Source organism: Roseisolibacter agri (genome assembly GCF_030159095.1).
Lineage (GTDB): Bacteria > Gemmatimonadota > Gemmatimonadetes > Gemmatimonadales > Gemmatimonadaceae > Roseisolibacter > Roseisolibacter agri.
On the sequence record NZ_BRXS01000004.1, the window covers coordinates 461374 to 517301 of the forward strand.

The window sequence follows — 55928 nt, forward strand, 5'->3', positions numbered from 1 at the left end:
CGGTGTTGCGGGCTGCTGGTTGGCGGGTGATTCGGCTATGGGAGAAGGACGTCAAGGCCGACGTAGAGCGATACGCGCACAGGATTGCCCGGATTGTTCGCCGCCGGACGCCTTCAGCCCGTTAGTGATCCTTAGGCTGCTGCCGATCCGCCCACCCGCTCAGGACTTCAAGGATGAGGTCGTTTAGCGACCGATTGCTCTGGCGGGCGGCGTCCAGAAGTCGCTTGTGGAGGGGGTCCGGCAATCGAAGTACGAACCGGTGGTGGTCACCGAGCTTCGGAGGCCGTCCGCGAGGGCGCTTCTCAGTCACGGCGCACCTGCCGCGGGTTGACCGCCACGGGAATTTGTGATATCATTTATTCCCGCGATGAGCGGTCGGGCTCGACAAGTCGATACCTGGTGCTGCGAATCACTCTCAGTTCTCTCGGATTCGTTTCGTCCTCGAATTCCATGAAAAGGATCACCCCATCCGCGAACAGCTTGATCGTCAGGGGACGGACCGGATGACCGGGAAAGCTCGTTCGCGCGTAGAGGATCTGCATCGCGATCTGAGCGCGATTGGTCGGCTCGTCCTTAGCCTTCGCCTCGACCGGGACGACCGTGATCGGCTCGTCGGCGTCGAGCGGTGTTGAGACGTGGACGTCATCCACCTCTGCCTGACCGACGCCCTCAACGCTCTTTCGCACGTGACCCTTGAAGTGGAACGCGCGCTGACCGAGAAAGCGGGAAATCAGATCGTTGTAGCGGATGACCGAGAGAAGTCCCTGCTCGTCGATGTCCCCGAATTCAACGCCCAGCATCCGTCGAACCGGCGCGGGCGTCCGGTCGATGATCTCCTCGACATCACAGTCCGGGTAGTCGATAAGCGTGCTCTCTCCGACTTCCAGGAGGTACTTTCCGCGCGCGACCGGACGAAGAATGCGGAAGCCTAGCTCCTCGATTTCGGGCGGAATCTTCGTGCGTGACTTCATCCTGTAGACAACATCCGCGGGGTTCGCCGCTTCGATCCCGAGATCGTCGCACGCTTCCCGAATGTCCTGCATGGTGAACTCGATGCTCTGCTTCCCCCGCCGGTAGTACTTCTTGAAGATCCAGCGAAGCACCGGGACGTAAACCTTGGACTGTCGCCCGTGCGATTGGAGCGATCTCCCCATCGCAGTCTCAGTTAAGTTGGAAAATGCGGAACGGTTCTTCGGCTGATCCAGTCGCCATCGAGTTGTTCGCTGGTTGCGGAGGGCTGTCCACGGGCGTTCTTGACGCGGGATTCCGCGTCGCGCTCGGGACGGACTACTACGCTCCGACCATGCGGACCTATGCGTATAACCATGAGTACCGGGGCTCCCGCGCCCTGACGGCGGACGCCCGTGCCCTTACGGGAGCGTCGCTGATGGAGGCCGCGGGCCTAGCTGGCCGGCGACCGGCATTGCTCGCCGGTGGTCCACCGTGCCAGCCATTCAGCGTCATTGGGAAGCGGCAGGGCCTCGCTGATCCCCGCGGCGATCTGGTCTTGGAGTATGTCCGGTTGCTCCGGGAGCTTCAGCCCGACGGGTTCATCTTCGAGAACGTCGCTCACCTCGAAACGGTGGCCGAGGGCGTAGTCCTCGACCGGATTCTCTCCGAGTTGACGGACGCCGGCTACGCCAGCAGACACGCCGTCCTCAGCGCGGCTGAGTTCGGCGTGCCGCAGATGAGAAAGCGCTTATTCATCGTGGGCGCAAGGGGCAAGAAGGCGCCGCCCTTCCCACCGATGCCCACGCATGGCGATCTCGCGCTCCTCGGTCAATCGCCCTTGGTGACCTGCAGGGATGCCCTCGACGACCTGCCGGACGTGGAGTCGCCGGAAGCGGCGCTGATCCCCAACCACGAACCGACGCATCACAGCCCGGCCATGTTGGATGCCTTCCGGGCACTCGAACCGGGGAGGCGGGACAAGAAGTCGCATCACGACCGGCTTCACCCGGACCGTCCGGGCTACACTCTGCGCGCTGGAACGGGGAACTTCTCGCCCTTACGCCCGGTGCATTACCGCTATGACCGGGTGATCTCCGTCCGTGAATCTGCACGGCTTCAGAGCTTCGCCGACTCGTTCATCTGGCCACACGACGTTCCGAGGCTTCAGCAGTATCGACAGGTCGGAAACGCAGTCCCCCCGAAACTTGCCGCTGCGGTCGTCCGCCATCTCGCCGCGTTCTTCGGCTGGACCGCCGACGCCGAAGTCACAAAGGGAGACGAGCGCCTTCGAGATCCCTTCGTTCCCGCGTGCGCAAAGCAACGGGCGGAGGAAAGACGGTCGCGCATTCGAGGTGCTTCGCTCGGTCGACCGTAGGGAGTGGCGCTCCACGCTCAGGCGCCACCCAGCGACGAACTCTGTCGAAATCACGGGAGGTTGCCGGCAATGGCGCGACGAAAGGCGTTAGTGAGAAGGCGCGTAACGGGAATCACCGTCTACATCGGAGTGGCTAATCCGTTCGCGGAAGGCGGCCCGCTTCACGGGTTCACCCCCTCGCCCGAAATGGATGGCGGACGTGGCGCCGCCAAGCAGGTGCGACGCGCTTTCAACCTCTCAGTCAACGCGACTCAACAGTACCGGGCGGGCCGCCTTCCGGATGGCAGGATTGCACTCGTCGCGCCCGGCGAACCTCCGGAGCGATTTGCTATCGACTGCTGCGTGCGTCGCCAGTACAAGCTAAGGCACGCGTACCCCATCGAGCCGCTTCCCGAGGAGCAAGCAAGGGCGATACTACATCGACTGTACCGAGGAGTGGATTGGAATGACGTCCTTGATCGTGTCGAGGCGGAAAAGAACCACTCGATTCCTCAACGGTCGGTCCGCGGAAGTCTCAAATGAAAAGCGGGGTGAGTGGCGTTGAAGCCACTCACCCCGCTGATCTTGTCGACGTCATGCGCCGGGTTAGGGCGCGATGGTGCGTTTCCGTCGGCTAGCTCTCGCGACGAGGCGGATCTCCAACCTGTTCGCTTCGAGTGTAGTGAGCCGCGAGCTTCATCATGAGAACGTACCAGCCGTTCTGTGAGAGCCGAAGCCGGTCGTGTGGATCGCACTTGGAACAATGGCCCGCTAGCCAGTCCGTCGACACCGGTCCTGCGTACGAAAAGTTCACGTACTGCTCCGACATCCCCTCGACGGACGGCAGGTAGAAGATGTTCGAGTACCGATTCTCCCTGAGCGCCTGCCCTTTGCTCGTTCGCTGACCTTGCGAGAGATCGTCTAGAAACGACGAGACAGTGAACACCGGCGCGACCGTCGCGACGGGCTTGTTGCGCCCCGGCACTGCATCGCACGAGGTCGACAAGAGCATTACAGGGCCGTCGATCACTACGATGTCACCGGCCCCGTCGACGTAGGCCACGGAGGCATCCGGCAAGACATCACCTTGCCACGGCTCTTGGTCGGCGAAGTTGAGATCGTACAGCCAGTCCGCAGATCCGAACGCGTACTGCTGGATCGCTGCGATGACCTCGGGTCCCGGAGCAGGGCGAAACTGCGCTGCTGCTGAGGGAAGATCGATGTTGTCACCAGTCGGCTGCGTCGGCGCCATCGGGTTCAGGGCAAACGCTGGCCACCTGCGGAGTTCACTCTCCGAACGGCTGCTGCCCGACGTCCTTGTCTCTCGACCGCGGACGTGAACGCCCGCCAGTCTTCCGCATCCGGCTCGACCATCTCACCAAGATTTACGGAGAGGATGGCCGCACGGTCCCACGGGGATGACCAGTCGTAAGCCGGGGAAACGAGAACCTGATGTACGGTTGGCGTGTGGGAGAGAACGAGCGGCGCTGATACCTGAAGCCAGTCTAGAATTGACCGCGCCTCACCACTGCGCGCCTCCTGCACGTATGCCCACGACGGGCTCCAAGCAGCCGGTGCTACAGTCGCTGCGCTCATCTTGCGTTTGCCTCGGCTGGCAAGGGATTGAAACTCCTGAGAACCGACTCGTGAATGACGCTTCCGAAGACTCGATGCACCGCTTCGTGGAGGTGATCCGCGAGTGTCTCCACATTCGGAGTGGCAGCCTCGGACCTGACCTGCATCAACTCGTCTACGTCGAGCACCAACTCTCCGCCGCCAGTCGCGGTAGCGCGCGCTTGCATCGAGACTACCTCGCGGAGATTTCCGTACTCTGTCCCGCTGGTGCGCTCGACCCGAAATGCGAACGGGTTCCGTTCGTCCATCAACGCCATCGGTACAATGCCGCTCTCCGCGCGAACGAAGTCGCCTAACCGGAAACTCCCGGGGTCAATCGGCACTACGTCGATGTAGCGGACTCCGACTTCTTGGAGCGGTCCGGGGCTCGTTATTGACTCGTACGCTTGAAGCGCCCACAACGCGGTGTCGCGCAGGAAGTCCCAACCCGGATGCCCACCGGCGATCTGCTTGGGCAGCACACTCACCCCAACTGTCTCCGGAGATGCTGAGACAACGACTCCGCCGTCCTCACGAATGAACCGCTTTACCTCCGGTGCCGGAGTAAACTGAACGCCCTGTCCCGGCTGGAAGGTGAGAGAGGCGCCTTCGAGCGTGTCCACGCGAGGGAAGCCTTTCAGGGCCAAGTGCAGCTTGCCGAAGTACACTGAATCCCACGACCGGGGGGCGCGGGCGAACCTGAACCCCAACACGGCTTCGAGCAGTGGTGGGTTCTCGTAACGCGGCGTGGGCGCACTTGGCGTCATTCGGCGGGAATATGGTGTCGGACTCAGCAGGCACAAGTCAGCCGCCGGCCCTCACGTCCATGAGTCCTACGGCGGTGGCTATCCTGCGGTTTGAGGCTCCCGCAGGGGCAGCGGGGCATCGCCGTTTATTGGGAAGTACACCGTCAAGGATCGGCACTTTAACTGGCCGCCTTCGCATCACATCCCGCAAAAAGTACTCAGCGGTCCGAGATAGCTTCCGAAAAACACCGGGGTACGAGGCTGATTGGCCTCGTACCCCGGCATGGCAAACACTAGTTCCCCTGCGTGACGTGACGACTGTCCGGTCGTTTTCAGTATGGGGAGATATTGTTTGTTTACTGTTTGATCACCCAAACTTTGATCTCGGGCTTCACGTCCGCGTGCAGCTTGACCGGCACGCGGTAGACGCCGAGCGCCTTGATCGGCTCGTGCAGGTCGATCTGGCGACGCTCGATCGTGAAGCCCTGGGCGGCCAGCTGGTCGGCGATGTCCTGCGTGGTGACGGAGCCGAACAGCTTGCCCTCCTCGCCGACGCGCGCCGCGAAGGTGATCGACACCTCCTCGAGCTTCTTGGCGACCTCCTCGGCCGCGCCGCGGCGCTGGCTCTCGGCCGCCTCCAGGCGCGCCTTCTCCTGCGAGATGCGCTTCTTGTTCCCCTCGGTCGCCTGGTAGGCGACCCCGCGCGGGAGCAGGTAGTTGCGGGCGTAGCCGTTGGAGACGGTCACGACGTCCCCGGGGTGCCCCAGGTTCTCGACCGCCTGCCGCAGAATGACTTCCATCGGGTCCTCCTTGTCGGGCCGCGCCAGCGCCCGGGTGTCCCGGGGGCGCGCGGCGCGAGTAGAGAGCTCTAGCGAGCTATGAAGAGACGAAGACGTACGTCGAGTTCGATCGTTCAAGCCGTCGGGCGCGGCCGCCGGTTGCGCCAGTCCTGCCACGTGTCGCCCAGCCCCAGGAGCAGCGCGATCACGCCGAGCGTGCCGGCGAGCAGCGTCACCCCCATGACGGGGAGCAGCAGCGCGACGCCCAGCGCGGCGAGCGCGGCCCACTTCTCGGGCGCCCACCACCGCAGGACGCCCAGCCCCCGCAGCGCGTACAGCGCGCCGAAGAAGGCCAGCAGGTTCGCCCCGACCACCCGCAGCGCGGCGAGCGACGGCACGAGCAGCATCGCCGCCCCGGCCACCACGCCCCACACCAGCTGGTCGTTGAACCGGAACGTCCGGAGCGCCCCCAGCGGGGGGCCCAGCCGCGTCCGGCTCAGGCGATGGTACAGCGCCCAGGCGAGCGCCAGCGCCGCCAGCGATTCCAGCGCGACCAGCGCCGGCGTCAGCATCGCCGCGTACTGCGGCAGCGCCTCCAGCCCGGCGGCGGTCCCGTCGGCCCGCTCGGCCAGCTCCGGGGAGCGGGCCGCGACGGACTGCCAGCCATCGTCCGCGGCGTGGTCGCGCCAGGCGTCGAGCGACGCCGACGCGCGGCGCTGGTACTCGGTGGTCATCACCCGGGAGAGGCGCCCCGGATCGCGGTCGGTCGCGAACAGCACGACCAGCGCGACCCCGAGGGCCAGCCCGAGCGACGACAGCGCGCGCGAGAAGAACGCGCGCCCCGGCGCCACGATGCCGACGATGCCGAACGACGCGGCCACCAGCAGCGCCCACCCGCGGGCGAGCGAGGGGTAGCTCGGTGCCTGCACCGGCAGCGGGGCCATCACGACCCACGCCGCCAGGGCGAGCCAGGCGAGCAGAAGGTAGATCCGCCCGCCGGCCCACCAGCCCACCGCCGCGCACGCCGCGAGCGCCGGCACCACGAGCAGCATGGTCTGCTCGATGGGCAGCGCGACCCGCACGAACGCCGCGATCAGGCCGGCCGCCGCCGGCCAGAGCGGAGCCGCCGCGAGCGCGAGGCAGGCGAGGAGGGCGACGACCGTCCGCCCCCACCCCCGCTCGCGCGCCGCCGGCGAGATGCCCCGCTCGGCCGCCGCCATCTTAGCTCTGCGACCCCTTGGTGTAGGGGATCAGGGCGAGGTAGCGGGCCTTCTTGATGGCCTTGGCGAGCTGGCGCTGGTGACGCGCCGTGGCGCCCGTGAGGCGGCCCGGCAGCACCTTGCCCGTCTCCGTGATGAAGCGCGAGAGCAGGCGGTCGTCCTTGTAGTCGACGAAGCGGATGCGCGCCTCGGCGAACGGATCGGTCTTCTTGGGGCGGCGCATGGTTATTCCTCGTCGTCGTCGTCGTCGTCGTCCTTCTTGCGGGCGGCCAGCTCCTCTTCCGTCATCGGCGGGGCGCCGAGCTCGCGCTCGTGCAGCGAGATCAGGTAGCGCAGCACGCCCTCGTCGAGCTTGAGCGCGCGCTCGAACTCGGGGAGCACCGTGACGTCATCGAGCGTGAACTGCGCGATGATGTAGTAGCCGTTCTCACGCTTCGCGATCGGATACGCGAGCTGGCGGCGGCCCCAGTGCTCGAGCGTGATGTCGCCGGTGGCGCTCAGCAGCCCGTGGTGCTTCTGGAGCTTGTCGGCGATCTGCTGGTCTTCCAGCGCCGAGTCGAAGATGTAGACCGCCTCGTACGTGCGAGACGTGGCCTTCGTGTTGGGCACGAGTGGCAATCCTCCCTGTGGTCGGGCCCGGACCGCGGCCAGGGGCCGCGCGCCGGACGTCGCGTGTGCCGCCCCCCACTGGTTGCCGGAGTGGGAGGAGGGGTGTGAAGGCCCCGGCGCTGGCCGGGGCCGTTGTGAGCAGCCTCGAAACCTATCCGCGACCGTCACTTACGGCAACGGGCACCCGAGACGCGCGCGGCGCGAAGCAGCCGGGGCGTCGCGCTCGTACTATCCAGGGTGTCGCCGCGCGCCGTCCGGACGCGTGGCCGCTCCAACCCGATCCTCCGTCCATCTCGTGAAGCGCTCCCGCGCCGTTCCGCTCACGCTCGTCGCCTCCGCCTCCTCGCTCGCCGCCTGCAGCCAGCAGGAGGCGCTGCAGTGCGTGGAGCGCGGCACCAACCGGGTCGTGGCCGAGTCGCTCTGCACCGCGACCAACGCCCCGACCGCCACCACGCCGGCGACCGATTCCGGACGCGTCGTCCGGCAGTCGGGCGGCATCCCGCCGGTCTTCCTCTGGTACTACGGCGGGCGGCTGGCGAGCGGGCTGATGACCGGCGGCGGCTACGCGCCCCTGGCCGGCCGGCGCTATCGCTCGCCCGGCGGGCTGGCGTTCCGCACGGGGCAGGGGTGGTCGCGCGCCCGCAGCGTCGGCGCGCCGTCCGGATCGAGCGCGGGGCGCAGCCGTGGCACCGGCACCGTGCGCGGCGGCTTCGGCAGCATCGGGGCGGGCCGCAGCATGGGCGGCTGAGCGATGCGCCGCGAGGGGAGCGCGCGGCGCCCCGACTGGCAGGCGCGCGTCGAGGAGATCGGGCTGCCGCACCACACCTCGGCCGATGGCGCGACGTACTGGGACGAGTCGCGCGCCTACGTGCTGTCGATGGACGAGGTGGACGTGCTGGAGGAGGCGACGCAGGAGCTCCACCGGCTGTGCGTCCAGGCGGCCGGCCACGTGATCCAGAAGGGGCGCTGGGACGAGCTGGCCATCCCGCGCGCCGCGGTCCCGCTCATCGAGGCCTCGTGGGCAGCGGCCGAGCCGACACTGTACGGCCGGTTCGACCTCGCCTACGACGGCCGTGGAGCGCCGCGGCTGCTGGAGTACAACGCCGACACGCCCACGTCGCTCGTCGAGGCGGCCGTCGCGCAGTGGTACTGGCTGCAGGACGTCGCGCCGGGCGCGGACCAGTTCAACTCGATCCACGAGCGCCTGGTCGCTGCCTGGCGCGCGCTCATGCTCGGTCCGGGCGAGGGGGCGCCGCGCGGCGCGCCGCCGCTCGTGCACTTCGCCGCCACCGCCGATCCCGAGGACCAGGCGACGGTCGCCTACCTGCGCGACACCGCCGAGCAGGCTGGGCTGGCCACGCACCCGCTGCTGATGGAGGAGATCGGCTGGGACGACCGCCGCGCGCGCTTCGTCGACCTGGACGAGCGGCCGATCGACGCGGCGTTCAAGCTGTACCCGTGGGAGTGGATGGCCCGTGAGGGCTTCGCCGAGCAGCTGGCCGCGGCCGCGCGCCGCACGCGGTGGATCGAGCCGGCCTGGAAGATGGTCCTCAGCAACAAGGGGATCCTGGCGATCCTCTGGGAGCTGTTCCCGGACCACCCGAACCTGCTCCCCGCCTACTTCGACGCGGCGCTGCTGGAGGCCTATGCGCGCAAGCCGCTGCTGTCGCGCGAGGGGGCGAACGTGTCGCTCGTCCTGTTCGGCGAGACGGTGGCCGAGTCGCGCGGCGACTACGGCGACGAGGGGTGGGTCTACCAGGCGCTGGCGCCGCTGCCGACGTTCGACGGCGCGAGCGCGGTCATCGGGAGCTGGGTGGTCGGCGGGCAGGCGGCCGGGATCGGGATCCGCGAGTCGGACGGCCCCATCACCGGCAACACGAGCCGCTTCGTGCCGCACCGCATCGGGTAGGAGGGGCGGCCGGTCGACCCGCGGCGCGTGGGGTGTCCGCCGGCAGGCGGCGCGGCGTGGGGCGTGCGCCACATGGTGCGCAGGTGCCCCGGTGAGTTATCATGTTCGTCATCTCGGCGCCGTCTCCTGAGGCGCCCCCCTCTGCCGGGACCCTGGTCCGCCCGCCGATGCCCGCGATTCTCCGCCAGCAGCTCCGCCGCTTCCTGCAGCAGGACGACGGCGCGACGCTCACCGAGTACGCCCTGCTCGTCGCCATGATCGCCGTCGCCGTCGTCGTCGGCGTGAACCGCCTGGGCGGCGCCTCGAGCGACAAGATGAACACGGCCGGCAGCGCGATGACGGCCAGCGCGGGCACCGCCGACGCTGGTGGCAGCGGCGGAACGGGCGGCAGCCAGACCGGTGGCAATCCCAGCGGCGGCAATCCCAGCGGCGGGAACCCCAGCGGTGGCAATCCGGGCGGTGGCAATCCGGGCGGTGGCAATCCGGGCGGCGGCAATCCCGGCGGCGGCAATCCGGGCGGCGGCAACCCGGGCGGCGGGAACCCGAACCGGTAGCCGATCGCTCCGGCACCGACGGATGCCGGACGTGGCGACCAGAGAGGCCCGACGGGCGTTGCCCGTCGGGCCTTCGACGTTCTCGGGCGGGAGTCGGCGCGTCTCCCCAGCCGGAACGTCTGTGTTCAGCTTCGGCGGACAGGCGCCGACACTCGCGGGGGCACCATCTACGTCCCGTGATCTGCTGCAGTCTCTCTCGCGCCCGGCCGCCGATGCTTGACTCGCTCGAGATCGCCCTCGCCCGCCAGCCGATCTTCGATCGTGCGGACCGGCTCGTCGCGTACGAGCTGCTCTACCGCGACAGCGCACGCGCGACGGCCGCCGTCGGGGCGGACTCGACGCGCATGTCGAGCGACACGATCACGCGCACGCTGCTCGGCATCGGCCTCGCCCGCGTGACCGGCGGCCGGCGCGCGTACATCAACGTCGACCGGCCGATGCTGCTCGACGGCAGCATCCACGTGCTCGACCCGCAGCAGGTCGTGATCGAGCTCCTCGAGTCGGTGACGTGCGACGACGAGACGCTGCCCGCGTGCGAGGCGCTCGTCGCGGCGGGCTACACGCTCGCACTCGACGACTACGTGCACGATCCGGCCAACGAGCCGCTCCTGCGCCTCGCGCGCATCGTCAAGATCGACGTGCTCGGACGCGCGGACGACGAGCTGCGCGCGGCGCTCGCGCAGGTGCGGCCGTTCGACGTCTGCTGCCTGGCCGAGCGCGTGGAGACCGCCGCCGCGCGCGCGCGCTGCGCGACGCTCGGCTTCGAGCTGTTCCAGGGCTACTTCCACGCGCGCCCGGAGCTGCTGGCCGGCCGGGAGGTGCCCGTGCAGCAGGGCAATCTCATCCGCCTGATGAACGTGCTGCGCGATGCGGAGACGAGCGACGCGCAGGTGGAGGAGATCTTCCGGGGCGACATCACGCTCGCCTACAAGCTGCTGCGCATCGTCAACTCGGCGGGCAGCGGCCGCGCGGGCGTCGAGTCGATCGGGCACGCGATCCGGCTGCTGGGGCGCGCCACGCTCCACCGGTGGCTCGGGCTCCTGCTCGTCTCGTCGTTCGCGACGGCGACCGGCGTGCGTGCGGAGCTGGTGACGGGCGCGATGCTGCGCGCGCGCTTCTGCGAACTGCTCGCCGAGGCCGCAGGGCGACGGCGCGAGGGCGGCGCGCTGTTCATGGCCGGACTCTTCTCGATGCTCGACGCGCTGATGCGCGTGCCCATGTCCGAGGTCGTCTCGCGCCTCGAGCTGACGACGGAGCTGCGCGAGGCGCTGCTCGCGCGCGAGGGGCCATACGGGGCGGCGCTGCGGGTGGCGGAGGCGTACGAGATCGGCGCGTGGGACACCGTCTCCAGCGGCGCCGAGTCGCTCGGCGTGTCGCTCGACCTGCTGCCGGTGCTGTACGTGGAGGCCCTGTCGTGGGCGCAGGAGCGCGCGTCGGAGGCGGCGTCCGCGGAGCCCGCGGAGAGAGGGGCCGCCGCGTAGGCATGCCGGCGCGACGAGACGGGGCCCGCTGCAATCGCAGCGGGCCCCGTCTGCACGTCACGTCGCGCGCGATCCGGCGGCGAGCCACCGCCACGCCGCATCCTCGTCGGTGAACACCGCGAGGTCGGCGCGGACCACTCCCTCGACCATCTGCTCGAACTGGCGCGCGCGGCCGAAGTCGGCCGGCGACTTCATCACGAGCGCGGAGCGCGCGGCGCCGATCTGCTGATCGTGCGCCCGGTGGTTGTCGGCGGCGGCGAGCATGTGCTGGTACCCGGCGTCGCCGAAGTCTAGGTCGCGATGGTCGAACAGCACCGGATGGCCCGGACGCCATTCCGGCCGGCTCACGATGTCCTCGACCATGCGGGCGTGGGCCGCATGGTCGAACACCCCGCTCGTTCGCACGATCGCGGCGCCGCGCGCGTCGTCGAACTCCACCGTCCACCGCATGCGTCAGACGTTGAACTTGAACAGCATCACGTCGCCGTCCGCCACGACGTACTCCTTCCCCTCGCTGCGCACCGCGCCCTTCTCGCGCGCGCCCTTCCAGCCGCCCATCGACACGAAGTCGTCGTAGCCCACCGTGTCGGCCTTGATGAAGCCGCGCTCGAAGTCCGTGTGGATCACGCCCGCCGCCTTCGGCGCGGTGTCGCCGCGGTGGATCGTCCACGCGCGCACCTCCTGCTCGCCGGCCGTGAAGTACGTCTCGAGGCCGAGCAGGTCGTAGCCGGCGCGGATCAGGCGGTCGAGCCCCGCGCTCTCCAGCCCCAGCGACGCGAGGAAGTCCGCGCGGTCCTCCGCGGGCAGCTCGGCCAGCTCGCTCTCGATCTTGGCGGAGAAGGGGACCACGCTCGCCAGCTCGCCGCTGGCGACGATCGCCGCGCGCAGCGCCTTGAGGTGCGCGCCCTCGTCGCCCGTCAGCTCGGCGTCGGTGACGTTGGCGGCGTAGAGGATCGGCTTGACCGTGAGCAGCGAGAGCGGCTGCAGCGTCGCCTTCTCGTCGTCGGTGAGCTTCGCCTCCCAGAGCCCGCGGCCGTCCTTGAGGAACTCGTACGCGCGCTCCAGCACCGCGACCTCCGCCTTCGCGTCGGCGTCGCCGGTCTTGGCCGCGCGGCGCGTCCGGTCCAGGCGCTTCTCGACCGTCGCGAGGTCGGCCAGCGCGAGCTCGAACTCGATCACCTCGCGGTCGCGCACCGGGTTCACGTCGCCCATCACGTGCAGCACGTCGTCGTCGTCGAAGCAGCGCACGACGTGCACGATGGCGTCGGTCTCGCGGATGTTGGCGAGGAACTGGTTGCCCAGGCCCTCACCCTGCGACGCGCCCTTCACGAGGCCGGCGATGTCGACGAACTCGACGACCGCGGGCACGGTGCGCTGCGGCTTGACGACGTCCGCCAGCCGGTCGAGGCGCGCGTCCGGGACGTTCACGCGGCCGACGTTGGGGTCCTTGGTGGCGAACGGGTAGTTCGCCGCCAGGACGCCCGCCGAGGTGAGCGCGTTGAAGAGCGTCGACTTGCCCACGTTGGGGAGGCCGACGATGCCGATGCGGAGCATGGACTATCCGTTGGAATTGTGCTTGTTCATCGCCGCCAGGATCCCGTCCCGCAGCCACGTCTCGCTCGCGTCCACGAGCTTCGGCATCAGCGCGACGACCTCCTGCCGCTCCACCGCGTCGAACGGCGAGAGCACGAAGTCGGCGAGGTTGCCGATCTCGCGCGCCTCGTCCACCGGCTTCGTGCCGATGCGCAGGCGCCCGTAGTTCTGCGAGCCGATCTCGCGCTCGATCGACTTGAGGCCGTTGCTGCCGCCGGCGCCGCCCTGCGGACGGAGGCGGTAGCGGCCGACCGGGAGCGCCACGTCGTCGCACACCACGAGCAGGTCGGTCGCGGGCGCCCAGAACGGCTTGCGCAGGTAGGTCCGGAGGACCGTCCCGCTGAGGTTGTAGTACGTCTGCGGCTTGACCAGGCGCACCTTGAGCGAGCCGACCAGACCGGTGGTGGTGAGGGCGTCGCCGTCCTTCCGCCAGCCGTCGAAACGCCAAACGTCGGCCAGGTGGTCGAGGACCCACCAGCCGACGTTGTGGCGCGTCGCCTCGTACTCGCGCCCGGGGTTGCCCAGTCCGAGGAGGACCTTCACGGCAGCTCCGGGTGCGCGGGCGGTTACTCCTCGGCCTTCTTCTGGCGGATGACCTCGGGCTCCGCCGGGCTGGCGGCCGTCGTCTCCTCCGAGGCGGCGGCCTTCGAGCCGGCCACCGAGCACACGGTCGCGTCGGCGTCGTCGAGCACCGTCACGCCGGCCGGCAGCTGCAGGTCGCGGACGTGGAGCGGGTGGCCGATCGTCAGCTTCGAGATGTCGACGTCGACGTGGTTCGGGATGCTCGCCGGGTCGACCGAGATCGAGATCTCGCGCATGACCTCCTCGAAGATGCCGCCCTGCTCGCGGACGCCGATCGCGGTGCCGACGAAGACGAGCGGGACGTTCACCGTCACCTTCTCGCCGGCCACCAGCTCCTGGAAGTCGACGTGCAGGATGTGGCGGCGGACGGGGTGGCGCTGGATCTCGCGGATCAGCGTGCGGGCCGTGCCGCCACCCAGGCCGAGCTCGACGACGGTGCTGGCAGCGGAGATGCGGCCGAGGAGGCGCTCGAGCTCGCGCGCGTCGACGGTGATCGACTCGGCGGCGCGGTTGTGCCCGTAGACGACGGCGGGGATGCGGCCGGCCGCGCGCAGCTTGCGCGCGACGCCCTTGCCGGTCTCCGAGCGCGGCTCGGCGGCGAGATTGGTGTTCGCCATGGAAGGCGTCCTTGTATCCGGAAGTCTGTGTCGGAAAACGGGTTACCCTCAGCCGTAGCACCGGATTGCCGACGGCCGCCTCTCACCCGCAGCCGAACAAGCTAAACCGATACGGCGAAAGACGATAGGGCGGAGGACGGTGAAGCGGAGGACGGAAGGGCGTGAAACGAAGAGGCGGACCCTTCGAGCTTGAAGCCTCAAGCGAAGGTCCGCCGTTTCGTATCGCGCCGTATCGACTTCCGCGGTTCCGTTCTCCGCCGTTCCGTCCTCCGCCTCCTCGTTCTCCGCCGTAGCGCCTACCGGCGTCAGTCGAAGAGGCTCGAGACGCTCTGATCGGAGTGGGTAAACCGGATCGCCTTCGCCAGCAGCTCGCCCACCGACAGCACGTGCAGCGAGTCGAAGCGGCGCTCGGGCGCGATGTTGATCGTGTCCGTCACCGTGACCTCGACGATCGGCGCCTCGCTCAGGCGCTGCTTCGCGGGGCCGGAGAGCAGCGCGTGCGTCGCGCAGACGTAGACCTCGCGCGCGCCCAGCTTGATCAGCGCCCGCGACGCCTCCGACACCGTGCCGGCCGTGTCGATCATGTCGTCGACGATCAGGCACGCGTGCCCGTTGACGTCGCCGATCACGTTCAGCACCTCGGCCACGTTCGCCTTCGGGCGGCGCTTGTCGATGATCGCGAAGCCCGCGTCGAGCTGCTTCGCGAAGCCGCGCGCCATCTTCGCCGCGCCGACGTCCGGCGCCACCACCACGAGGTCCGCGAGCTTCTTCTTGCGGTAGTGGTTCACCAGCACCGGGCGCGCATACAGGTGGTCCACCGGGATGTCGAAGAAGCCCTGCAGCTGGTGCTGGTGGAAGTCGATCCCGAGCACGCGGTCGGCGCCGGCGGTCTGGATCATGTTCGCCACCAGCTTGGCGCCGATCGCGACGCGCGGCTGGTCCTTGCGGTCCTGCCGCGAGTAGCCGTAGTACGGCATCACGACCGTGATGCGGGCGGCGCTCGCCCGGCGCGCGGCGTCGATCAGGAGCAGCAGCTCCATCACGTTCTCCGCGGGCGGGTTCGTCGGCTGCACGATGAAGACGTCCGCCCCGCGGATGTTCTCGTCGAGGCGGACGAAGATCTCACCGTCGGCGAAGCGGGTGCACGTCGCCTTCGTGAGCTCGAGGCCGAGCTGGCGGCTGATCTCCTCCGCGAGCGGACGGTTGCCGGTGCCGCAGAGGAGCTTGTAGCCCGGCTTCGCGGGCGTCGTGGTCTCGACCGCGGCGGGCTTGGAAAGCACTTGGGAAGCCACCAGGGATCTCCAGGGAGTGCCGCGCCGCCGCCGGAACGCGGCCGCGCGTGCTGCAACGTCGGGATTGCCCCGCGTGGATTCGAACCACGATCACCGCATCCAAAGTGCGGGGTCCTGCCGTTGAACGACGGGGCAAGCGGGGCGAAGTCTAGCCGCTCACGGAAACCGGAGCAACGCGAGTGGCGGTGCGCGTCTGGACGATCGCGAAGCCGCGCGGCGCCCGGCTCGCGCCCTCGTCCGCCTCCTCGCCGCCGTCCGCATCGTCGTCGGCGTCGGCCGTGACGGCGGCGTCATCGTCCGGCTCCGCGTCGTCCGCGCCCGGGCCGCGCACCTCGAACACGACCTCCACGCCGTCCAGCGGCGTGAGGAGGAAGACGGTCGCCCCAGAGCCCGACATGAGCGCGATCGGCGCCGTGTCGCCGCCCGCCGGGTCGCGGCGCGCGGGCTCGCCGTCGGTGTGATGCAGCGCGTCCACGCGCCGCGTCACCTGGTCGAACATCTGCCGCACCGCCGCGAGGTCCTCGCGCTGCGGGAAGACGACCTCCTCGAAGTCGTTCGTCGCCACGAGCGCGACGTCGTCCCAGCGCGCCAGCCGGTCGGGCGTCCAGAGGATCGGCCGTGGGCGCGTCGCGTCGCCGCGGCGCGCGGCCAGCGCCGCGTACGCCGCCGCGGTCGACACGCCCTCGCCGAACAGCGCCAGGTGCACGCGGCGCGACGGCAGCGCGGGCAGCGCGAGCATGCGCTCGCCGCGCCCCCACGCCAGCGCGAGCGGCGCCTCGGTCGCGAGGAACGGCACGTCGGCGCCGAGCGGCGCGGCCAGCGCCAGCAGCTCGCCGGCCGAGAGCGGCCGCGGCGCGAGCGCGTTCAGGCAGCGCAGCACCGCGCCCGCGTCCGCGCTCCCGCCGCCGAGCCCTCCGCCCACGGGGATGCGCTTCTCGATCTCGATCGCCCAGCCGTCCGGCCACCCGGCCGCCGCGTGGTACGCCGCCGCGGCGCGCCAGGCGAGGTTGCGCTCCGTGGGGCCGAGATCGTCCGCGCCGCCGCAGTCCAGCGACCGTCCCGACACGCCGACGCGCACGCGCACGTCGTCGCCGAGCTCCAGCCGCTGGAAGAGCGTCTCGAGCTGGTGATGGCCCGACGCCTCGCGGGCGAGGATGCGCAGGAAGAGGTTGACCTTCGCCTGCGCCACGACGTGCGCCTCGCGCACCGCGCTGCCGGTCACGGCGCGGTCAGGCGGGGCGCTCGCCGACGCGCGCGGCGAGCGGTGACGCGGCATCCGCGCCGCCGGGCGGGCCGCCGGCGTCGGACACGTCGCGCAGCCGCAGCCCCAGGCGCGCGAAGTAGATCGCGCCGATCACCGTGATCGGGATGAACGTCAGGATGTGGTAGCCGAGCGCCCAGCTGATGGCGAGCGTCGACGGCACCGCGTAGACGGAGAGGCCCATCACCGCCGCGCCCTCGAACACGCCGAAGAAGCCGGGCGACGACGGGACCGCGACCGCCATGCCGAGCAGCCCCTGGAGGAAGAGGGCCGCGGAGTACGGCACGTCGATGCCCACGGCGCGGAAGCCCAGCCAGAGCGCGAGCGCGTGCACCAGCCAGTGCACGACGGTCCACCCGAACACCGCCGCGAAGCGCGCGGGATGGCGCAGCGCGCCCAGCCCGTCGGCGAACGCGCGCAGCGCGGCCGCGCCGCGCTCCTCGACGCGCGGCAGCACGCGGCGCGCGACGGCGCGGAACGCGGCCTCGAACAGGTGCGGGAGCGCGATGAAGCTGTAGAGCCCCACGAGCAGCACGACGACGGCGACCGCGCCGCCGCGCGCGAGCATCGGCACCGACTGGCCCGCGAGCCGCACGTCGGGCGGGAACGCGGGATCGAGCAGCGCGCCGAACATCAGCAGCAGCAGCACGATCGCGTCGAACACGCGGTCCACCGCCAGCGAGGCGAGCGACGCGGGGAAGGCGACGCGCGGCACCTCGCGTGTCAGCGCGTACGCGCGCGCCAGCTCGCCGGCGCGCGCGGGCACCACGTTGTTCACCATCATCCCGATCGCCGTCGAGCGCCACAGCGGGCCGAACGCGATGCGCTGCGCCACGGGCTCGAGGATCGTGCGCCACTTGCGGGCGCGGATCGGGAAGATCGCGGTGCCCACCGCGGTCGCCGCGGCGAACAGCAGCCAGTCCGACTGCGCGAGCGCCTCCCACACCTTGCCGAGCGGCGCCTCGTGCAGCGCCCACCACAACAGGAGCGCGCTCAGCGCGAGGCCGAGCGCGCTCCGCCAGTCAGGTCGCATCGGATGCGTGTCGATTTCGAGAACGACGCCGTCAGTCGACGGCGATCAGGTCGAGCAGGTCGTACAGCTCGTCGAGCAGCGCGGCGTCGGGCGGCGGCGCGCTCGCGCGCAGCTGGTCGCGCACGGCGCGCGCGCGGTCCAGCGCGGCGCGTCCACGATACACCAGTCGCTCGACGGGGATCACCTCGTCGTCGGCGCCGGCCGGCGCCGGCGGTTCGACGAGGCCGGCGTCGCTCGGGCCGGTCGGCTCCAGCTGCGTCGAGCCGGCGAGCGAGGCGGAGAGGCTCGCCATCCCGCTGATGCCGCTCTCCAGCAGCGCCACGAGCGCCGCGCCGGTGGCCGGCTTCGCCGGCGACGTCGCGGAGGCTGCCGCCGCGGGCTCCGGCATCGGGGCCGCGACCGCCTCCGCCCGCGACGAGGGCGCCGGCACCGCGGGCTGCGGCCGTGCCGGCGTGGGACCGTTCCGGCCGCTCGCGGCGCCGCCGACGGCGCTCATGCCGCCCGTCGGCGTCGCGCGCGCCCAGGTCGCGCCCGCGCTCTCGATCAGCGCCCCCGCGGCGCCGTCGACCGTCTCCAGCGCGCGCTCGTCGAGCGCCGCCAGCGGGGCCTCGCGCGCGGCGCAGAAGTTCACCACCGGGCGCACGTCGTAGCTCTCGGCCAGGTCGCGCAGGTCGCGGAGCGCGGCGCGCAGGTCCTCGCCCAGCGTCAGCCGCGCCGCGTCGTCGCGGGCGGGGGAGCGCTTCGCCTCCGCGATCGCGCGCCGCAGCGCGGACGCGAGCGGCACGGCCGCCTGGCGGAAGCGCTGGTCGCCGGTGATGGGCGGCGAGGGCGCGCGGTGCAGCACGTGGTCGCCGCCGTCGTCGGGCGCGAGCGCGCGGATCGGCACCACGGCGTGCGGGCCGTGCGCGTCGGCCGCCGCGTGCGCCGCGGGGCCGAGGAGCGTCTCCAGCCGCTCGGCGCGGGCGTGCGCCTCGGCGGAGTCGCTCGCGCTCCAGGCGCGGGCCGCGCGCAGCAGCCGCCGGAACGACTCGACCGACGCGGCGAGCGCCTCGGCGGCGCCGGCGTTCCACGACAGGCGCCCCTGCTGGACCGCGGTGCCGACGCGCCCGAGCGCCTCGGCCAGTGCGGCGAGGTCGGGCTGGCGGGCCATGGTCGCCGCGCCCCGCAGGGCGCGCGCGCTGCGCACGAACGGCTCGGCGTCCGGCGGGCCGCCGAAGGCCGCGCCGGCGGCGCCGGCGAGCCAGGCGTCCATCCGTTCGAGGTACTCGCCGGCCTCGAGGGCGAAGAAGTCGACGATGCCGCGGGGGTCCGTCATGCGTGGCGCGCGGGGCGGGAAGGGGAGCCGGAGGGGGACGTGCGGTCGCGCGGAGGGGGCGTGCAGTCGTCGTGCAGGCGTCGTGCGGTCGGGCGCTAGCGTCGGGCGGCGTCCATCGCCGCCCGGATCTCGCGCACGCTCGCCTCGAGCCCGACGAAGAGCGCGCGGCTGACGATGGAGTGGCCGATGTTCAGCTCCTCCAGCTCCGGGATGGCGGCCACCGGCCCGACGTTCGCCACCGTGAGCCCGTGCCCCGCGTGGGCCGACATCCCGAGGCGGACCGCCAGTGCGGCGGCCGCGTCGAGCGCCGCCAGCGGGCCAGGATCGCCCGGGTGGTGCGCGTAGGTCCCGGTGTGGAGCTCGATCGCGTCGGTGCCCAGGTCGGCCGACCGACGGACCATCTCCGCGTCCGGATCGATGAAGAGACTGGTACGGATGCCCGCGCGTTTCATCTCCGCGATCGCCCGGCCCAGCCCCCTGGGGTCCGCCGTCACGTCGAGGCCCCCCTCGGTCGTCACCTCGGTCCGCTTCTCGGGGACGAGGGTGACCTCGTGCGGACGCAGGCGCAGCGCGATTCCCACCATCTCGTGGGTGCAGGCCATCTCCAGGTTCAGCACCGTCCGGATCGACGCGGCGATCGCATCGATGTCCGCGTCCTGGATGTGCCGGCGGTCCTCGCGCAGGTGCGCGGTGATGCCGTCCGCCCCCGCCGCCTCGCACAGCAGCGCGGCCGCCACCGGATCCGGCTCGGCCGCGCGGCGCGCCTGCCGCACGGTGGCGACGTGGTCGATGTTGACGTACAGCCGCTGGTGCGGGGCACGGACGCGCGGCACTGTGCCGTCGGCGGCGGGGAGGGCGTCTGGCATGTGGAGGCGGCCGGCGGGTGTGGGTACCCGGGCGAGTCCGTCGCCCGCGAGCGGGGGCTGCTAGCTTTGCGGGACCACGAACCCGAAGAGGAGATGCGCGTGCGAAAGATAGTCGGCTCGGTGCTGGTCGTCGTCGCCACCGTCGGACTGCCCGCCTGCCGGAGCGCCGCGCCGGCGCCGTCCGCGGCGCCGGTCGCGCAGGCCGGCCCCGGCGCGGGGACGCCGAGTGCGGCCGTCGAGCGGTTCCTGGAGGCGGCACGCGCGACCGAGGTGACGACCATGGCGCAGCTCTTCGGCACCACCGGCGGCCCGATCACCGAGCGCGAGCCGGCCGAGGCGGTCGAGAAGCGGATGCGCGCGCTCGCCTGCTACCTGACGCACGACTCCGCCCGCATCCTCGAGAACGTGCCGGGCGTGGGCGCCGGCCGCGCGCTCCAGGTCGAGCTCAGGCAGCGCGAGCTGACGCGCCGCACCCGCTTCTCGGTCGTGCCGGGCCCGGGCGGGCGCTGGTTCGTCGAGCAGTTCGACATCAACGCGCTCTCCGACTTCTGCCGGCCGGTCCCGCCGCGCTGAGCCCGCTGATCGGCGGCGCCCTTGGCGCGCCGACTAGTATTCGGTCAGCTCGACCAGCACGCCCGCGGTCGCACTCGGGTGCAGGAAGGCGATGCGCTTGCCCTCCGCGCCCAGCCGCGGCACCTCGTCGATGAGCCGGACGCCGGCGGCCCGGCAGCGCTCCAGCGCGCCGTCCAGGTCGTCGACCGCGAAGCAGACGTGGTGGATGCCGGGGCCCCGCTTGGCGATGAACTTGCCGATCGGCGACTCCGGCCGCGCGGGCTCCAGCAGCTCGACGAGCGACTCCCCCGCGGCGAGCCCGGCGATCCGGGCCCCGTCCGCGTCGTCCAGCGGCACCTCGGGCATCCCGAGGACGTCGCGGTAGAACGGGAGGATCTCGTCGAGGCCCGGCACGGCGATGCCGATGTGGGCGATGCGGGTGCCGCGGCGGGGCTGGTCGGACATGGGCGTGGGCTCCGGCTCGGAACGGAAGGGGCTGGAGCGGCACAACTTACACATGACGCGCGCGGGGTCGCACCCCGCCCGTGGAGGATCAGATGGCGAACGCGATCGCGGTGACCGACGCGGACTTCGAGTCCGAGGTCGAGAAGCACGAGGGACTGGCCGTGGTGGACTTCTGGGCGACGTGGTGCGGCCCGTGCCGCATGGTCGCGCCGATCGTCGAGCAGCTCGCCGCGGAGTACGAGGGGAAGGCGAAGGTGCTGAAGCTGGACGTCGACACGAACCAGCGGACGGCCACCAAGTTCAACATCCGCTCGATCCCCCAGATCCTGTTCTTCAAGGACGGCAAGCTGGTGGACACCGTCGTCGGCGCCGTGCCGCGCACGGTGCTCGAGGGCAAGTTCAAGCAGCACGCCTGATCGGCCTTGCCGGACGCGACGGGGCGGGTCCTTCCACGGAAGGGCCCGCCCCGTTCGCGTTCCGTCCCGCCCGTGACGCGGCCCACCCCCGGCGCGCGCTGCTCCGCGCGCGGGGTGGTAGCTTGCGCCGCATGTCCGGCACGCTCTACGTCGTCAGCACGCCCATCGGCAACCTCGGGGACCTCACCGCGCGCGCGTCGGAGGTGCTCCGCACCGTGGACGTCGTGCTCTGCGAGGACACGCGCCACTCGCGCCGCCTGCTCGACCACGTCGGCTCGCAGGTGCCGGCGCAGGCCTACCACGAGCACAACGAGGCGCGCGCCACGCCGGGGCTCGTCGCGCGGCTCTCGGCCGGCGAGTCGATGGCGATGGTCTCGGACGCCGGGACGCCGCTCCTCTCCGATCCCGGCGCGCGCCTCGTCCAGGCCGCGCTCGAGGCGGGCGTGCCGGTCGTTCCGGTCCCGGGCGCGTCGGCGCTGCTGGCGGCGCTCGTCGCCTCCGGGCTCGACGCGACCCGTTTCACCTTCCACGGCTTCCTGGCGCGGAAGGGACGCGAGCGACGCGAGGCGATCGCCGCCGTGGGCGCGTCGCCCTACACGAGCGTGCTCTACGAGGCGCCCGGGCGCGTGGGCGACACGCTGGCCGAGCTGGCCGAGCGGTGCGGGGGCGCGCGGCCGGCGGCGGTGGCGCGCGAGCTGACCAAGCAGTTCGAGGAGGTCCGCCGCGGAACGCTCGGGGACCTGGCTGCGTACTACGCGGACGCGGCGGTTCGGGGCGAGGTCGTGCTGGTCGTCGGCGGCCGCGCCGAGGACGACGGCGCGGCCGCCGATCCGGCGGCGGTGCAGGCCAGGGCCCGCGCCCTGCACGACGCGGGCGCGTCCAGCCGCGACGTCGCGCGCGCGCTGGCCGAGGAGTTCGGGCTGCCCCGCAACGAGGCCTACCGCCTAGCCGCGGAAGGCCGCGATCAGACCTCAGGTTCGGGGAGCGAGACGGAATGACGGGAAGGAGCACGCGCCGCGGACGTCGAAGCGCCGCGCGTCCAGGCGCGCGTCCGATCGCGCTCGCCCTCGCGGGCGCGCTGGCCGCGGCCGGCGCGCTCGTCGCGCGTGCCGACGCCGCGCCGGCGCACGACGCCGCACCACACGCGACGGCGCTGCGCATCCCGCGCCTCACCATCGCCCGGCTGCAGTACGACGGCGGCGGCGACTGGTACGCGAACCCGTCGAGCCTTCCCAACCTGCTGACGGCGATCCGCGAGCGCACCACGCTGCGCCCCGAGCGCACCGAGGCGAAGGTGCGGCTCACCGACGACCAGCTGTGGGACTACCCGTACCTGCACATGACGGGGCACGGCGCGGTCACGCTCAGCGATGCCGAGGTGGCGCGCCTGCGGGAGTACATCCTGCGCGGCGGCTTCCTGCACGCGGACGACAACTACGGTCTCGACGAGAGCTTCCGGAAGCTCCTCGGCCGCGTCTTCCCGGATCGGCCGCTGGTGGAGGTGCCGCTCTCGCACCCGATCTACCACCTCGTCTACGACTTCCCGAAGGGGCTGCCGAAGGTGCACCAGCACGACGGCAAGCCGGCCAAGGGATACGGCATCTTCGTCGGCGACCGGCTCGCGGTCTACTACACGTACGAGTCCGACCTCGGCAACGGCTGGGAGGACGTCGGCACGTATCCGAACGACCCGCCAGAGGTGCACGAGCAGGCGCTTCGCATGGGCGTGAACCTGTTCGTCTACGCCGTCACCAGCCGGCTCCCATGACCGTCCTCACCCTCATCGAGCGCGAGCGCGCGCGCCTCGTCGCCGCGCTGGTCGGCGCGGGCGTCGCGGGCGGCCTCGCGGGCGCGGGCGCGATCGCCGCCGCTGGCGGCTGGCTGCTGGGCGACGCGCGCTGGCTGACGCTTCCGCGCGCGCTGCCGTGGCTCCTGTGGGGCGCGATCGTCGGCGCGGCGGCGGCTGCGGCGTGGTGGACGCACACGCGCCTGCGCCGCGACGGCGCGCCCGGCGCGGTGGCGCGCGCGGTGGAGCACGAGCGCGCGCTGCGCGCCGGCACGGTGCGCGGCGCGCTCGAGATCGCGGATCAGGGCCCGCTCGGCGCCCTCGCCGCGTCGCAGGTCGCGGAGCGTCTGGGCACCGCGCAGCCGCTCGCGCCGGTGATGCAGCGCCGCGCGCGCGGCCGCGCCGCCGGCGCGATGGCCGCCGCGGTCGCGGCGATCGTCGCGCTGGTGGCGGTGGCCCTCGGTGCGGGCGACGGGCTCGCGGCGCTGGTGCATCCGATCGACGCCGCGCGCGGCGCGCTGCTGCCCGCGATCCGCTTCGCCGACGCGCCGTCCGCGCTCGTGCGCGGCGAGCCGCTGGCGCTGCGCGTGGTCGCGCCGGGCCGACGCGCGCTGCGCGTCGCGCTGCGCGAGACCGGCCGTCCGTGGCGCGAGCTGACGCTGCCGCTCGATGCCGCGGGCGCGGCGCCGCTGGCGCTCGGTCCGACGGACGCCGACGTCGCGCTGGTGGCGACGGACGGACGCGCCCATTCCGACACGCTGCACGTGCGCGTGACCGACCGCGCCTACCTCGGCGACGTGACGGTGCACGCGGAGTATCCCGCGTACCTGGCGCGCGCCGCGGAGACGCTGTCGCCGGGCGAGCCGCTGCGCGTGCCGCGCGGCACCGCGCTCTCGATCCGCGGCCGCGCGTCGGTGGCGCTGCAGGCGGTGTCGCTCACCGGCGCGGAGTTCGTCGCGCTCGCGGCGCGCGGCCACGTCTTCGACGGGCGCTTCACGCCGACGACGTCGGGCCGCTACACGTGGACCGCCGTCGGCTCCGCGGGCCCCGTGACCGAGTTGCCCGCCGCGCTCGACGTGCAGCTGCTCGCCGATTCGGCGCCCGCGGTGGTGCTCGCGTCGCCCGCGCAGGACACGCTGATCGACGGGCTGGCCGCGCTGCGCGCGCGCATCCTCGCCAGCGACGACCACGGGCTGACGTCCGTTGCGCTGCGCACGTGGGTCGAGCGGGCGGACGGGACGCGGCAGGCGCCGGTCACGACGCCGCTCGCGGGTGCGACACCCGCGTGGGCCGGCGAGGCGGGTATCCAGCCGTCGGCGATGGCGCTCAAGCCCGGCGACAAGCTGCACGTGCAGGCCGTCGCGACCGACGCGTCGCCGTGGCGGCAGGTCGGCACGAGCCGCGAGGTGATCCTCAAGGTCCCGTCGGCGAGCGAGCTGCGCGCGCTGGCGCGCGCGTCCGCCGATTCCGCCGTCGCCGGCGCCAACGCGCTCGCGGCGGCGCAGCGCGAGCTGCAGCGCCGCACCGGTGAGGCCGCGCGCTCGCGCACGAGCCAGACGGCCGGCCGCGCCGAGGGGAATCAGGGCGACCGCCAGCCCCAGATGGGCTACCAGCAGGCCGAGCGCGCGAAGGGCCTCGCCCAGGAGCAGCGGCAGCTGCAGGACCGCACGCAGCAGCTGCAGGAGCAGGCGAAGCAGCTGGAGCGGCAGCTCGCGCAGGCGGGCGCGCTCGACACCTCGCTCTCGCGTCAGATGCGCGACGTGCAGAACCTGCTGCGCGACGCGCTCACGCCCGAGATGCAGAAGCAGCTGCAGCAGCTGGAGAAGAGTGCCGGCTCGCTGTCGCCGAGCGACGCGCGGCAGTCGCTGGAGCAGCTGGCGCAGCAGCAGCGCGCGCTGCGCGAGCAGCTGGAGAAGAGCGCCGAGATGCTGAAGCGCGCCGCGTTGGAAGGCGCGATGCAGACGCTGAAGGACGAGGCGAAGGAGCTGGCCGGCGAGCAGCAGAAGCAGGCGGACCGCATGGAGCGCGGCGCGCAGCAGCCCGGCGACGCGGCGAAGGCGCGCGAGCTGGCGGAGCGCTCGCGCGACCTGGGCAAGGACATCGACCAGCTGGGCGACCGGCTGTCGCGCGAGAAGGCGAACGTCGGCGCCGAGCGCGTCGCGCAGGCGGAGCAGCACGCGGACAAGTCGGCGGACGCGATGCAGCGCGCGGCGCAGGCGGTGCCGCGCGGCGCCGATCCGCAGGAGGGGCGGCGCCAGGATCCCGAGCGCCGCGACGGCTCGCGCGCGCAGCAGCAGGAGGCGCAGCAGGGCGGCGAGCAGCGTCAGGGCGGCGAGCAGCGCCAGGGCAGTGAGCAGCAGCGCGCGGGCGGCACGCCGCAGGGCGCCCCGCAGGCGGGCCAGAAGCAGAGCGGCCAGCAACAGGGCGCGCAGCAGGGCGCGCAGCAGGGCGGCCAGCAGCAGGCCGGCCAGCAGGGCGAGGGGCAGCAGGGCGAGCGCGGCCAGCAGAGCGCGCAGCAGCAGGCCGGCGCCGCGCGCGAGGCCGCGAACGAGATGCAGGCGGCGGCCGAGCGACTCGCGGCGGCGCGGCAGGGGCAGATCGAGTCCTGGAAGGGAGAGCTGAGCCAGCAGCTCGACCGTGCGATCCAGGAGACGATGCAGATGGCGCGCGAGCAGAACGCGCTGGAGCGCGAGGCGCGCGCCGGCAAGGACGCGAACGGGATGCAGGGCCAGCAGAGCGCCATCCAGCAGGGCGTCGAGCAGGCCGCGCAGCGCCTCGACCAGGCGGGCAAGAGCTCGTCGCTGCTGTCGCAGCGCGCGCAGCGCGCGATGACCGAGGCCAAGCAGCAGGTCAGCGAGGCGACGCGCGCGGTGCAGAAGGGCGGGCAGCAGCCCGGCGGATCGCAGGGCGGCTCCGGGCAGCAGCAGGGGAGCGCGGCCGACGCGATGAAGGAGGCGAGCGAGGCGCTGCAGCGCGCGGCGGCCGCCCTCGTGCGCGATCGCGAGCGCGTGAACGCCGCCGCGTCCGCGTCCGGCTTCGAGGAGATGGTCGAGCAGCTGAAGCAGCTGGCCGGCCAGCAGGGGCAGATCAACGCGCAGGCGAACGCGATGCCGATGCCGATGCCGGGGCAGTCGGGGCAGGGGCAGCGCGACGCGATGCGCCAGCTCTCGCGGCAGCAGAAGGACGTCGCCGAGAAGCTGGAGGAGATCGGCGACGCCGACGCCACCGGACGCGCCGACGCGCTCGCGCGCGAGGCGCGCCAGCTGGCGGCGGCGCTGGAGCGCGCGGGCGCGGACCCGTCGACGCTCCAGCGCCAGCAGACGCTCTATCGTCGCCTGCTGGAGGCGGGCAAGACGCTGGAGCGCGACGAGCGCGACGACACGGGCAAGCGCGAGGCGAAGAGCGGCACGGGCATCGCGGGCGTGGCACCGGTGGACGGCGCGACGAGCGGCCGCGCGGCGAGCAAGTTCCCGATGCCCACGTGGAACGAGCTGCGCGCGCTGAGCGCCGAGGAGCGCCGGCTGGTGCTCGAGTACTTCCGTCGCCTGAACGGCACGCCATGACGAACGGCCGTGCCGTCCGCGCGACGCGCGCCCTCATGGCAGCGAGCGCCGCGGGGCGCGCGCTCACGGCAGCGAGCGCTGCGGGGCGCGCGCTCATGGCGGCGTGCGGTGCGGCGCTCGTGATCGCCGCGCCCGCGTCCAGGGATGCGCACGCGCAGAGCACGCGCAGCGCACCGCTGACGCGCGCGCTCGAGCTGGAGTCGAACGGCAAGTCGCGCGAGGCCGCGGCGCTCTACCGCCAGGCGCTCGGCGATCCCGCCGCGGGCGACGAGGGCCGCTCGGCCGCGATCCTGGGGCTCGAGCGCGTGTGGGAGGAGCTGGGGCAGCGCGACTCGATCGTGCCGGTGGTGAACACGTTCCTGCGCACGCGCCCGAACGATCCGACGCTGCGCGGCGTGCAGCTGCGTGCGCTCGTCGCGCTGCGCCGCGACGGCGAGGCCCGCACGGCGTACGAGATGTGGCGGCGCGCCGCGCCCGGCGACCCGGCGCCCTTCCGCGAGTACGCGCGGCTCCTCCTGCAGGGTGGACGCACGGCCGCGGCGGACACGGTGCTGCGCGAGGCGATCCCCGCGCTGCGCGGCCCCGGCGGCCAGCGCGCGCTCGCGCTGGAGCTGGCGCAGCTCCACGTCGCGCTGGGCGCATGGGAGCGGGCGGCCGGGAGCTGGCGGCAGGCGCTCGACGCGATGCCGTACGTGGAGCTGGCGGCGCTGTTCGCGTTGCAGCCCGCGCCGGTCGCGGCGCGCGACAGCCTGCTGCCCGCGCTGCTGGAGCCGCCGGTCGCGCTCGTGCCGCGACGCGTGGCGGCCATGCTGCTGATGTCGTGGCGGCGCCCGCGCGAGGCGTGGCAGGCGCTTGGCGCGGTCGCGTCGGACGACTCGTCGCGCGCCGCATGGCGCGACCTGGCCGAACGGCTCGAGGCCGCGGAGGCGTGGCCGGTGGCGCGCGAGGCGTGGCTGCGCGTGCTCGAGGCCGACCACGACGCGGACGCGGGCCGGCGCGCGGCCGCCGCCGCGCTCGCGTCGGGCGACGCCGCGGGTGCGCTCACGCTGCTCGATCGGGCGGGCACGGCCGCCGGCGCGCAGTCGCCGGGCGCCGAGGCCGATGCGACGGTGCTGCGCGTGCGGGCGCTCGGTGCGCTGAATCGTGCGGCGGAGGCCGAGCAGGCCGCGAAGGCGGTATCGTCGCGGCTCGCCGAGGGCGACCGCGCGCGCGTCGCCGACGCGCTGGCCGAGGCATGGATCGCGGGCGGCGACGTGACGCGCGCGCGCGCGGCGCTGGCCGTCGCCGGCGCGCGCGACGACGCGCCGGTCGCGGGCTGGCTCGCGCTGTACGCGGGAGACCTGAAGCGCGCGCGCACGCTGCTCAAGCGCCCGGCCGAGGACGCGACGACGTCGCGCACCGAGCTGGCGATGACGGCGCTCGCGGTGGTCGCGCGCACGCGCGCCGACAGCGCGCCGGCGGTGGGCGCGGCGTTCCTGAGCGCGGCGCGCGGCGACAGCGTGCGCGCCGCCGCGCAGTTCCTGGAGGCCGCGGCCGCGCTGCCCGAGGCCGCGTCGCTGCTGACCGCGGCGGCCGCGCGCGTGCACGCCGCGCGCGGCGACACCGCGTCCGCGCTGCCGCTGTGGGAGCGGATCGCGACGACGTACGCGAGCTCGCCCGAGGCGCCCGAAGCCGAGCTGGCGTGGGCGCGGCAGCTGCTGCGCCGGGGCGACGTCGCCGGCGCGCGCACGCGCCTGGAGCACCTGATCGTGAACTATCCGGAGAGCGCGCTGGTACCAATCGCGCGGCGCGAGCTCGAGCGCGCGCGCACGCCGTGACGGGCGTCCCGCGCCGCGCCGCCTCCCACTTCCTCGACCGCATGCCGCAGATCCGTCCCGCCGCCCGCGCGCTGCTGCGCGGCGTCGCCCTCGTGTTGGCGCTGGCGCTCGCGCCGGTGCACGCGCGGCTGGGCGCGCAGATGCTGCTCGTCCCGATGGACGACGCGCAGCGCAACCACCTGAAGGCCTACGGCCTGGTGTACAACGCGCTGAAGGACGGCCAGAAGGGCGAGTGGCTGCTGAACTATCGCGGCGGCGCGTACTTCCTCCCGGACCTGCAGGAGCTGCGGCGCCGCGCCGCGCTGGCCGGCGTCAGCATCGAGCCGATCGACGACGCCGCGGTCGCGAGCATCCGGCGCGAGCTGGCCGCGGGCAACATGGACGCCGTGCCGCTGGAGAAGGCGCCGAAGGTCGCGATCTACACGCCGACCACCGCGCAGCCGTGGGACGACGCGGTGACGCTCGCGCTGACGTACGCCGACATCCCGTTCGAGAAGATCTGGGACGACGAGGTGCTCGACGGGAAGCTCTCGAACTACGAGTGGGTGCACCTCTTCCACGAGGACTTCACGGGCCAGCAGAACAAGCTGTACCTCGGCTACCGCGACGCGCCGTGGTTCATCGAGCAGCGGCAGCGCGGGCTGGCGACGGCGCGCAAGTACGGGCTGACCTCGATGCCCGCGCTCAAGAAGGCGGTAGCCGAGAAGATCCGGCAGTACGTGGAGAACGGCGGGTTCCTGTTCGCGATGTGCGGCGCGACCGAGTCGCTCGACCTCGCGGTGGCCGGCCGCGACGTCGACTTCGCGGGGCCGCAGGTGGACGGCACGCCGCCGGACGCGGATGCCGACCGCCGCATGCAGTGGAGCCGCACCTTCGCGTTCCGCGACGCGCGGCTGGAGTCGCCCTTCCTCAACACGCTGAGCGACATCGACGGCCACCAGGTGAACGTCCCCGGACGCCGCCAGCCGCTCGGCACGTTCCAGCTGTTCGGCTTCTCGGCCAAGTTCGATCCCGTGGCGACCATGCTGGTGCAGGACCACCGCGGAGTGATCGACGACTTTTATGGGGTCACCACGTCCTTTACCCGGCGCACGCTGAAGCCCGGCGTCACCGTGCTGGCGAACGAGGACGGCGCGGCGTGGGTGAAGTACGTGCACGGCGACTACGGCAAGGGCTCGTGGACGTACCTGGGCGGCCACGATCCGGAGGACCCGCAGCACGCGATCGGCAACGCGCCGACGGACCTCGCGCTGCACCCCAACTCGCCGGGCTACCGGCTGATCCTCAACAACGTCCTGTTCCCGGCCGCGAAGAAGAAGCCGCTGAAGACCTGAGCGGCGCCGACGCGCGCGCGGCTCACGGCTGCCGCGCGTAGCGCTCGGGGCCGAGCAGCAGCGCGGCCACGCGGCCGCCGGCGTCGCGCTCCAAGCGCATCACGTTGCCGCCCTCGATCATCGTGAACTGGTCGGCGGCGGTCGCGACGAGCCGCACACGGCGTCCGGTCGGCGTCGTGACGATCAGATCGTCGCCGTCGCGGCTGGCGGTGAAGATGCCGCCGTCGGCCGCCGCGTAGCGGCCCGCGACCTCCAGCAGCTTCGTCGAGTCGATGGCCACGGGCACGATCTCGCGCGGCTCGAGGCCGGGCCAGCCGTACTCGCGCGCGACCGCGGCGCTCATCTCGACGGCGAGCGCGCCGCCGGCGTCGCTGTTGGTCATCACGACCACGCCACGGCCGCCCGTCACGTAGCCGACGAACTGCCCGCGGAAGCCCTCGTTGGCGCCGCCGTGCGCGAAGCGGCGCGCGTCGCCCGTTCCCTCGATGCCGACGCCCAGGCCCCAGTTGCCGAGTCCGGGCGTGAGCATCGCCTGGGCGAGGGGGCGCGGCAGGATGCCGTTCGAGAGCCCGTCGTGGGCGCGCTGGATGGCGACGATCCACCGCCCGAGGTCGCTCGGCGTCGTCCAGAGGCCGGCCGCCGCCATCTCGGGGTAGGTGTGGTAGAGCCCGGGGATGGGAGCGCCGCCACGGCGGTAGCCGGTGGCGACGTCGGGGAGGAAGGCCTCGGCGATCGGCTGGCTGAACGTGCTGCGGCGCATCCCGGCGGGCTCGAGCACCCGCTCGTCGAGGAGCGCGTCGAACGGCTTGCCGGTTACGTCGCTCAGCAGGAGCTGCATAACCGTCATCCCGCCACCTGAGTAGCGCCAGCGGGTCCCGGGCACGGTGTCCACCCGCACCGCCGCCGTGTTCGCCGGGCGCTCGCCGTTCAGCACCTGCACCACCGTCGGCACCGCGCTGTCCGCCGCGTAACCCGGAAAGCCGTGCACCGTCAGCCCCGCCGTGTGCGTCAGCAGCTGCCGCAGCGTCACCGGCTTCCCGCCGCTCGCGGCGCTCGCCGGCACCTGCCATGACCTCAGCGACCCGTTGACGTCGCCGTCGAGGGTCAGCTTCCCCTCGGCCACGAGCTGCAGCGCCGCGGTCGACGCCACCGGCTTGCTCATCGACGCCGCCTGGAAGAGCGTCGCGGTCGTCGCCCGGCGACCCGTCGCGACGTCGGCCATGCCGTAGGCGCGCGACCACGCCACGCGCCCGCCGTCGATCACGGCGATGCTGACCGCGGGCACGCCCAGGGCGCGCATGCGGGCCTCCAGCGACGCGCGCTCGACGGGGCGGCCACGCACGGCGGCCCCCGAGCGCAGGTCGTGCTCGATGCGGGCGGCGCGGGCCGCCGGGGCCAGCGAGTCGGTCGCGGGCTGCGCGCGCAGCAGCCCGGGCGCGAGGAGGGCGGCGGCGACGAGTGAACGGGGACGCATGGCGGGACGCGGTCGGGGAGGACGGCGCGCGGTCAGGAGCGCGCCCTACGATGCAGCGCGCCCGCCGATTCCGCCCGGGGGCCGCCGTTCGCGTCGCGTGAGGGCAGGGAACGCGGTACCTTCCTTGGGGTTCTCTTCGGGCCCGCCCCTCCTGTCCCGCTCGTGCTTCCCGCCTCGCTCCCGCTCTCCTCCGACGGCCGACTCAGCCGGCCCGCCGCCGCCGCGATCCGCGCCGCGATCGCGCTCGCCGGCGGCCGCGAGGTGTGCTTCGCGTGCACGCTCGACGAGGGCGGCGTGGTGCGCAGCGCGCGCGTCGTCGCGCGCGGCGACATCAAGAGCGTGCTGGCGCTGCCGGGCTTCGCCGAGCGGGGCGAGATGCTCGTGCACAACCATCCGAGCGGGCTGCTGGAGCCGTCGGGCGCCGATCTCGCGGTCGCGTCGCGCGTCTACGAGAACGGCGTCGGCTTCGGCATCGTCGACAACGCGGCGACGGAGCTCTACGTCGTCGTCGAGGTGCCGCGCGCGAAGGCGACCGTCGACGTCGATCCCGACAGCATCGACAACGATCTGGGCCCGCACGGCGCGATCGCGCGGCGGCTGCGGCGCTACGAGGATCGCCCCGCGCAGCGCGCGATGGCGTCGCAGATCGCGACGCTGTTCAACGACGGCGGCGTCGGCCTCCTCGAGGCGGGCACCGGGGTCGGCAAGTCGATGGGCTACCTCGTGCCCGCGCTGCGCTGGGCCGCCGCGAACGGCGAGCGCACCATCGTCAGCACGAACACGATCAACCTGCAGGAGCAGCTGGTCGGGAAGGACCTGCCGTTCCTCGCGGGCGCGCTCACCGACCAGAAGGTGCGCTTCGCGCTGCTGAAGGGGTGGCGCAACTACCTCTGCCTGATGCGGCTGGAGCAGGCGCGCCTGGGCGGCACCGCGCTGTTCGAGGCGGGCATGGCGGACGAGCTGGGACAGCTGGAGGCGTGGGCCGAGCGCACGAGCGACGGCTCGATCGCGGACCTGCCGACGCCGCCGCGCCCCGAGGTGTGGGACGAGGTCGCGGCGGAGCCCGACCTCTGCCAGCGCATGAAGTGCCCGCACTTCGACAACTGCTTCCTGTTCAAGGCGCGGCGCGAGGCGGCGCAGGCGGACGTCATCGTCGTCAACCACCACCTGCTCCTCTCCGACGTCGCGGTGCGGCGCGCGCAGCAGAACTGGGAGGACGCGGCGGTGCTGCCCGCGTACAAGCGCCTCGTCGTGGACGAGGGCCACCACCTCGAGGACGCGGCCGCCGCGCACCTCGGCACCTCGGTCACGCGGCGCGCGCTGCAGCGCCTCTTCTCGCGCCTCGACCGGCGCGGCAAGGGGCTGCTCGGCGCGCTCGTGTCGCGGCTCGCGGAGAAGACGGACCTGCTGAGCGTCGCGAGCCTGGACCTCGTGCAGTCGCGCCTCATCCCGGCGGCGCACGGCGCGCGGGACAAGGCGGACCTCGTGTTCGACCTGCTGCAGGCGTGGGTGGAGCAGCAGGGGCAGCCGGTGATCCGCTTCGGGCCCGACTTCGCGCGTGACCCCGTGTGGGAGGCGGGGCTCGGCGGCGCGCTCACCGACCTGCTCGCGGACATCGAGCTGCTGCACGAGAGCCTGCGCCTCGTGCGCGAGCGGCTCGAGACGGACGAGAAGCGCGCCGAGCAGCTCGCGCCGCTGCTGGGCGAGCTGCGCGCGGTGGCGCGCCGGCTCGCGGCCGCGGGCGACGGGCTGGGGCGCGCGCTGCAGCCCGACAAGGCGCGCGCCCGCAAGGACGGCGAGAAGGCGAGCCGCGAGCCCGAGGAGAGCGTGCGCTGGGTGGAGCTGCGCGGCAAGGAGAAGAACGTCGTCGTCACCGCGGTGCCGCTGGATCTCGCGCCGATCCTGCGCGAGGACCTGTTCAAGCGCGTGCGCACGGCGGTGATCACGAGCGCGACGCTGGCGACGCGCGCGCAGCGCCGCACGTCGCGGCACGCCGTCGGCGATCCGTCGGCGATGGACCCGGAGTCGTTCGCGTTCCTCGCCAGCCGGCTCGGCATCACCGGTCCGGAGTTCGAGCCGACGACCGCGGTGTATCCGTCGCCGTTCGACTACGCGCGGCAGGCGCTGCTCGTCGTGCCCACTGACGCGCCCGCGCCCAACGTCGACGGGCCCGCGCACTTCCTGCACGTCGTGCGGCACCTGCTCGACACCGCGGCGGCGAGCGACGGCGGGATGTTCGCGCTCTTCACCAGCCACCGCGACGTGCGACAGGCCGCGGCGGAGCTGCGGGCGCGCGGCGCGGATCGCCGCTGGCCGCTGCTGGTGCACGGCGAGGACACGCGCGACGCGCTGCTGCGGCGCTTCCGCGAGAGCGGGCGCGCGGTGCTCATCGGCACGGCGTCGTTCTGGGAGGGGGTGGACGTGCCGGGCGACGCGCTGCGCGCGCTCCTGCTCGCCAAGCTGCCGTTCCGCGTGCCGACCGATCCCGTGACGGCCGCGCAGTGCGAGTCGATCGAGGCGCGCGGCGGCGACAGCTTCCGCGACTACATGCTCCCGCACGCCGCGCTGCGGCTCAAGCAGGGGTTCGGGCGCCTGGTGCGCACCGCGCACGATCGCGGCGTGGTCGTGCTCGCCGATCCGCGCATCGTGACGAAGGGCTACGGCCGCGACCTGCTCGAAGGGCTGCCGCCTGCGCGCCGTCTGGCGGGCCCATGGGCGCGCCTCCGCGACGAAGTTGACGCATTCTACGCCGCCCGTCGCGCCGCAGCCACGGACGAGGCCGCGCGAGATCTGGCCGAAGTGTGACGAAGCGCACCCCGTGGTGGTTTTCCCGCCACGGCTGAGGTGACGCGCGCCACGTTCTGACCGTCGATCGGGCGCTAGGCTCTCTCACGTCACTCGCAGGCTGGCTGGGCGAACTGCTCCGGTTCTCCCGCGCCACGTCGCACGTCGCCACCCGTCGGTCCGCACCTCCAGTGCGCACCGCCACTCGAGGTTTGCATCCATGGCCCGTCGTCTCGGCACGTCGATCGTCTCGCTGCTCGCCCTCGCCGCCGTCGCGGCCTGCTCGGACGCGCCGTCGGCGCCGGAGCTGTCGCCGTCCACGGACTACGCGCTCGCGAAGGGCGGCAAGCGGGGTGGCAACACGCCGACGTCCCCGACCCCCGACACGACGACCACGACGACGCCGACCTCGCCGACGCCGACCTCGCCGAGCACGGGCACGACGGTCACGGGCTGCACGGGCACCGCGGTCACGCTGACGGCCGAGGAGAAGGCGACGCTCGACCTGCACCAGCAGACGCGCGCGCAGTACGGCCTCCCGCTCTACTGCGTGCACCCCGCGCTGGTGGACGCCGCGCGCGCGCACTCGGCCGACATGCTCCGCTACAACTACTTCTCGCACAACAGCTACGACGGCACCGCGTGGAACACGCGGATCGTCAGCTTCGGCTACGTCGGCGCGATCGGCATGTCCGAGAACATCGCGTGGGGCTCGTCGGGGAGCTACGGCGATCCGGCGACCATCATGAACAACTGGATGAACAGCGCCGGCCACCGCGCGACCATCCTCAACGGCGACCTGCGCGAGATCGGCATCGGCGTCGCGATCGGGACGTACCAGGGCTACGCGGGCTCGCGCATCTACACGGCGGACTTCGGCACGCGCTGATCCCGACACACCGCCAGGCGCGAGGCGCCCCCGACCATCGGTCGGGGGCGCCTCGCCGCGTTCCGGGCGCTAGCTTTGGGGCCATGACCGCCTCCAACTCCGCCCGCCCGGGCAAGATCGTCTGCGTCGGCCGCAACTACGTCGAGCACGCCAAGGAGCTCGGGAACGACATGCCCGAGCGTCCGCTCCTCTTCCTCAAGCCGCCGTCGGCCGTGATCGCGCCGGGCGCGCCCATCGAGCTGCCGGGTGCCAGCCAGCAGGTCGAGTTCGAGGGCGAGATCGGGATCGTCATCGGGAAGACGCTCCGCCGCGCCGGCGAGGACGAGGCCCGCGCCGCGATCCGCGGCATCGTGGCGCTGAACGACGTCACCGCGCGCGACCTGCAGAAGACCGACGGCCAGTGGACCCGCGCGAAGGGCTTCGACACGTTCCTCCCGATCGGCCCCGAGGCGCCCGCGCCGGGTGACCTGGACGCGCTGACGGTGGTCACCCGTGTGAACGGCGTCGAGCGGCAGCGCGGGTCGGCGCGCGAGATGGCGTTCAGGATCCCGACGATCCTGTCGTACGTCTCGCACGTCATGACGCTGGAGCCGGGGGACCTGATCGCCACCGGCACGCCCGCGGGCGTCGGGCCGCTGGCGCCGGGCGACGACGTCGAGATCGAGGTCGTGGGCCTGAGCAGCGTCCGCAACCCCGTCGTCGCCGGTCCTCCGGCGTGAGCGCCGCCGTCGCACCGTTCGACCCCGACATGCCGGCGGCGGCGTGAGCGGGAACCGTCCCAGCCGCCGGGGGTAGCCGCCGTCATGCTCTCGATCACCAGCGGGTCCGACCAGCGGTCCGGCCCGACCCGCTCCCGGCGTCCGGGCGTACCGCTCGCGGTCTCGCTCACGGTCAACGCCGTGGTGATCGCGGCGTTCTTCCGCGCGGTCACGGGCGGCGTCGACTGGAGCGCGCTGTGGCACCCCGGCCGCTCGGCCGAGGTGCGCCCCGAGCGCATCGGCTTCGTGCAGCTGCCGACTCCCGCGCCGCCGACGGTCGGGCGCGACGGCGGCGACGGCCGCCCGAAGAGCGCCACGCCCAGCCGTCGCGCCACGCCGCAGCCGGCCGCCCCGACCGAGGTCCCGACCGGGATCCCGCCCGTGGGCGACCCGACGCCGGCGGACGCTCGCGGCAGCGGCGAGATCGTCGGCTCGGGCGGCGCGACCGAGGGGATCCGCCCCAGCTACACGGATCCGCGCCTCTGGACGCGGCCGGGCGCCGTGGCGACCGCGCCGCGCACCGCCAAGGAGCGCATCGACAGCGTGATCGCCGACCAGTTCACGCCGGTGCGCGACTCGATCCTCGCCGCGCAGGCGCTGGCCGCCGGGCAGCGCGCGCCGGGCGACTGGACGATGAAGGGCCCCGGCGGCAAGTGGGGGATGGACCAGTCCAACATCCACCTCGGGAAGGTGAAGATCCCGAACGCGGTGCTGGCGCTCCTGTCGGGCAACCTGCAGAAGAACCTGCGCGGCAACCCGACCGAGATGATGAACGACCGCCGGCTCGCCGAGGTGCGCGCGGACCTGCTGCGGCACGCCGACCGCGAGATGAGCGAGGACGCCTTCCGGAAGGCCGTGAAGGAGGTCCGCGCCCGCAAGGACCGCGAGCGCGCGGAGCGGCGCAAGGCGCGCGACCAGCAGCCGCCCATCGCCGAGGCGTCGGGCGAGACGCGGCCAGGGAGCGGGACGGCGCCGCAGCGCTGACCCGCCCCACCAGCCAGGCCGAAACGAACGCGGGCGCCTCCGATCCGGAGGCGCCCGCTCGCGTCTTCGGCGATCCGCGCGGACCGACGTCAGGTCGGGATCGCGCCCTCGAAGGCGTCGCGGTCGAAGAACGGCCGGAAGATGCCGCAGACCACGCCCAGCACGGCGAAGTCGTCGGAGGGGCCGACGACGATCTCGCGCTCCGCGGGGTTGGCGGGCTTCAGGACGGTGGCGCCGTCGCGGTGGGTGAGCGTCTTCACCGTCGCGTCCTCGCCCAGCCGCGCCGCGATCACGTCGCCCTCGCCCGCCGGGGTGCTCGGCGAGACCATGACGTAGTCGCCGTCGAGGATGCCGCGGCCCGTCATGCTGTCGCCCTTCACGCGCAGCAGGAAGGCGTCCTCGCCCGGCACGAAGCGCCGGTCGAAGGTGACGAAGCCCTCGCGGCCCTCGGGGAGGAGGGCCGGCTCGCCGGCGTGGATCTTCCCGTAGTACGGGACGGGCTGGATGCGGCTGACGCCCTGGTAGCCCAGGATGCGGACGCCGCGCGAGCGCGACGGATCGCGCTCGATGTAGCCCTTCGACGTGAGTGCCTGCAGGAGGTCGGACACCGTCTTCGTCGACTTGATGCGGAACCGCTTCCCGATCTCGCGGATCGAGGGCTGGTACGTGTTCTCCGCCAGGAAGTCGATCAAATACTGGTACACCTTCCGCTCGATCGGAGTCAGGGGCTCTGCCATCGAATCCTCCGATAGGGGAAACCGCCGACCGGCATCGTAGCCGTTCGGCGGCCCTTCAACTCCGGCCAAGATAGACCCGGCGGACGGGAGCGTCAACGCGCGGCCCGTGCGGAAGCGTACACTCCGTCACACCGTTTGGCAGGTGGCTAGCGCACCGCGGCCGCGATTTGTGCCCGCGCGACGTCGATCCGCGCCAGCGACCGCTCCCGGCCGAGCAGGTCGAGGACGTCGAACATGCCGGGGGTCGCCGTCACGCCGGTGAGGGCGAGCCGGAGCGGCTGGAAGAGCTTGCCCGCGCCCACGCCCTGCCGCTCCGCCTCCTGACGCAGCGCCTGCTCCATGGCGGCGGGCTCCCACGCGGGGAGCGCCTCGAGCGCCGCGCGTACGCCGGCCAGCGCCGCGTCCGCGGTCGCGGGATCCTTCATCCACAGCTTGGCGACGGCGTCGGCGTCGTAGTCCAGCGTGTCGCGCAGGTAGGGCACCGACTGCTTCACCAGCTCGTCGATCGTGCGCGAGCGCACGCGCAGCAGCTCTAGCAGCTTCGCGTACCACTCGGGCCGTGCTGCCAGCGACGCCGCCGTGGCCACGCCGGCCGCCTCCATCGCGGCGCCCACGCGCGGCCCCAGCTCGTCGAGCGGCATGCGCATCAGGTGCTGGCCGTTCATCCACTCCAGCTTCTGCGGATCGAACACCGCGGCCTTCTTCGACAGCCCGTCCTCCGAGAAGAGCGCGACCATCTCGTCGCGCGTCATCACCTCGCGGTCCCCGCCCGGGCTCCAGCCCAGCAGGGCGAGGAAGTTGTTCATCGCCTCGGGCAGGATGCCGAGGTGCTGGTAGTCGCCGACCGCGGTCGCGCCGTGCCGCTTGGAGAGCTTCTTCCCGTCGGTGCCGTGGATCATCGGCAGGTGCGCGAACTGCGGCAGCGCGGCGCCGAGCGCCTCGTAGAGCAGGATCTGCTTCGGCGTGTTGGAGATGTGGTCGTCGCCGCGCATCACGAGCGTGATGTCCATCGCGATGTCGTCGGACACGACGGCCATGTTGTAGATGGGCGTCGCGTCGGAGCGCAGCACGATGAAGTCGCCCTCGCCGATGTCCTTGTTCGGGAAGGCGATGCGGCCGTGCACGAGGTCCACCCACGACGTCTCGCCGTCGGGCATGCGGAAGCGCACGACGAACGGCATGCCGGCCGCGACGCGACGCTGCACCTCGTCCGCCGGCAGCCGGTCGCAGCGCCGGTCGTAGCGGAACGCGTCGCCGCGCGCCTCTGCCGCCGCGCGCTGCTCGTCGAGCTCCGCGGGCGTGCAGAAGCAGCGGTAGGCGGCGTTCGCGTCGAGCAGGCGCTGCGCGTCGGCGCGGTGGCGCTCGAGGTTCGCGCCCTGGTAGACGGGCGGCTCGTCCCAGTCGAGCCCGAGCCACTCCAGCCCCTCGAAGATCGCGCGCGTGGAGGCGTCCGTGCTGCGCGCGCGGTCGGTGTCCTCGACGCGCAGCAGGAACTGGCCGCCGTGCTTGCGCGCGTACAGCCAGTTGAAGAGCGCGGTGCGCGCGCCGCCGACGTGCAGGTAGCCGGTCGGCGACGGGGCGAAGCGGAGACGGGGAACGGTAGCCATCGGGCGCGGGCTGGGAATGCGGAGTGGGTACGGCGAAGCGGGTCCGCCGAGGTGCTGGCGGGCCCGCTGTCCGGAAGTCTAGCGGCCCCCAGCGCCGAGCGCCTCGCGCCCCGCCGGCAGGAGCTCGACGCGGAAGCTCGCGTTGACCCAGCGGAAGGTGATCGCGCCCTTCTTGCCGAGCTGCGTGAGCAGCATCTTCGCCAGGCCGCGCGAGCCGCGCGGGATCTCCGCCGCCAGCCGTTCCTCGAGCAGCGTGGTCTCGGCGCGGCCGTCGGGGGCCGCGTCCAGGAGCGGTGCGACGATCGCGAGGGCGAGGCGCTGCCGGTCGTTGAGTGTCATGCCGGAAAGATACCGGGTCCGGGCGCGCCGTCGGGACGCGCACGAACCCTGCGCCACGCCGACGGTGTATCACGCCTGCCGACCCGGCGACACCCTTCGCGCCTCCGAACATGACGACGCCCCAGACGAACGCCCCCACGACGACCGCTGGCCTCGACGCCACCGCCCAGCGCACCGAGATCGCCGTCCTGGCAGGCGGCTGCTTCTGGGGCGTCGAGGAGATCCTGCGCGCGGTGCCCGGCGTGCTCGACACCGACGTCGGCTACACGGGCGGCTGGCTCGAGAACCCGACGTACCACGACACGCACGACAGCAAGTCGGGGCACGCGGAGTCGGTGCGCATCACCTTCGATCCGGACGTTCTGAGCTACGAGACGCTGCTGGAGCAGTGGTTCTTCAAGCTCCACGACCCGACGACGAAGAACCGGCAGGGGAACGACGTGGGCACGCAGTACCGCTCCGCGATCTTCCCGCAGTCGCCCGAGCAGCGCGAGATCGCCGAGCGCGTGATCGCGCGCGTGGACGCCGCGGGGAAGTGGCCGCGGCCGATCACGACGACCATCGAGCCGGCGGCGACGTGGTACAGCGCGGAGCCGGAGCACCAGGACTACCTGCAGCGCCATCCGAACGGCTACACCTGTCACTGGATGCGCGACTGACGGCGAACGGGCGGTGCCAGGGCGCTGGCGGGACGGCGGCCGCGCCCTAAGCTTCGCGGCTCACTCCAGCCGCCCGTCCGTGCTCCGTCCCGTCGTTCCGATCCTGCGCGCCGCGGTCCTCGCGCTCCTCGTCGTCGCGAGCGCGGCGCGCCCCACGTCCGCTGCGGCGCAGGCGTCCGCGTCGCGGCCGAACATCGTCGTCGTCTTCACGGACGACCTGGGCTACGGCGACCTCTCGTCGTACGGCCACCCGTCGATCCGCACGCCGCACATCGACGGCCTGGGCGCGCAGGGCGTGCGCCTGACGTCGTTCTATGCCGCCGCCTCGGTCTGCACGCCGAGCCGCGCCGCGCTGCTCACCGGCCGCTACGCCGCGCGCACCGGGCTGACACGCGTGCTCTTCCCGTCGGCGGACACGGGCTTCGCCGCGAGCGAGGTGACGATGGCCGAGGCGCTGCGCGCGCGGGGCTACCGCACGGCGGCGGTGGGGAAGTGGCACCTCGGCGCGCGCGCGCGGTTCCTGCCGACCGCGCACGGCTTCGACACGTTCTTCGGCGTGCCGTACTCGAACGACATGGACGCGGCGCAGGGCTACGCGCCGCTCCCGCTGCTGCGCGACACGAGCATCGTCGAGCAGCCGACGGACCAGTCGACGCACACGACACGCTTCACCGACGAGGCGATCCGCGTCGTGCGCGAGTCGCGCGGGCGGCCGTTCTTCGTCTACCTCGCGTACACGATGCCGCACGTGCCGCTGCATCCGTCGGCGGCGTTCCGCGGCCGCTCGCGCGCGGGCGCGTACGGCGACGTGATCGAGGAGCTCGACGCGAACGTCGGCCGCCTGCTGGCGGCGCTGCGGCAGGCCGGCGTGGAGCGGAACACGATCGTCGTCTTCACGAGCGACAACGGCCCGTGGCAGAGCATCCCGAAGGCGCACGTCGCGAACGGGATGCAGCCGTGGGACGGCGGCTCGGCGGGGCCGTTCCGCGGCGCGAAGTTCTCGACGTACGAGGGCGGCTTCCGCGTGCCCGCGGTGGTGCGCTGGCCCGCGCGCATTCCCGCGGGCCGCACGAGCGGCGAGCTGGCGACGACGATGGACCTCTACACGACGCTGCTGCGCGCCGCGGGCGCACGGGTTCCCGGCGACCGCGTGGTGGACGGCCACGACATCCTGCCGATGCTCGCGGGACGCGGGCCCACGCCGACCACCGAGCTGTTCTACATGTGGAACGACAGCGTGGAGGCGGTGCGCGACGTGCGCTGGAAGCTGCGCCTCACCAACCGCGGGCGCGCGGGCGTGGCCGCGGGCGCCGCGCCGGTGCCGGAGCTCTACGATCTCGACGTCGATCCGGGCGAGCGATACGACGTCGCGGAGCAGCATCCCGAGATCGTCGCGCGGCTGCGCGCGCGCATCGCGGCGTTCGTGCGCGAGCTGGGCACGCGCGGACCCGCGACCTCCTAGCGAGCCTCCCGACGGCGGAACGTGCTCCAGAGGCCGCGCAGCGAGAGCACGGCGCCGAGCGCGCCGGTCGTGCCGAGCGCGAGGAGCGTCCACACGAAGAAGAAGCCGCGTCCGGCGCTGCGCGGTCCGCCCACGTGGTGCAGGACCGGCAGCCCCGCGGCGAGGAGCCCGAGCAGCAGCGTGACGACGTAGCCCAGCCGCCGCCCCGCGAGCTCCAGGGTGCCGTAGGTCGACACCAGCACGATCGCCAGGAAGGTGAACGTCCCGGCGCGGGTCATCGCGTCGAGGCCGTAGATGAAGTCGTGCGCGAGGTGCACGGTGAAGAGCACGATCGTGAGCAGCGACGCGACGGTGAGCGAGACGTTCTGCTTCATGCGGGGAGACGGATGTCAGTGGTGGGAGCCGCGGCCGCGCGGCGACGGCGATCGCGGTAGCGCCAGAGGTACACGGGCATCAGCAGGAGGGGCAGCAGGGCGAGCACCGTCGGCACCGGCTTCACGCGCAGCAGCGCGGGCACGGCCTGCGGCTGACCCAGGAAGAACGAGCCGGACGCGACGAAGGTCGCGAAGCACATGCGCCAGAGGTGGCGCCGCACGCGCGCCGGGCCGCGCGGCATGCCGCGGCGTGCGACGCGCACGTCGCCCCACCAGCCGAGCAGCATCACCAGCGCGTTGAGGAAGCTCGCGACGGCGATCGAGCGCGCCGGCACGCCGCCCTCGCTTTCCGTCGCGATCGTGAGCCGGGCGACGCCGCCCGCGACGAAGGCCAGCGCCAGCGGCAGCGCGGCGATCCGCAGCGCGGCGTTCAGGCGCGCGATGCGGGGCGCGTCGGGGAGGAACGTCGTGACCGCCGTCGCGACGAGGTAGGTCACGAGCACCGCCGCGAGCACGTTGCCGTACTTCCCGCGGTCGATGCCGACGATCGTCGCGCCGAGGGCCATCACGAGCATGCCGGCGACGAAGGCCCAGCCGGCGCGCCGGTGCAACGTGCCGCCCTTGCGCGCCAGGAGCGCGCCGTAGCCCGCGATCACCGCGAGGACCCCGCCGGCGATGTGCACGGCGAGCATGGGGGTCAGGTGGCTCTTCATGTCGGCGACCGTACGGCCGCGGCGCGACCCCGCGCAATCGAATGGGGAGGAGCGGCGGGAAAGCGTGGCGAGCGGCGCGCGGACGGGCGCGGGCGCGCCGCTCGCCACGGATCTCCGCCGGTCGTCCCGCGCCTCTTGAGGCAGGCGGTGCGCGGGGCGTAATTCGCGCCGGCCCTCCACCCACGGGAGTCGTGACCGCCTCCGCATCGCCCATCTCGTTCCGGAAGATCATCGCGATCTGGCTGGTGGCCGCGACCGTCGCGCTGCTCCAGTCGGCGACGCAGCTCGTGCACCTGCGGGCTGACCGGCGCAACTGGATCCTGGTCGTCCCGACCTTCGTCGGCTGGATGCTGTGGGCGGTGCTGACGCCGACCGTCATCCGCCTCACCCGCCGCGTGCCGATCGTGCGCGCGCGGCTCGCGCGAGCGCTCGTGGTGCACCTGGGGGCCGCCCTCGGGTGCGTCGTGCTGCTCGGCAGCTTCTGGGAGACGATCTCGCGCACGCTCGTCGCGGCGGGCGCCGGCACGTCGGGCTTCTGGCGCCAGGTGCTGAGCCCCGTGGGCCACGCGATGGTGGGCTTCGTCACGTACGGCTGCATCGTCGCCGCGGTGACCGCGTACGACGCGGTCGAGCGCTCACACCGCGCGGCGCTCGCCACGGCGCGCCTGGAGCGCGACGTCGCGCAGGCGCGCGAGCAGGCGATCAAGATGCAGGTGCACCCGCACTTCCTCTTCAACACGCTGCACGCGGTCTCGGTGCTGATCACCGAGGATCCCGCGACCGCGCGCGCGATGGTGGTGCACCTCGGCGACTTCCTGCGCGCGACGCTGGCGCGGGCGGGCCTCGCGGAGGTGCCGCTGCGCGACGAGCTGGAGCTGCTGGCGCACTACCTCGACGTCGAGCGGCTCCGCTTCGGCGACCGGCTCGTGGTGGAGGTCGACGCGACCGACGAGGTGCTCGACGCGTACGTGCCCGACCTGATCCTGCAGCCGCTGGCGGAGAACGCGATCAAGCACGGCGTGTCGACGCGCACGGGCGCCCATCGCATCCGCGTGTGCGCGGTCCGACGCGGGGCACGGCTCGAGCTGACGGTGGAGGACGACGGCGCGAACGACGTGCCCTCCGACGTGCGCGAGGGGATAGGCCTGCGGTCCACGCGCAGCCGTCTCGCGCACCTCTACGGCGACGAGGGCATGCTGACGCTGGCGCCGCGCCCCGACGGCGGCGCGCGGGCGACCGTCTCGCTGCCGTACCACGTGGCGCCCGTCGACGGCGATCGCGATGCGGAGGGCGAGGACGATGTCGCGTGAGACGTCGCGTGACGTGCCGCGCGAATGGCGGGTCGCGATCGTCGAGGACGAGCCGATCGCGCGGCTGGGATTGCGCCGCATGGTGGAGGCGGCGCCCGGCGCGACGCTCGTCGGCGAGGCGACGTCGGCGCCCGACGCCGTGCGCCTGCTGCGCGACACGCAGCCCGACATCGTCTTCCTGGACGTCAACCTGCCCGGCGGCGACGCGTTCGACGTGCTCGCGCGCGCGTCGCTCGCCGCACCGCCGGCGACGGTGCTCGTGACCGCGTTCGAGGAGTACGCCGTGCGCGCCTTCGACCTCGGCGTCGTCGACTACCTGCTCAAGCCGTTCGACGAGCGGCGCTTCCTGCGCTCGTGGGAGCGTGCGGTGGCGGCGCGCCTGGCCGCGACGCCGACCGACGGCCGGCCGGCCGCGCCGGTGGAGCCGCGGCTGCTGCTGCGCAAGGACGGGCGCGTGCACGCCGTCGCGCTGGCGGAGGTCGAGTGGATCGAGGCGGCGGACAACTACGTCCGGGTGCACGCGACGGCCGGCCGCTTCATGTGGCGGACGCCGCTGCGCCAGGTGGCCGACCGGCTCACCGCGAGCGGCTTCGCGCAGGTCAGCCGGTCGGCGCTCGTCAACGTGCGGTACGTGCGGCACCTCGTGCCGCTCGACTCGGGCGAGGGGCGCGTGCTGCTGAAGAGCGGGACCGAGCTCTCCGTGAGCCGGCGCTTCCGCGCGGCGTTCCAGGCCGCGCTGCGCGGCGGCGCAACCTGAGCGCCGCGCGAGGCGGTGGCGGCGCGCGGGACACGGCCGCAGCTTCACGGTCCACCCCCTTCATCGCCGGAGCGCTCGTGTCCCGCACCATCCTGCGCGCGGTCGCCGCCGCGCTGCTCTCCCTCGCGTCGGTCGCCGTCGCACCGCTGCCGGCGCAGCGCCCGACTTCGATGGCGGGCCGCTCCACCGTCTACGCGCCTAGCGCCGCGATCGCGACGAGCCAGCCGCTCGCCTCCGCCGCGGGCCTCGAGGTGCTGCGCCGGGGCGGCAACGCCGTCGACGCCGCCGTCGCCGCGGCCGCGGTGCTGAGCGTGACCGAGCCGCACATGACCGGCATCGGCGGCGACATGTTCGCGATCGTCTGGCTCGCGCGCGAGCGGAAGCTCGTCGCCATCAACGCCAGCGGACGCGCCGGCTCGCTGATGACGCGCGAGACGCTGCAGGCGCGCGGCTTCCGCGCCGGGTCGCAGCAGGGCGTCATGTCCGTGACCGTGCCCGGCGCGCTCGCGGGATGGGACCTGCTCCTGCGCACGCACGGGCGGCGCACGCTCGCGCAGGTGCTGCAGCCCGCCATCACGTACGCCCGCGACGGCTTCCCGGTCTCGCCGATCATCGCCGCGCAGTGGGCGAACGAGACGGCCTTCCTGCAGCGCGACTCCGCCGCGGCCGCGACCTTCCTTCCCGGCGGGCGCGCGCCGAAGGCGGGCGAGTGGTTCCGCAATCCCGACTACGCGCGCACGCTGCAGGCGATCGCCGACAGCGGCATCGGCACGTTCTACGGCGGCGCGCTCGGCCGGCGCATCGTCGCGCGGCTCGCCGCGCTGGGCGGCTTCGTCACGCTCGAGGACCTGCGGCGCAACGCGCCGTCGTGGGTGACGCCGATCTCGGTGCCGTTCCGCGGCCATCGCGTGTGGGAGCTGCCGCCCAACAACCAGGGCATCGCGGCGCTGGAGATGCTGCGCATCCTGGAGGCGTACGACCTCGCGGCGATGGGGCACAACTCGCCGGCCTACCTGCACCACCTGATTGAGGCGAAGAAGCTCGCGTACGCGGACCTCGATCGGTTCGTCGGCGACGCCGACCATCTCGCGATGCCGGCCGAGCAGCTGCTGACCGACGCGTTCGTCGCGGAGCGCAGGCGTCACCTCGATCCGGCGCGGGCGCGCGAGCAGGTCGATCCAGGCCCGCTGCGCACGAAGAGCGAGACGATCTACCTCGCGGTCGCGGACGCCGAGGGGAACATGGTCTCGTTCATCAACTCGAACTACGACTACTTCGGCTCGGGGATCGTGGTGCCGGGCACCGGCTTCGCGCTGCACAACCGTGGCGCGGGGTTCACGCTGACGCTGGGACTGCCGAACACCGTCGCGCCCGGGAAGCGCCCGTTCCACACGCTGATCCCCGGCTTCGTCACGCGCACCGTGAACGGCCGCGAGGAGCCGTACATGAGCTTCGGGCTGATGGGCGGCGGCGTGCAGGCGCAGGGGCACGTGCAGTTCCTGCTCAACCACTTCGTGTTCGGCATGGACCTGCAGGCCGCGATCGACGCGCCGCGCTTCCGGCACTACGACGGGCTGCGGGTGGCGCTCGAGCCACCGTTCACCGACGGCGTGCGCGCGGCGCTGACGGCGATGGGACACGTGCTCATCGAGCAGCCGACCATCGCGTTCGGCGGCGCGCAGGCGATCGTGCGGCTCCCACGCGGCTTCGCGGCGGGGAGCGACCCGCGGAAGGACGGGATGGCGGTCGGCTACTGAGGCGGCGGGGCAGGGGCGCCCGGTGGTTTCGTGGTTGCCCGAGCACATGCATCTTGGTGCCGCCGCCTCGGCGCGCGCTGCCCGATCCGCAGCCAGGCGCCGAGCGTGTACCTCGAGTACGCCGAGTACCTCGTGCGCGCGGGAGTCGACCCGATCTCCGTCAACCCGGACGCGGTGGACGCGACGCGGCGGCACGTCGCGGCCGCCGGGCAGCGGCTCCTGTCGGAATCCGTCCGCGGACGAGGCGACCGCAACGAGAGGAGGACACCATGAGAGTCCGCATCATCGCGTCGACGCTCGGGCTGGCACTGGTCACCGGCGTCGCATGGGGCCAGAACCCTCCACGGCAGCCGCCGCCACGGCAGCTGCCGCCGGCGGTGACGATCGACACCTTCAACGCCGTCACCGTGCAGAACCAGCGCAAGGTGCCGGTCGCCGTCTTCCTCGAGTACGGTCGGTTCGATCGGCGGCTCGGCGTCGTCCCGCCCTACGAGACGAAGTCGCTGTCGCTGCCGGGCGTGGCGGTGCGCGGAAAGGAGCGCGTGCACCTGTTCGTGCACCCCGAGGGGGAGGCGGCGGATCTGCAGTCGCAGGAGTTCAAGCTCCAGGCGCCCGTGCGGATCGCGCTCGTCGTCCCACCGGAGGGCGGGACGCCGGCCGAGCCGATGACCGAGGTGCTCGCGCCCGAGGCGCTGGCCGAGGCGACGCTGACCGTCGACAATCCCAGCCGTCGCAAGGTGACGGTGTACGCGCGACAGGGGCGATTCGACGTGCGGCTCGGCGACGTCGCGGCGAACAGTCGCGCGACGCTCCGCTTCCCGCAGTCGGTGGTGCTGGGCGGCCAGTCGCTCGAGTTCTTCGTGCACCCGGAAGGCGCGCTCGACCTGCACAGCCAGACCATGCGGGTCCGGAAGGGCGATCACCTCGCCATCCGGGTGCCGACCGGCTGACCCGTGCGCGGGCAGCGCGTGCCGCACGGGCCGCAACGCAGAACGCCGCCCATCGCTGGGCGGCGTCTGCGTGGAGCGGAGAGAGAGGGATTCGAACCCTCGATAGCGGTTTCCCACTATGCCGGTTTAGCAAACCGGTGCCTTCAGCCTCTCGGCCATCTCTCCAGAATTCGGGGCCGCCGTCGGGGCCGGCCGGCAGCGGAGGGCCAGGGACTCGAACCCTGAAGTCGCTCGCGCGACGGCGGTTTTCAAGACCGCTGCCTTAGCCATTCGGCCAGCCCTCCAGAGGGCGGTGCCAGGGCCGAAGTATGGCCGAGCGATGGGGTCGGCGCAACCCGTTGCGCGCCACCGTGCGCGGGGCGTAGCTACGCGCCTTCCCTCGCGCGTCTCCAGGCCGCTCGCACCCGACGTGCTCCCGCACCGCACCCGTAAGGCATCCACAGGCACCGCATGCGCGATCCGCAGCCGTACACCCGGCGCGACTTCCTCGCGACCACGGCGCTGGGCCTCGCCGGCTGCGCGACGGCCGGCCGCCGCGAAGACGACCGCGAGTGGCGCCTGTACGTCGGCACGTACACGGCCGGGACGACCAGCCGCGGGATCCATCGCCTCGCGGTGGACCGCGCGACCGGCGCGATGCGGCTCGACGGGGGCGTGGCGGCCGAGGTGGCGAACCCGTCGTACCTCGCGCTCGCGCCGGATGGACGGGCGCTCTACGCCGCGAGCGAGCTGACCGAGTTCGCGGGCGCCGCCTCGGGCGCGGTCGCCGGCTTCGCGCGCGACGCGGCGACGGGTGCGCTGGCGCCGCGCGGCGCGCGCGCCTCGCGGGGCGGGGCGCCGTGCTACGTCTCGGTCGACCGCACGGGGCGGTACCTGCTGGTGGCCAACTACGTCGGCGGCAGCGTCGCCGTGCTCCCGCTGGCCGCCGACGGCTCGGTGGGCGAGGCGACGAGCGTCGTCCAGCACACGGGGCGGGGCCCGCACGCGCAGCGGCAGACCGCGCCGCACGCGCACTGCATCGTCCTCGATCCCGCGAACCGCTTCGCGCTGACCGCGGACCTGGGGATCGACCGGATCCTGGTTTACGGCTTCGACGCCGCGACGGGGACACTGCGCCCCGCGGCGCAGCCGCCGCTCGCGCTGCGCCCCGGTGCCGGTCCGCGCCACCTCGCCTTCGCGCCGGACGGCCGCACGCTCTACGTCGTGAACGAGCTGGACTCGACGCTGGTCGCGCTCGACTACGATCCCGCGACGGGCGCGCTGCGCGAGCGGCAGGCGCTCTCCACGCGGCCGGCGGGCGCCACCGGCGACAACTTCCCGGCCGACCTCCACGTCCATCCGGGCGGCCGCACGGTCTACGCGTCGAACCGCGGCGACGACACGCTCGCGGTGTTCGCGGTCGCCGGTGACGGGCGGCTGTCGCTCGCGCAGACGGTGCCCACCGGCGGGCGGTGGCCGCGCAACTTCGCCCTCGATCCGGCGGGGCGCCTGCTGCTGGCCGCCAACCAGCGCTCGGACTCGGTCGTCGCGTTCCGCATCGAGGAGGCGACGGGGCACCTCACGCCCACGGGCGCCAGCGTGACGGTGCCGGCGCCGGTCTGCCTCCAGTTCGCGGACGGTCGCTGAGCGGGCCGCCGGCGCGACCCCTCAGGTCGCGTCGTCCGGGGTCGCCAGGTGCACGAAGAAGGGCGCGAGCGCCTCGGTGCGGCACCAGCCGCGCGCCGGGCGCACGGCGACCATCAGCGGGACGTCGGGCTTCGGGACGTGCGCGTACGCCGTCCAGAACGCCTGCTCCAGCGGCAGGAACGCGGCGTAGTCGATGCTCGCCTCGGCCGACGCGGCGTCCACCACGAACACCAGGCGGCGATAGCGGCCGTCCTGGCGCAGGTGGGGCACCACGGTCGCCTCGCCGCCGAAGACCGCGATCGCGAGCCCGCCGAGGGCGCGGTAGAACGGCTCCAGCCGGTGGCGCGCGACGTACTGCGCGGCGGCGAGCCGGGGGTTCGCGTCGCCCGAGCCCAGGACGCGGCGCCGGCGCCGGTCGGTCTGCGCGTCGGCAGCGTGCGAGTCCCGCCCGGGAAACTCGGGCGCGGGGGGCTGGGCGTCGTGCATCTGACCTCCGGGGCAGGCGCCGGCGGGCGCGGGCATTCGTCCGCGCGCTGCGGCGCACCACCCGCGATGCTCGCAAGCGCCGCACCGGCGACGCCCCGCCGCGGCGACGTCCCCCGACGCCCGAGGGGCCGTGACCCGGTCGGCCACGGCCCCTCGTGCGCTGCGTCACTCGCGATGCGGGAACGTCAGGGTGTCTTCGGCGCGGGCGCCGCGCCCTTCGTCCCCGGCAGCGCCGCGGTGTCCGCCGGGATCAGCGGCTCCAGCGGGCTCTCCTGCGGCACCAGCGACGGCGTGGACGCGCGGTCGAAGCCGAACTCGCGCGTCCGGCGCGTCGCGCGCGCGACCTGCTCGGCCTCCGTGAAGATGCGCTGCGCCTCCTGCGGGCGGCCGGCGCGCTGCAGCGCCTCCGACATCATGATGCCCGTGATCGTGTACAGGTCGGGAATGCCGACGCTCGGCACGTCCACCCAGTCGCCGCGCTTGATGAGCGCCTTCGGCCCCTCGAACACCTGCGTCCAGAGCGCCGTGGAGCGCGGCAGGTCGACGTAGCCCTCGCCGGGGATCGCCACGGTGTCGCGTCCCGCGACCACGGGCGCCGCCGTCAGCTTGCGCGCGAGGCCCTGCGTCAGGACGTAGCCCTGCAGCCCCAGGTCCTGCGCGTACCCGCCCGACGTGCGGCTGAAGTACACCGGACGCTCCGGCCACCCGTCCTTGATCATCTGCAGCACCAGCAGGTCGGCGCGGTAGAGCTGCGGCTGCGTGATGGTCGCCGTGATGCCGTCCTTCTGGAACGTCTGCGGCTGCTGCAGCGCGTAGCCCAGCGGGATCGCGTCCAGCTCCTGCATCGTCAGCTTGAGCGGCGGGCCGCTCGGCTTCGTCCACTGCTGGCCGCGGTAGATCGCCGGGCCCTTGGCCGCGTCGTACTCGTACACCGGGCGGCGCACCATCTGGCGCGCGTACCAGTCGGTGTTGAGCAGCGACGTGTTGGCGATCAGGACGTCCTTGCGGATGCCCTCGACCTCCTGCGCGTACCAGAGCGGGAAGGTGTCGTTGTCGCCGACCGTGACGAGGATGCCGTACGGCTCGACCGAGTTGAGCAGGTCCTTCGCGAAGGCGGCCGTGTCCTCGTGGCCCGCGCGCGACGCCTGCTGCCAGTTGCCCACGAGCGGGATCAGCGCCAGCGCGAGCACCGGCGACGCGACGAGCCAGCTGCGGTCGCGCGGCACGTCCACGTACTCGCGGCCCAGCCGCACGCGCTCGGAGCCGAGCACCGCGGCGACGGACTCCCACACCCAGATCAGGCCGAGCGCGGCCCACACGCCCCAGGTCGAGAAGCTCCAGATGTAGAAGTAGTCGCGGTCGCGCACCTCGCGCGGCACCGAGCCCCCCAGGTCCGGCGCCTGCGACGCGCCGTACTTGAAGTTCATGTAGTAGATGAGCGCGAACGTCACCGTGAACACGAGCGGCCCGAAGAACCAGAACGACTGCCGGTCGCGCTTCCAGTGCACCCAGCCGCCCACCAGGCCCAGCGCGAGGAAGAGCACCGCGAGGCCGTTCTGGATGCCCTGGCGCTCCAGGTGCGCGTCGCGGTTCCACTGCCACTTGAAGTACAGCCACCACATCCCGACCTGCGCCGGGAAGGGCGCCTGCCGCTCGGAGAGCGACGGCTTGCCGTACTGCTCGCGGTCGATGTTCGCCTTGAGGCGCGTCCAGGTGAGCTTGTCGAACGTGCAGTCCGCCGCGATCTGCGTGGTGCAGGCGGTGGGCTCGCCCTCGTTGAGCGCGGGGAAGTGGGCCGCGCGGATGGGCTGCGTGAGGAACGGCGTGAGGCCGAGCGCGAACGCGAGCGCGCCGCGCACGAGCAGGCGCCAGTTGAGCAGCGTCGTGGGGCGGCGCAGCAGCACCGCGGCGCCCACGGCGGGCGCCACGAGCAGGCCGGCCGGGTGGTTCGTGTAGCCCAGGCCGATGAGGTACGCGGCCAGCACGAGCAGGCGGTTCGCCTTCGGGCCGTCCGGCTCGTCGCACCAGCGCACCGTCAGCCAGCTGACGATCGCGAAGAAGAACAGCGAGACGGTGTAGACCTTCTCGTTGACGACGCTCTGGTTCCAGACCGTGAACGCCGTGGCGCCGAGCAGCGCGGCAGCCGCGCCGCCGGTGATGCGCTGCCACCGCCGCGGCAGCCAGCTCACGAGCACGCGCTCGGCGACGAGGAACCAGACGCCGGCCGAGAGCGCGGAGCAGACGGCCGCGAGCACGTTGATCTTCATCGCCACGCTCCCGCCGAGCGGCAGGATCGCGAAGACGCGGCCGATGAGGATGAAGAACGGGTTGCCCGGCGGGTGCGGGATCCCGAGCACGTAGGCCGCGGCGATGTACTCGCTGGCGTCCCACATGGCCGTGGACGGGGCCAGCGTGAGCAGGTACAGCCCGAGGATGGCGAGCGACACGACGGCGGCGGCGCCGTACGACGGGCGGTAATCCAGTTCGGCGCTCGGCGCCTGGCTGGCGGCCCGTTCGGCGGCGGCGAGTCGCTCGGGGCGGACGGTGGCGGACATCGGGGACGCGGAGAGGTCGGGGAGGCTGGAACGAAGCGCCTAAGTTAGCGGCCGGGGATGGTTTAGGGGAGCAAAGCGGCCGTGGCCGCCGCTCTAGTGCCGGAAGAGCCGCTGCCCCGTGAATACCATCGCCATCCCGTGCGCGTTCGCCGCCTCGATCACCTCGGCGTCGCGGACCGAGCCGCCGGGCTGCACGATCGCGCGCACGCCGGCCTCCGCCGCCTGGTCGACGCCGTCGCGGAACGGGAAGAAGGCGTCCGACCCGAGGACGACGCCCTCCAACGCGTGGCCGGCCTGGCGCGCCTTGTGGGCGGCCATGAACGACGCGTCCACGCGCGACATCTGCCCCGCGCCGATGCCGAGCGTCATGCCGCCGCGGGCGAGCACGATCGCGTTCGACTTCACGCTGCGCACCGCGCGCCACGCGAAGCGCAGGTCGGCCAGCTCCTCGTCGGTCGGCTGGCGCGTGGTCACGACCTTCCACCCGTCGCCGATGACGGCCGCGGGCATGCGGTCCTGCACCAGCAGCCCGCCGCGCACGCGCTTGTAGTCCAGCGCCCGCGGATCGGCCGGCGCCGAGCCTTCGAGGATGCGGAGGTTCTTCTTGCGGCCGAGCGTCTCGACCGCGCCCTCGCTGAACGCCGGCGCGACGACGCACTCCACGAACAGCCGCGAGATCTGCTCGGCTGCCTCGTCGTCCACCGGGACGGTGAGCGCGATCACCGAGCCGAAGGCGCTCACGGGATCGCAGGCGAGCGCCTTCTCGTACGCCTCGCGCGCCGTCGCGCCCACGGCGAGCCCGCACGGCGTCGTGTGCTTGATGATCGCGCAGCACGCGCCCTGCTCGCCGTCGGCGAACGGCTCGGCGGCCAGCAGCGCGCCCTCGAGGTCGAGGAGGTTGTTGAACGACAGCTCCTTGCCGCCCTTCTGCGCCAGCGCGCCCAGGCCCGCGCCCTTCCGCTCGACGTAGAACGCCGCCTGCTGGTCCGGATTCTCGCCGTAGCGCAGCGACTGCGCGCGCTCGAACGCGAGCGACAGCCGCTCCGGGAAGCGGTCCTCGGCCTGCTCGGCGAACCACGCGGCGATCGCCGCGTCGTAGGCGGCCGTGTGCGCGAAGACCTTGGCCGCCAGCTCGCGGCGCAGCGCCGCGCCGGCGGCCGCGTCGCCGTCGCGCAGCGTCTCCAGCACGCGGCCGTAGTCGGCGGGATCGACCACCACGGTCACGGCGCTGAAGTTCTTGGCGGCGGATCGCAGCATCGACGGCCCGCCGATGTCGATCTGCTCGATGACCTCCTCGGGCGTGACGCCGCCGCGCGCGACGGTCTCGCGGAACGGATACAGGTTCACGACCACGAGGTCGATCGGCGCGATGGCGTGCTCGCCGATGGCGGCCATGTGCTCGGGCAGGTCGCGGCGCGCGAGCAGCCCGCCGTGCACCGCGGGGTGCAGCGTCTTCACGCGGCCGTCGAGCATCTCGGGGAAGCGCGTGACGTCGCTGACGTCGGCCACGGTGAGGCCCGCCTCGCGCAGCGCGCGCGACGTGCCGCCGGTGGAGATCAGCTCCCAGCCGAGCGACGCGAGGGCGCGCGCGAGGTCGACGAGGCCGGACTTGTCGGAGACGGAGAGGAGGGCGCGTGGCATCGGGCCTCGAGAAGCCTCAGGAAGTGAGCGCCGCGTCGAGGCCCGCGTCGGCGGGCGCCCAGGCGGCGGGCAGGGCGAAGGGAGGGACGTCGGGCGGGAAGGCGAACGCGCCCGCGACGCGGCCATCGGCGTCGAGCGAGACCGCGCCGGCGGCGACGGCCTGCACGACGCGCGGCAGCAGCGCGTGCTCGGCGCGCAGCACGCGCGCGGCGAGCGTCTCGGGCGTGTCGCGCGCGGAGACGGGCACCGGCCACTGGGCCACGATGGCACCGCGATCGTAGTGCTCGTCGACGAAGTGCACGGTGGGACCGGAGACGCGGGCGCCGGCGGCGAGCACCGCGCGGTGCACGCGCGCCCCGTACATCCCCGGCCCGCCGAACGCGGGCAGCAGCGCCGGATGCACGTTCAGCATGCGGCCGTGGAAGCGCGCGGTGACCGCGGCCGGCACGAGCTTCAGGTAGCCCGCGAGCACCACCAGGCTCACGTCGTGCGCGCGGAGCAGCGCGTCCAGCGCGTCGGCGTCGGACGGGTCGTGCAGCACGGCCGTCGCGATGCCGCGCGCGCTGGCGCGTGCGAGCGCGCCGGCCTGCGGCTTGTCGGCGGCGACCAGCACCACGTCCGCGGCGCGCGCGTCGCCCAGCGCGTCCAGGTGGTCGAGCAGCGCCTGGAGGTTGGAGCCGCCGCCGGACGCCAGCGCCGCGATGCGCGCCCTCACGACGCGCCGCCGGCCGCCCGCATGCGCGCCAGCACGCGCTCGGCCGCCGCCTCGAGCGTCGTCGCGACGGCGAAGCTGTCGCGCGCGCGCTCCATGTCGTTGTACGGCGTGTCGGGCGACGGCACCAGCACCCCGTACGCGCCGAAGCGCGCGGCCGGCGCGACGTCGCGGTACTTGTCGCCGATGAACGCCGAGCGCGCGAGGTCGAGCGCGTGCTCGCTCGCCGCCTGCTGGAAGAGCGCGATGCCCGGCTTGCGGCAGCTGCACGCCTCGCCGAAGTCGGGGTGGTGCGGGCAGTGGTACGACGCATCGAGCGTCGCGCCCTGCGCGGCGAGCAGCTCGTCGAGCCGCGCGCGCACCGCCTCGTACTCGGCCTCGGTGAACTTCCCGCGCGCGATGCCCGACTGGTTCGTGACGACGACGATCGCCAGCCCGGCGTCGCGCAGCCGGCGCACCGCGCGCGCGGCGCCGGGGCGCAGGCGCACGCGGTCGGGATCGGCGAGGTAGTGCTCGTCGTCGATCAGGGTGCCGTCGCGGTCCAGGAAGACCGCGGGGCGCAGCGGAGCGGTGTCGTCGCGCACGGAGGGCGGGTCGGCGTTCAGCCGCGAGCGGGGAAGCGTCGCGCGGCGGGCAGGGCGCGGCGCGGAGCGCTCACGAGCGCGTTGGAGGTCGGCGCGTAGTGTCGCGCGGTGCCGGCGGCGTGCCGGCAGGCGGCGTGCGAACGGGCGGTGCGCCGGCCGGCGGCGTGGCCGCCGCCGGCGGACGCGCGCTGTCGGCCGGCGTCGCGGGTGGACGCGCGGGCTCCGCCTTTGGGGTGTTGAACGTGCGGTCGCTCGTGCGTGGACGGCCCGAGAGCGACTGCACCTGCCGCGCGGTCAGGCGGTACGCGGCCTGCGGCCGCAGCGGCGCCTGCAGCGTGAGCACGAGCTCCGTGGTCGGCGTGGGCTGGCGCATCACCGGCGGCGGGATGCGGCGCCGCGCCGACGTGTCGCGCGCCGCGCGGGCGATGGAGTCGACGCGCGCCACGCTGTCGCGCCGCGCCCGCGCCTGCGCGGCCGTGTCGGGCCGTGCGCGCGCCGCCGAGTCCGCGGTCGCCCGCGCGCGCCGCGCGACGAGGGAGTCGAAGGCGGCCGACGTGTTGACCGCGGTGATCGGCACGACGCTCGAGTCGGCCGCCTGCAGCGTGAACGACGCCAGCTGCAGCGGCTGCGACGGGAGCAGCGGCCGGTCGAAGGTCACGCGCAGCGACAGGCTGTCGCGCGGCGCCACGGTCACGATGCGCGGGCCGATGGTGTCGCGCACGAAGGCGTACAGCTCCGCGGCCGCGGTATCGTTGCGCGCCACCAGGTTCGAGGCCACCCGCACCGTGTCGAACGCCTCGCGCGGGTCGGCCGCGCGGTTCGCGTTCACGTCCACCACGCCCTTCACGAGGAAGGTCGCGATGGGAAGGTTGGTGATCGTGAAGCGGCCGACGCTGTCGGCGATGGTGTAGTAGACCGTGCTGTCGGCCGCGATGGCCTCGACGATGGCGCGCGCGGCGGGCTTGCCGTTCACCCAGTCGAACACCACGCCGCCGATGCGGTTGCGCGCGCGCGCCGGCCCGGTCGAGAACACGGCCACCGTCGCGCTGTCGCGCACGTTG

Annotated in this window: 54 protein-coding genes and 3 tRNA genes (2 of these 57 only partly in view); 24 read left to right on the top strand and 33 right to left on the bottom strand. The window is 73.1% G+C overall.

Annotated features, from left to right (window positions below; translation table 11 throughout):
- Positions 1 to 125, top strand: the final stretch of a protein-coding gene (locus rosag_RS25420) for a very short patch repair endonuclease (RefSeq protein ID WP_345784840.1). Its footprint begins 319 nt before the window's first position; the window shows 125 of its 444 coding nt (coding positions 320-444); its start codon lies off the left edge, out of view; its stop codon occupies positions 123 to 125.
- Here the strand turns inward: rosag_RS25420 and rosag_RS25470 are convergent.
- Together rosag_RS25470 and rosag_RS14195 are read right to left on the bottom strand one after the other, a co-directional pair.
- On the bottom strand, positions 122 to 310 hold the full coding sequence (locus rosag_RS25470) for a toxin-antitoxin system HicB family antitoxin (RefSeq protein ID WP_425607507.1): 189 nt from the start codon (positions 308 to 310) through the stop codon (positions 122 to 124). The two genes, rosag_RS25420 and rosag_RS25470, sit on opposite strands and share 4 nt — an antisense overlap.
- Before the next feature lie 46 nt (positions 311 to 356).
- Positions 357 to 1154 carry a hypothetical protein gene (locus rosag_RS14195; RefSeq protein WP_284350804.1) on the bottom strand — a complete coding sequence of 266 codons (798 nt, stop codon included), beginning with the start codon at positions 1152 to 1154 and terminating at the stop codon, positions 357 to 359.
- A 23-nt stretch (positions 1155 to 1177) separates the two neighbouring features.
- Between rosag_RS14195 and rosag_RS14200 the strand changes: the two genes are divergently transcribed.
- Positions 1178 to 2326 carry a DNA cytosine methyltransferase gene (locus tag rosag_RS14200; RefSeq protein WP_284350805.1) on the top strand — a complete coding sequence of 383 codons (1149 nt, stop codon included), beginning with the start codon at positions 1178 to 1180 and terminating at the stop codon, positions 2324 to 2326.
- A 613-nt stretch (positions 2327 to 2939) separates the two neighbouring features.
- Here rosag_RS14200 and rosag_RS14205 read toward each other — a convergent pair.
- From rosag_RS14205 to rpsF, 6 genes are all read right to left on the bottom strand, one after another.
- Entirely contained in the window at positions 2940 to 3557 is a 618-nt protein-coding gene (locus rosag_RS14205; protein ID WP_284350806.1) for a hypothetical protein, read from the bottom strand.
- Positions 3558 to 3897: 340 nt separating this feature from the next.
- On the bottom strand, positions 3898 to 4686 hold the full coding sequence (locus tag rosag_RS14210; protein WP_284350807.1) for a TIGR04255 family protein: 789 nt from the start codon (positions 4684 to 4686) through the stop codon (positions 3898 to 3900).
- Between the two features lie 335 nt (positions 4687 to 5021).
- On the bottom strand, positions 5022 to 5465 hold the full coding sequence (gene rplI / locus rosag_RS14215) for a 50S ribosomal protein L9 (RefSeq protein WP_284350808.1): 444 nt from the start codon (positions 5463 to 5465) through the stop codon (positions 5022 to 5024).
- A 113-nt stretch (positions 5466 to 5578) separates the two neighbouring features.
- Positions 5579 to 6664: a DUF2232 domain-containing protein gene (locus tag rosag_RS14220; protein ID WP_284350809.1), complete on the bottom strand. Its 1086-nt coding sequence runs from the start codon at positions 6662 to 6664 to the stop codon at positions 5579 to 5581.
- 1 nt (position 6665) lies between these two features.
- Positions 6666 to 6887, bottom strand: coding sequence for a 30S ribosomal protein S18 (rpsR, locus tag rosag_RS14225; protein WP_275833894.1), 222 nt, complete (start codon positions 6885 to 6887; stop codon positions 6666 to 6668).
- 2 nt (positions 6888 to 6889) lie between these two features.
- Entirely contained in the window at positions 6890 to 7273 is a 384-nt protein-coding gene (gene rpsF / locus rosag_RS14230; protein WP_284350810.1) for a 30S ribosomal protein S6, read from the bottom strand.
- Between the two features lie 295 nt (positions 7274 to 7568).
- Between rpsF and rosag_RS14235 the strand changes: the two genes are divergently transcribed.
- From rosag_RS14235 to rosag_RS14250, 4 genes are all read left to right on the top strand, one after another.
- Positions 7569 to 8021, top strand: a complete 453-nt coding sequence (locus rosag_RS14235) for a hypothetical protein (RefSeq protein WP_284350811.1) — start codon at positions 7569 to 7571, stop codon at positions 8019 to 8021.
- A 3-nt stretch (positions 8022 to 8024) separates the two neighbouring features.
- Complete coding sequence (locus rosag_RS14240; protein WP_284350812.1) at positions 8025 to 9182, top strand: glutathionylspermidine synthase family protein; 1158 nt, start codon at positions 8025 to 8027, stop codon at positions 9180 to 9182.
- Positions 9183 to 9349: 167 nt separating this feature from the next.
- Positions 9350 to 9736: a Flp family type IVb pilin gene (locus tag rosag_RS14245; protein ID WP_284350813.1), complete on the top strand. Its 387-nt coding sequence runs from the start codon at positions 9350 to 9352 to the stop codon at positions 9734 to 9736.
- Positions 9737 to 9948: 212 nt separating this feature from the next.
- Positions 9949 to 11217, top strand: a complete 1269-nt coding sequence (locus rosag_RS14250) for an EAL and HDOD domain-containing protein (RefSeq protein WP_284350814.1) — start codon at positions 9949 to 9951, stop codon at positions 11215 to 11217.
- Positions 11218 to 11274: 57 nt separating this feature from the next.
- Here the strand turns inward: rosag_RS14250 and rosag_RS14255 are convergent, their stop codons facing one another.
- From rosag_RS14255 to rosag_RS14300, 10 genes are all read right to left on the bottom strand, one after another.
- Entirely contained in the window at positions 11275 to 11667 is a 393-nt protein-coding gene (locus tag rosag_RS14255) for a hypothetical protein (protein WP_284350815.1), read from the bottom strand.
- Positions 11668 to 11670: 3 nt separating this feature from the next.
- Complete coding sequence (ychF, locus tag rosag_RS14260; protein ID WP_284350816.1) at positions 11671 to 12771, bottom strand: redox-regulated ATPase YchF; 1101 nt, start codon at positions 12769 to 12771, stop codon at positions 11671 to 11673.
- Positions 12772 to 12774: 3 nt separating this feature from the next.
- Positions 12775 to 13353 carry an aminoacyl-tRNA hydrolase gene (pth, locus tag rosag_RS14265; RefSeq protein WP_284350817.1) on the bottom strand — a complete coding sequence of 193 codons (579 nt, stop codon included), beginning with the start codon at positions 13351 to 13353 and terminating at the stop codon, positions 12775 to 12777.
- Between the two features lie 23 nt (positions 13354 to 13376).
- The gene (locus rosag_RS14270) at positions 13377 to 14009 is read right to left on the bottom strand and encodes a 50S ribosomal protein L25/general stress protein Ctc (RefSeq protein ID WP_284350818.1); all 633 of its coding nucleotides are present in this window, start codon (positions 14007 to 14009) and stop codon (positions 13377 to 13379) included.
- Positions 14010 to 14314: 305 nt separating this feature from the next.
- On the bottom strand, positions 14315 to 15289 hold the full coding sequence (locus rosag_RS14275; RefSeq protein ID WP_284350819.1) for a ribose-phosphate diphosphokinase: 975 nt from the start codon (positions 15287 to 15289) through the stop codon (positions 14315 to 14317).
- 76 nt (positions 15290 to 15365) lie between these two features.
- Positions 15366 to 15436: transfer RNA gene (locus rosag_RS14280), tRNA-Gln, on the bottom strand.
- Between the two features lie 13 nt (positions 15437 to 15449).
- Positions 15450 to 16523, bottom strand: coding sequence for a 4-(cytidine 5'-diphospho)-2-C-methyl-D-erythritol kinase (ispE, locus tag rosag_RS14285; protein WP_284350820.1), 1074 nt, complete (start codon positions 16521 to 16523; stop codon positions 15450 to 15452).
- A 7-nt stretch (positions 16524 to 16530) separates the two neighbouring features.
- Positions 16531 to 17595 (bottom strand): lysylphosphatidylglycerol synthase transmembrane domain-containing protein, encoded by a 1065-nt coding sequence (locus tag rosag_RS14290; protein WP_284350821.1) that lies wholly within the window; start codon positions 17593 to 17595, stop codon positions 16531 to 16533.
- 31 nt (positions 17596 to 17626) lie between these two features.
- Positions 17627 to 18910: a hypothetical protein gene (locus rosag_RS14295; protein ID WP_284350822.1), complete on the bottom strand. Its 1284-nt coding sequence runs from the start codon at positions 18908 to 18910 to the stop codon at positions 17627 to 17629.
- 95 nt (positions 18911 to 19005) lie between these two features.
- Positions 19006 to 19776: a pyridoxine 5'-phosphate synthase gene (locus rosag_RS14300; RefSeq protein ID WP_284350823.1), complete on the bottom strand. Its 771-nt coding sequence runs from the start codon at positions 19774 to 19776 to the stop codon at positions 19006 to 19008.
- A 99-nt stretch (positions 19777 to 19875) separates the two neighbouring features.
- Here rosag_RS14300 and rosag_RS14305 point away from each other — a divergent pair, with 99 nt between their 5' ends.
- Entirely contained in the window at positions 19876 to 20349 is a 474-nt protein-coding gene (locus rosag_RS14305; RefSeq protein ID WP_284350824.1) for a hypothetical protein, read from the top strand.
- A gap of 33 nt (positions 20350 to 20382) precedes the next feature.
- Here rosag_RS14305 and mce read toward each other — a convergent pair whose 3' ends face one another.
- Positions 20383 to 20793, bottom strand: coding sequence for a methylmalonyl-CoA epimerase (gene mce, locus rosag_RS14310; protein ID WP_284350825.1), 411 nt, complete (start codon positions 20791 to 20793; stop codon positions 20383 to 20385).
- Between the two features lie 92 nt (positions 20794 to 20885).
- On the opposite strand from mce, the gene trxA reads away from it, so the two are divergent.
- The 6 genes from trxA to rosag_RS14340 all read left to right on the top strand — a co-directional run bounded on the left by trxA (position 20886) and on the right by rosag_RS14340 (position 29709).
- On the top strand, positions 20886 to 21209 hold the full coding sequence (gene trxA, locus rosag_RS14315; protein ID WP_284350826.1) for a thioredoxin: 324 nt from the start codon (positions 20886 to 20888) through the stop codon (positions 21207 to 21209).
- A gap of 131 nt (positions 21210 to 21340) precedes the next feature.
- Positions 21341 to 22207, top strand: a complete 867-nt coding sequence (gene rsmI / locus rosag_RS14320) for a 16S rRNA (cytidine(1402)-2'-O)-methyltransferase (protein WP_284350827.1) — start codon at positions 21341 to 21343, stop codon at positions 22205 to 22207.
- Positions 22204 to 22977 carry a DUF4159 domain-containing protein gene (locus rosag_RS14325; RefSeq protein ID WP_284350828.1) on the top strand — a complete coding sequence of 258 codons (774 nt, stop codon included), beginning with the start codon at positions 22204 to 22206 and terminating at the stop codon, positions 22975 to 22977. The genes rsmI and rosag_RS14325 overlap by 4 nt, the downstream gene beginning before the upstream one ends.
- Entirely contained in the window at positions 22974 to 26558 is a 3585-nt protein-coding gene (locus rosag_RS14330) for a hypothetical protein (RefSeq protein ID WP_284350829.1), read from the top strand. Before rosag_RS14325 ends, rosag_RS14330 begins: the two co-directional genes overlap by 4 nt.
- Positions 26555 to 28375, top strand: coding sequence for a hypothetical protein (locus tag rosag_RS14335; protein WP_284350830.1), 1821 nt, complete (start codon positions 26555 to 26557; stop codon positions 28373 to 28375). The genes rosag_RS14330 and rosag_RS14335 overlap by 4 nt, the downstream gene beginning before the upstream one ends.
- Complete coding sequence (locus rosag_RS14340) at positions 28372 to 29709, top strand: hypothetical protein (protein ID WP_284350831.1); 1338 nt, start codon at positions 28372 to 28374, stop codon at positions 29707 to 29709. Before rosag_RS14335 ends, rosag_RS14340 begins: the two co-directional genes overlap by 4 nt.
- 22 nt (positions 29710 to 29731) lie before the next feature.
- Here the strand turns inward: rosag_RS14340 and rosag_RS14345 are convergent, their stop codons facing one another.
- Entirely contained in the window at positions 29732 to 31183 is a 1452-nt protein-coding gene (locus rosag_RS14345) for a serine hydrolase domain-containing protein (protein WP_284350832.1), read from the bottom strand.
- 162 nt (positions 31184 to 31345) lie between these two features.
- Between rosag_RS14345 and rosag_RS14350 the strand changes: the two genes are divergently transcribed.
- From rosag_RS14350 to rosag_RS14365, 4 genes are all read left to right on the top strand, one after another.
- Positions 31346 to 33988: a helicase C-terminal domain-containing protein gene (locus rosag_RS14350; RefSeq protein ID WP_284350833.1), complete on the top strand. Its 2643-nt coding sequence runs from the start codon at positions 31346 to 31348 to the stop codon at positions 33986 to 33988.
- A gap of 199 nt (positions 33989 to 34187) precedes the next feature.
- A complete protein-coding gene (locus rosag_RS14355) occupies positions 34188 to 34856 on the top strand; it encodes a CAP domain-containing protein (RefSeq protein ID WP_284350834.1) in 669 nt (222 codons plus the stop codon).
- An 83-nt stretch (positions 34857 to 34939) separates the two neighbouring features.
- Positions 34940 to 35575, top strand: coding sequence for a fumarylacetoacetate hydrolase family protein (locus rosag_RS14360; protein ID WP_284350835.1), 636 nt, complete (start codon positions 34940 to 34942; stop codon positions 35573 to 35575).
- Positions 35576 to 35659: 84 nt separating this feature from the next.
- Positions 35660 to 36598, top strand: a complete 939-nt coding sequence (locus rosag_RS14365; RefSeq protein WP_284350836.1) for a hypothetical protein — start codon at positions 35660 to 35662, stop codon at positions 36596 to 36598.
- Positions 36599 to 36687: 89 nt separating this feature from the next.
- On the opposite strand, the gene lexA is transcribed toward rosag_RS14365, so the two are convergent.
- The 3 genes from lexA to rosag_RS14380 all read right to left on the bottom strand — a co-directional run bounded on the left by lexA (position 36688) and on the right by rosag_RS14380 (position 39281).
- Positions 36688 to 37335 carry a transcriptional repressor LexA gene (gene lexA / locus rosag_RS14370; protein WP_284350837.1) on the bottom strand — a complete coding sequence of 216 codons (648 nt, stop codon included), beginning with the start codon at positions 37333 to 37335 and terminating at the stop codon, positions 36688 to 36690.
- A gap of 146 nt (positions 37336 to 37481) precedes the next feature.
- Positions 37482 to 38942, bottom strand: coding sequence for a glutamate--tRNA ligase (gene gltX / locus rosag_RS14375; protein WP_284350838.1), 1461 nt, complete (start codon positions 38940 to 38942; stop codon positions 37482 to 37484).
- Between the two features lie 78 nt (positions 38943 to 39020).
- The gene (locus rosag_RS14380; RefSeq protein WP_284350839.1) at positions 39021 to 39281 is read right to left on the bottom strand and encodes a hypothetical protein; all 261 of its coding nucleotides are present in this window, start codon (positions 39279 to 39281) and stop codon (positions 39021 to 39023) included.
- A 110-nt stretch (positions 39282 to 39391) separates the two neighbouring features.
- Between rosag_RS14380 and msrA the strand changes: the two genes are divergently transcribed.
- Both msrA and rosag_RS14390 read left to right on the top strand, forming a co-directional pair.
- Entirely contained in the window at positions 39392 to 39940 is a 549-nt protein-coding gene (msrA, locus tag rosag_RS14385; RefSeq protein ID WP_284350840.1) for a peptide-methionine (S)-S-oxide reductase MsrA, read from the top strand.
- A 79-nt stretch (positions 39941 to 40019) separates the two neighbouring features.
- Positions 40020 to 41402, top strand: a complete 1383-nt coding sequence (locus rosag_RS14390) for a sulfatase family protein (protein WP_284350841.1) — start codon at positions 40020 to 40022, stop codon at positions 41400 to 41402.
- Here the strand turns inward: rosag_RS14390 and rosag_RS14395 are convergent.
- Both rosag_RS14395 and rosag_RS14400 read right to left on the bottom strand, forming a co-directional pair.
- The gene (locus rosag_RS14395) at positions 41399 to 41776 is read right to left on the bottom strand and encodes a hypothetical protein (protein ID WP_284350842.1); all 378 of its coding nucleotides are present in this window, start codon (positions 41774 to 41776) and stop codon (positions 41399 to 41401) included. The two genes, rosag_RS14390 and rosag_RS14395, sit on opposite strands and share 4 nt — an antisense overlap.
- Positions 41773 to 42489: a DUF2306 domain-containing protein gene (locus tag rosag_RS14400; protein WP_284350843.1), complete on the bottom strand. Its 717-nt coding sequence runs from the start codon at positions 42487 to 42489 to the stop codon at positions 41773 to 41775. The genes rosag_RS14395 and rosag_RS14400 overlap by 4 nt, the downstream gene beginning before the upstream one ends.
- 191 nt (positions 42490 to 42680) lie before the next feature.
- Here rosag_RS14400 and rosag_RS14405 point away from each other — a divergent pair, with 191 nt between their 5' ends.
- The 4 genes from rosag_RS14405 to rosag_RS14420 all read left to right on the top strand — a co-directional run bounded on the left by rosag_RS14405 (position 42681) and on the right by rosag_RS14420 (position 47263).
- On the top strand, positions 42681 to 43799 hold the full coding sequence (locus rosag_RS14405) for a sensor histidine kinase (protein ID WP_284350844.1): 1119 nt from the start codon (positions 42681 to 42683) through the stop codon (positions 43797 to 43799).
- Entirely contained in the window at positions 43789 to 44556 is a 768-nt protein-coding gene (locus tag rosag_RS14410) for a LytR/AlgR family response regulator transcription factor (protein WP_284350845.1), read from the top strand. The genes rosag_RS14405 and rosag_RS14410 overlap by 11 nt, the downstream gene beginning before the upstream one ends.
- Before the next feature lie 77 nt (positions 44557 to 44633).
- Positions 44634 to 46313 carry a gamma-glutamyltransferase gene (gene ggt, locus rosag_RS14415; protein ID WP_284350846.1) on the top strand — a complete coding sequence of 560 codons (1680 nt, stop codon included), beginning with the start codon at positions 44634 to 44636 and terminating at the stop codon, positions 46311 to 46313.
- A gap of 269 nt (positions 46314 to 46582) precedes the next feature.
- On the top strand, positions 46583 to 47263 hold the full coding sequence (locus tag rosag_RS14420; RefSeq protein ID WP_284350847.1) for a hypothetical protein: 681 nt from the start codon (positions 46583 to 46585) through the stop codon (positions 47261 to 47263).
- Positions 47264 to 47339: 76 nt separating this feature from the next.
- On the opposite strand, the gene rosag_RS14425 is transcribed toward rosag_RS14420, so the two are convergent.
- Together rosag_RS14425 and rosag_RS14430 are read right to left on the bottom strand one after the other, a co-directional pair.
- A tRNA-Ser gene (locus rosag_RS14425) sits at positions 47340 to 47428 on the bottom strand.
- A 34-nt stretch (positions 47429 to 47462) separates the two neighbouring features.
- A tRNA-Ser gene (locus rosag_RS14430) sits at positions 47463 to 47547 on the bottom strand.
- Positions 47548 to 47713: 166 nt separating this feature from the next.
- Here rosag_RS14430 and rosag_RS14435 point away from each other — a divergent pair.
- On the top strand, positions 47714 to 48889 hold the full coding sequence (locus tag rosag_RS14435; protein ID WP_284350848.1) for a lactonase family protein: 1176 nt from the start codon (positions 47714 to 47716) through the stop codon (positions 48887 to 48889).
- 21 nt (positions 48890 to 48910) lie between these two features.
- On the opposite strand, the gene rosag_RS14440 is transcribed toward rosag_RS14435, so the two are convergent.
- From rosag_RS14440 to rosag_RS14465, 6 genes are all read right to left on the bottom strand, one after another.
- Positions 48911 to 49375 (bottom strand): hypothetical protein, encoded by a 465-nt coding sequence (locus tag rosag_RS14440; protein ID WP_284350849.1) that lies wholly within the window; start codon positions 49373 to 49375, stop codon positions 48911 to 48913.
- A gap of 185 nt (positions 49376 to 49560) precedes the next feature.
- Positions 49561 to 51930 (bottom strand): glycosyltransferase family 117 protein, encoded by a 2370-nt coding sequence (locus rosag_RS14445; protein WP_284350850.1) that lies wholly within the window; start codon positions 51928 to 51930, stop codon positions 49561 to 49563.
- A 93-nt stretch (positions 51931 to 52023) separates the two neighbouring features.
- Positions 52024 to 53571, bottom strand: a complete 1548-nt coding sequence (purH, locus tag rosag_RS14450) for a bifunctional phosphoribosylaminoimidazolecarboxamide formyltransferase/IMP cyclohydrolase (protein ID WP_284350851.1) — start codon at positions 53569 to 53571, stop codon at positions 52024 to 52026.
- A 16-nt stretch (positions 53572 to 53587) separates the two neighbouring features.
- Positions 53588 to 54286: a phosphoribosylglycinamide formyltransferase gene (gene purN / locus rosag_RS14455; protein WP_284350852.1), complete on the bottom strand. Its 699-nt coding sequence runs from the start codon at positions 54284 to 54286 to the stop codon at positions 53588 to 53590.
- Positions 54283 to 54867 carry a D-glycero-alpha-D-manno-heptose-1,7-bisphosphate 7-phosphatase gene (locus rosag_RS14460; protein WP_284350853.1) on the bottom strand — a complete coding sequence of 195 codons (585 nt, stop codon included), beginning with the start codon at positions 54865 to 54867 and terminating at the stop codon, positions 54283 to 54285. Before rosag_RS14460 ends, purN begins: the two co-directional genes overlap by 4 nt.
- A 70-nt stretch (positions 54868 to 54937) precedes the next feature.
- A protein-coding gene (locus rosag_RS14465; protein ID WP_284350854.1) for an Ig-like domain-containing domain crosses the window boundary here: on the bottom strand, positions 54938 to 55928 show its 3' portion. It continues 419 nt past the right edge of the window; only the last 991 of its 1410 coding nucleotides appear in the window; the start codon falls outside the window, past its right edge; the stop codon is at positions 54938 to 54940.

Coding starts and splice junctions, on each gene's coding strand:
- rosag_RS14435 (WP_284350848.1), top strand. CDS start 47,714: ATGCGCGATCCGCAGCCGTACACCCGGCGCGACTTCCTCGCGACCACG.
- rosag_RS14360 (WP_284350835.1), top strand. CDS start 34,940: ATGACCGCCTCCAACTCCGCCCGCCCGGGCAAGATCGTCTGCGTCGGC.
- rosag_RS14210 (WP_284350807.1), bottom strand. CDS start 4,686: ATGACGCCAAGTGCGCCCACGCCGCGTTACGAGAACCCACCACTGCTC.
- rosag_RS14395 (WP_284350842.1), bottom strand. CDS start 41,776: ATGAAGCAGAACGTCTCGCTCACCGTCGCGTCGCTGCTCACGATCGTG.
- rosag_RS14195 (WP_284350804.1), bottom strand. CDS start 1,154: ATGGGGAGATCGCTCCAATCGCACGGGCGACAGTCCAAGGTTTACGTC.
- rosag_RS14250 (WP_284350814.1), top strand. CDS start 9,949: ATGCTTGACTCGCTCGAGATCGCCCTCGCCCGCCAGCCGATCTTCGAT.
- rosag_RS14255 (WP_284350815.1), bottom strand. CDS start 11,667: ATGCGGTGGACGGTGGAGTTCGACGACGCGCGCGGCGCCGCGATCGTG.
- rosag_RS14365 (WP_284350836.1), top strand. CDS start 35,660: ATGCTCTCGATCACCAGCGGGTCCGACCAGCGGTCCGGCCCGACCCGC.
- rosag_RS14440 (WP_284350849.1), bottom strand. CDS start 49,375: ATGCACGACGCCCAGCCCCCCGCGCCCGAGTTTCCCGGGCGGGACTCG.
- rpsR (WP_275833894.1), bottom strand. CDS start 6,887: ATGCGCCGCCCCAAGAAGACCGATCCGTTCGCCGAGGCGCGCATCCGC.
- rosag_RS14245 (WP_284350813.1), top strand. CDS start 9,350: ATGCCCGCGATTCTCCGCCAGCAGCTCCGCCGCTTCCTGCAGCAGGAC.
- rosag_RS14335 (WP_284350830.1), top strand. CDS start 26,555: ATGACGAACGGCCGTGCCGTCCGCGCGACGCGCGCCCTCATGGCAGCG.
- rosag_RS14205 (WP_284350806.1), bottom strand. CDS start 3,557: ATGGCGCCGACGCAGCCGACTGGTGACAACATCGATCTTCCCTCAGCA.
- ychF (WP_284350816.1), bottom strand. CDS start 12,771: ATGCTCCGCATCGGCATCGTCGGCCTCCCCAACGTGGGCAAGTCGACG.
- msrA (WP_284350840.1), top strand. CDS start 39,392: ATGACGACGCCCCAGACGAACGCCCCCACGACGACCGCTGGCCTCGAC.
- rosag_RS14270 (WP_284350818.1), bottom strand. CDS start 14,009: ATGGCGAACACCAATCTCGCCGCCGAGCCGCGCTCGGAGACCGGCAAG.
- rosag_RS14445 (WP_284350850.1), bottom strand. CDS start 51,930: ATGTCCGCCACCGTCCGCCCCGAGCGACTCGCCGCCGCCGAACGGGCC.
- rosag_RS14330 (WP_284350829.1), top strand. CDS start 22,974: ATGACCGTCCTCACCCTCATCGAGCGCGAGCGCGCGCGCCTCGTCGCC.
- rosag_RS14380 (WP_284350839.1), bottom strand. CDS start 39,281: ATGACACTCAACGACCGGCAGCGCCTCGCCCTCGCGATCGTCGCACCG.
- trxA (WP_284350826.1), top strand. CDS start 20,886: ATGGCGAACGCGATCGCGGTGACCGACGCGGACTTCGAGTCCGAGGTC.
- rsmI (WP_284350827.1), top strand. CDS start 21,341: ATGTCCGGCACGCTCTACGTCGTCAGCACGCCCATCGGCAACCTCGGG.
- rosag_RS14300 (WP_284350823.1), bottom strand. CDS start 19,776: ATGCCAGACGCCCTCCCCGCCGCCGACGGCACAGTGCCGCGCGTCCGT.
- rosag_RS14325 (WP_284350828.1), top strand. CDS start 22,204: ATGACGGGAAGGAGCACGCGCCGCGGACGTCGAAGCGCCGCGCGTCCA.
- rosag_RS14345 (WP_284350832.1), bottom strand. CDS start 31,183: ATGCGTCCCCGTTCACTCGTCGCCGCCGCCCTCCTCGCGCCCGGGCTG.
- rosag_RS14240 (WP_284350812.1), top strand. CDS start 8,025: ATGCGCCGCGAGGGGAGCGCGCGGCGCCCCGACTGGCAGGCGCGCGTC.
- rosag_RS14220 (WP_284350809.1), bottom strand. CDS start 6,664: ATGGCGGCGGCCGAGCGGGGCATCTCGCCGGCGGCGCGCGAGCGGGGG.
- mce (WP_284350825.1), bottom strand. CDS start 20,793: ATGTCCGACCAGCCCCGCCGCGGCACCCGCATCGCCCACATCGGCATC.
- purH (WP_284350851.1), bottom strand. CDS start 53,571: ATGCCACGCGCCCTCCTCTCCGTCTCCGACAAGTCCGGCCTCGTCGAC.
- gltX (WP_284350838.1), bottom strand. CDS start 38,942: ATGGCTACCGTTCCCCGTCTCCGCTTCGCCCCGTCGCCGACCGGCTAC.
- rosag_RS14355 (WP_284350834.1), top strand. CDS start 34,188: ATGGCCCGTCGTCTCGGCACGTCGATCGTCTCGCTGCTCGCCCTCGCC.
- rosag_RS14295 (WP_284350822.1), bottom strand. CDS start 18,910: ATGACGGACCCCCGCGGCATCGTCGACTTCTTCGCCCTCGAGGCCGGC.
- rosag_RS14400 (WP_284350843.1), bottom strand. CDS start 42,489: ATGAAGAGCCACCTGACCCCCATGCTCGCCGTGCACATCGCCGGCGGG.
- rosag_RS14420 (WP_284350847.1), top strand. CDS start 46,583: ATGAGAGTCCGCATCATCGCGTCGACGCTCGGGCTGGCACTGGTCACC.
- rosag_RS14200 (WP_284350805.1), top strand. CDS start 1,178: ATGCGGAACGGTTCTTCGGCTGATCCAGTCGCCATCGAGTTGTTCGCT.
- rplI (WP_284350808.1), bottom strand. CDS start 5,465: ATGGAAGTCATTCTGCGGCAGGCGGTCGAGAACCTGGGGCACCCCGGG.
- rosag_RS14290 (WP_284350821.1), bottom strand. CDS start 17,595: ATGCGACCTGACTGGCGGAGCGCGCTCGGCCTCGCGCTGAGCGCGCTC.
- rosag_RS14410 (WP_284350845.1), top strand. CDS start 43,789: ATGTCGCGTGAGACGTCGCGTGACGTGCCGCGCGAATGGCGGGTCGCG.
- lexA (WP_284350837.1), bottom strand. CDS start 37,335: ATGGCAGAGCCCCTGACTCCGATCGAGCGGAAGGTGTACCAGTATTTG.